We start from the raw sequence: 50199 nt of genomic DNA on the forward strand, positions 1-50199 counted from the left end.
CGTGCGTGAGGAGCAACGGCGTCGCCGCCGGTTGCGCAGAGCGCACATGCAGGAAATGGATGCGCTGCCCGTCGATCTCGGTGACGAACTGCGGATACTTGTTCAGCTCCGCCTCGGCCGCCCGCCAGTCGTAGGAGGTGCGCCAATACTCGGCCAGTTCCCGCAGATACTCCACCGGCACACCGCGACTCCACTCCGCGCCCGGCTGCTGATCGGGCCAGCGCGCATCGGCCAGCCTACGGTGCAGGTAATCCAGGTCCGGCTGGGCGATGTCGAGGTGGAACGGGACGATCTCGTTGCTCATACCGACGACGCTACGGACCGATGCGGACACCTTCGGCCTAATCGCCTCGGACAGCGCCACGGCGGCGGATCGCTCCGCCGCCGTGGCCTGCCTTCTGTGTCAGTCCGCGATGTCCCGCGCCGCCGTCTCGATCAGATCGGTCACCGGACCCGGCTGCGAGGCCAGCGAGGCGTGGCTCGCGGCGAGTTCGATGGTCTTGCGCGGGTTCATCCGCGATGCCATCCGGCGCTCGTTGTCCGGGTGGATCATCCGGTCTTCGGTGGACACCTGATACCAGCTGGGCTTCACCTTCCACGCGGGCGCGGTCACCGTGTCGCCGAAGGTCGAGGCGAGCGGCGCCTTCTGTGTCACCGCCATCACCAGCGCCTCCTCGGAAGTCAGGTCCTGACAGAAGCTTTCGCGGAACTTGTCCTGCGCGATCCACAGGTACCCGTCCGAATCCGGCGCTATATTGGCGAACGCGGCGGGCGGCTGCTCCTGGCTGATCGCACCCGGGCTCTCCCCCGCATCGGGCGCGAAGGCCGCGACGTAGACCAAGCCCGCGACATTGGGCAGGTCACCGGCCTCGGTGATCACCGCACCACCGTAGGAGTGCCCGACCAGCAGCACCGGACCGTCGACCTGCGCCACCATCTTCCTGGTCCGCTCGGCGTCCTCGGCCAGCGAGGTGAGTGGGTTCTCCACCGCGTGCTGCGCCGAATAGCCCCGCCGGTTCAGCTCCACGATCACCTTCGCCCAATGCGCGGCGCCACCCCAGAAACCATGGACCAGAACGATTGTCGGCTGAGCAGCCATGACATTCCTCTCTCTCGGTCGGGTTCTCGCCTGCCGGATCGGCCCCCTCCTGCGAGCCGATTGACGCGACGAGCACGATCCACTATATTTCTCGTCCGCTGCGCGCCTCCGGCACCGTTCGCGATCGCGATACCGCGTGGCCTCCGCCTGCTGCACATCGCCGAGCGCGGCGACCTCGAGCTCCACGTCGACGGACAGTCGTTCATCCTGCACGAGGGCGACATGGCCCTGCTCGCCCGCGGCGACCGCCATGTGATCGGCGCGGGCACACCCGCTCCCGCCGAGCGCGAGCTCACCGCCGCGGACAGTTTTCGCCGCGTGGACGAACTGACCGATCCGGCGGCGCCGCGCTGGGTCACCGGCACCTTCGGGGTCGAGGAAACGATCGCCGATCCGTTGCTGTCGGTGCTGCCCGCCGCGGTGCTGATCCGGGCGGGCGCCGATCGCGACTGGCTGACGCTGAGCCTGCAACTGCTCGTCGTCGAGGTCACCGACGCCAGACCCGGTGCGGGCGTGATGATCTCGCGCATCCTGGACCTGCTGTTCATCCATGCGCTGCGCGCCTGGTCCGCCGACGACGCCGCCCCCGGTTGGCTGACCGCGGCACTGGATCCCGCCTTCGGCCCGGTCCTCACCACGATCCACAACAACCCCGACCGCCCATGGCAGGTCGCCGAACTCGCGGCACTGGCCAGACTGTCCCGCTCTACCTTCACCGAGCGATTCACCCGGCTACTCGGCCGGTCCCCCGGGGCCTACGTGACCGACCGGCGTCTCGAGCACGCCGCCCATCTGCTCGGTTCGACCGACGAACCGGTGGGCCGCATCGCCGGCGCCGTCGGCTATCACTCCGAGGCCGCCTTCAACCGCGCCTTCCACCGCCGCTACGGCATGCCACCCCTGCGCTGGCGCAAGCGCAGACAGCGGGCCCCGCGATGAACGACGGCGGCGCACCCGAGCAGGTACGCCGCCGTCGTCAAGGTGCTGGTCGGCTCAGAACGCCCAGTCCTCGTCTTCGGTGTTGACCGCCTTGCCGATGACATAGCTGGAACCCGAGCCGGAGAAGAAGTCGTGGTTCTCGTCGGCGTTGGGCGACAGCGCCGACAGGATCGCCGGGTTCACCTCGCACTCGTCCTTCGGGAACAGGCCCTCGTAGCCGAGGTTCATCAGCGCCTTGTTGGCGTTGTAGCGCAGGAACTTCTTGACGTCCTCGGTGAGGCCGACCTCGTCGTAGAGGTCCTGGGTGTAGTCGACCTCGTTGTCGTAGAGCTCGAAGAGCAGCTCGAAGGTGTAGTTCTTGAGCTCGTCGCGCTCGGCCTGGGAGACCAGCTCGAGGCCCTTCTGGTACTTGTAGCCGATGTAGTAACCGTGCACCGCCTCGTCCCGGATGATCAGGCGGATCATGTCGGCGGTGTTGGTGAGCTTGGCCCGCGAGGACCAGTGCATCGGCAGGTAGAAGCCGGAGTAGAACAGGAAGCTCTCCAGCAGCGTGGAGGCGACCTTGCGCTTGAGCGGGTCCTCGCCGTTGTAGTACGACAGGACGATCTCGGCCTTGCGCTGCAGGTTGCGGTTCTCCTCCGACCAGCGGAACGCCTCGTCGATCTCCTTGGTGGAGCACAGCGTGGAGAAGATGGAGCTGTAGCTCTTGGCGTGCACCGACTCCATGAACGCGATGTTGGTGTACACCGCCTCCTCGTGCGGGGTGAGCGCGTCCGGGATGAGCGAGACCGCGCCGACCGTGCCCTGGATGGTGTCCAGCAGCGTCAGGCCGGTGAAGACCCGCATGGTGAGCTGCTTCTCGTCGGTGGTGAGGGTGTTCCAGGAGGGGATGTCGTTGGACACCGGCACCTTCTCCGGCAGCCAGAAGTTGCCGGTCAGGCGATCCCAGACCTCGGCGTCCTTCTCATCGGGCACCCGATTCCAATTGATGGCGCTTACCCGATCGATGAGCTTCATTCCGCCTCCACACCTTTCCGCCAGACCCTTGACCCGCACCGCCGCCGTGCGCGAGCCCGTTCACCTTGAACACTACTCGTAGTGGGTGACAACGCCAGTAAGCACAACAGCTTGTGTTGCGGCGCGTCGAACCCGGTCTCACCGACTGAACGCCCGCACCACACACGCGGCCCCTATTGTGCGGCACGACCGCCGCCACACCACCATCGCCTCACCAGTGATTCGCCACATGCGCGCGGGGACCCGTCGCAGGGTGAATCCGGCCACTCGGCGCTTTGCATTCTCGCCACCCGCCCGGCAAACTGCGGCTCACGCGTCCACGCCGGACGGGCAGGACCACAGGGGGATCGTTCATGCTTCGCCGCCTCGTCGGCGCCGCCGCTGCGGTGGCGCTGCTGCTCGGATCGACGGCCTGTACGGATCCGCGGCCGGTGACCGTGCGCCCGCCGATCGCCTGGAACACGGCGCCGGACACCGACGAGCAGCGGCTGGCCGTCCTGGCCGCCGCTCGCGCCATCGATCCCTGCGCGCTGATCCCGCACGATCAGCTCGGCGAGCTCGGCACGGTGCTCAGCGTGGCGGCGAGCGCCCCCGATACCTGTGCCGCGGAACTGAATTCGACCGAGTTCGGCAAGAAGACCCGGCTGAGCTGGTCGTTGTCGGTGTCCGCCGAGCCGCCGGACAAGTTCCCGGGTGGTGTCGAGAGCCGCATCGGGGACGCGACGGTCGTCTCCGAACGGGACTCCGAGCCGGACCCGGGAGTTCAGATCCATTCCTGCATGGCGACCGCGTGGTTCCCCGTCACCGTCGGTATCTTTTTGCAGGTGTCGACCCCGGTCGCCGACAAGCCGTGCGCCGTGGTCGACCGGGTGCTGCCCGGTGCGCTCGACCGGCTCCGCACTCAGCCCGTCGTCGGCACGTCGCCGGATACTCCGAAGACCCGGCTCGCCGATGCCGACCCCTGCGCCGTGCTGTCCCGGCTCGGCGTCTCCACACCGGTCGACAAGCAGTACCTGCACGCGTGTGTGTTCGAGTACCGGGGCACCACGGTCGATCTGCAGTACCTCTACGACCAGCGTGGCATCGTGGCCCAGGGCGAGCCGATCCTGGTCGTCAACGGGCATCCTGGCTACGACCTGCGCAGTCTCACCGAAACCTCGTGGTACGGGGCGATTCTCGGGCCGCCGCTGACGTCGGCGGAACCACCGTCGACGCTGGGTCCCCGCGTGCCGGTCGTCAAGCTGATGGGCCGCGACCCTGCCGTCCTCCGGGAAGTCCTCGGCCACACCGCCGAGCTCTTCCCGGCCACCTGACCACCACCTGGGAGGAGATCCCCTGTTCGACGGACACTGCTGCTCACCGCCGCGGCCATGACGTTGCTCGCCTGTCAGAGCGAAGCGGCGGGCGACACCATGCCGCGGGGCGGGTTCTGGTCCACCGCGGCGGTTTCCGACCAGGAGAAGCTGGCTGTACTGCGGAAGGTGCGCGCGATCGATGTGTGTGCGCCGCTGCCGCGGGCAGCGCTCGGCGGGCTCGGTCAGGTGCGGGCGGTGGACAATGTCGGTCCGGATCAGTGCCGGGTCAATATCGCCGTCGACGGGCATCTGACCGGGATCGACGCGACCTGGAGCGCCGGGGTGATGTTCTCCGGTGAGCCGACGATGGACGCGCCGGTGATCGAGCAGGCCATGGGTGATGTGCGGGTGTTGTTCGACGACGAACCGGCCCAGTCCGACGACCCGCAGGTGCGTGGGAGTTGTCAGGCGTGGGCGGACACGGCGGGAGCACAACCGAGCCTCGCGTCCCTGTCCGCCGTCGTCGGCCCGCCGCTCGCCGCGGGCGCGACCGATGCCCTGCTCGGTCCCCGGGTGCCGACGGTCTCTGTCACGGCCGATTCCGCCGTCGCCGAGAAGATCATGCGCGAGACGCTGCCCCTGCTGAACTGACGCCCGCAGCAGTCACAACGTTCTGAGAACGACCGGGACGGGATGTTTGCGGTCGGATTGCTCGCGCGGGCAGACTCGGTGAATCGGGTGCGGGTCCGGCCCGGGTCCGCCGAGGACAGGGGTGCCGATGTATCGCAGGATGGTGCTGGCCGCTACTGCGTTACTTGTCTGCGCCGGCTGCGGTGACGATGCGGACAAGGCTCCCGACTACGGGACGCTGCCACCACCGCCCGCCCCGGTGATCCCGGCCCAGCCACCGGAGTTCTGGTCGAAGGTTCCGCAGAACCAGCAGCAGCGCGACGAGGTGGCCCAGGCGACGCGCCAGGTCGATGTGTGCGCGGTGCTGCCGCGCGACGCCCTGCGGCACCTCGGTGACATCACAAGCGTCACCGTCGGGCTGGATTCGTGCCGGGCGATTCTGGGCGGCGCCACACCCGGCGACAGCACGACGCTGACCTGGCACGCCACCCTGCTGACCGGGCTCACCCCGGGCGGCAGGGGCGTGACGAAACAGCTCGGCGACGTGACCGTGCGCCTGGTCCCCGACCGCGATGCGGGCGAGCCACGCGCCTGCGGCGCGACCGCCCACTTCCCGGCAGGCGCCACGTTCTATCTCGGCCTGTCCACGCCCGGCAAGAACCCGTGCACCGTCGCCGACGAACTGGTGCCCGGCATGATCGAGCGCTGGCGGCAGTCGCCACCCCAGGGCACCTCCCCCGATACCGTGCCGACCGTGCTGCTCGGCGCCGACCCGTGCGCGGTCCGCACGAAGCTCGCCGGCACCGTCGCCTCCGGCGAGCAGCGACTCACCCAGTGCCTGTTCAGCTACCGCGGCGAGAAGATCACCGTCAGCTACGAGTACCGCGTCCCCGAATACCTGGCCGCCAACAGCACCGAAGACCACATCGACGGCCGGACCGTGCACCGCTCGGTGTCGGTCTACGACCGCTCCATCCCGATCTACACCGCCGCCGTCGGCCCCGAACTACCGGCCGAGTCCACCGCGTTCGGCAGGCGCATCCCGATCGTCGAGGTGGTGGCGGCCACCGACGACGTCGCCAAGGACGTGATGGCCCAGGTGCTCACCCTGTTCCCGCCGCGCTGAGTTCAGATCCCCAGCACCAGCTTCGCGGTGGTGAAGTAGATGATCAGCCCGGTCGCGTCCACCAGAGTGGTCACCATCGGCGCCGACACCACGGCCGGGTCGATGCGGAACTTCTTGGCCAGCAACGGCATCGTGCCGCCGATGGTGGCGGCCCAGCCGCAGATGATGACCAGCGTGATGGCGACGACCACGGCGATCTTCGGCCCGACGAACAGTGTGCCGATCAGCAGACCGGCCGCGGCCAACATGCTGCCCAGCACCAGGCCGACCCGGCATTCGCGCCAGATCACCTTGAACAGGTCGGAGACGCGCACCTCGCCGACGGCCAGCGCACGCACGCACGCGGTCGCGGCCTGCGCGCCCGCGTTGCCGCCGGCGCCGATCAGCAGCGGGATGAACAGCGCCAGGCTCGCCGCCTGCTCGAGGGTCGTCGAGAACACGTCGGTGACGCTGACGGTCAGCGTGGCGGCGAACAGCAGCAGCATCAGCCACAGTGCCCGGTAGCGCGCCAGCTGGAACACCTTGGCGGCCATGTAGTGGCCCTCCCACGGCGCCGAACCGGCCTGCTTGGCGACATCCTCGCTGTCGGCGGCCTCGAGCACCTCCATCGCGTCGTCGATGGTGAGCAGCCCGACGACCCGGTCCTCGCTGTCGACGACGACCAGGTTGATGTCGTTGGTGGAGCTCATCAGGCGCGCGGCCTTCTCGGCGGAGTCGGTGGCGCGCACGAAAGCCGGTTCGGTGACGACGAGTTCGGAGACCATCGCCTCCGGCGCGTGCAGCACCAGCTCGCGCAGTTCGACGATGCCGGTGAGCCGGCGACCACAGTCGACGACCGGCAGCGTGTACACGGTCTCGGCGTTGCCGCCCTTGGCCCGCACCCAGGCCAGTGCCTGGGCGACGGTCAGATTGTCCGGCAGCGCAACGACTTCCGGCGTCATGTACAGGCCGACCGAACCCTCCGGGTAACCCAGCAGCGCGGCGGTCATCCGGCGCTCGCGCGGGCTCAGCCCGGCCAGCACCTTCTTGGCCACCTTGGCGGGGGCCTCGTGCAGCATGCGGGCGCGGTCGTCGGGGTCCATCGCCTCGACCAGATCGCGAAAGCTCTTCTCGCGCAGGCCCTGCAGGATCTGCTGCTGGTCGACCGGTTCGAGTTCCTCGAACACGGTGATCGCGCGGTCCTTGTCGAGCAGCCGGAAGACGACGCCCGCCTGCACGGCGTCCATCCGGGCCAGCGCGTCGGCGATGACGTGCGGCGGGCGGTTGTCGAGCCAGTCCATGGCGCCGTCGACCCGGTGGGTCTCGACGAGGTGGCGCACCGATTCCGACAGGATCTCCAGCGCCTCGGTCACCGAGTGGTCCTCGGCGACGACGGGCTGCTGCTCGGTGCGCGGCGAATCCGCTTCCGGCACAGCGTGATCGGCGGGTACGTGACGTGCTTCGACGAGATCGATCTGCGACATGGGACAGTCCTCTGGCGCGACAGCGCGCATGCCCGCGGCCGGGCCGCGTGGATGCTACGAGAGTGGATCGGGAGACGGTGCTGCACACCGCGGGCGTCCACCGCCACGACCGTCACGCACAGCCGAACCGAACCGGCCGAAAATCAGTGAGAGGACGAAGGGGCGACGCCGCGCGGCCTTCGACTGGGGGGTTCGCTGCGCATGGCAACACCACCTCCTCGCCGTCGCTGCAGGCCTTCGCCGATGCAGATCGCTTGGAGTACCCACCCGGGCACACCCTTCCACCCGAAGAATACATGCGGAGCCCGAACGTTTCATCTTTATACAGCCGTACCACTGGTCACAGTGACCCCGATCACACCATCCGCGCCTGACCCGCCGCGTCGAGATCGGCGCCGATCACGCGCTCGACAGCGGGCCAGTCGGGCGTGTGGCACAGCCAGTCCGGGGCCGGCGCGGTCTGCGCGCCGAACAGGTAGAGCCGGGGCACCAGGCCGCGCAGTGCCCGGTGCACATCGAGGCGGTCGTCGATCATGTGGGTGATGCCCAGTTCCGCACAGTGCGGAGCCTTCTCGGCGCGGGAGCGGCAGAAGCGCAGGTGGTCACGGGGGATGCCGGTGCGGGCGGCGAAGTCGTGGTGGTCGAGCCACTGCCTGGTGCGCTCCTCGATCCGCGGCCCGCACTTGGAGATCACCCAGGCGTTGCCGCCGAAACGGGTCACCAGCCGAGCCAGCACATCGAAGGCGCCGGGAGTGGGCGGCGTGTTCATCGCCTCGGCGAAGCCGCCGGACAGGAATACCGTGTCCGCGGCGCCCGGCTCGAGCGCGGCCCCCTGGATGACCCGACCGAAGTCCACGCCAAGGCGTGGTTGTCGCATATCGTTCATACCCGTGCCAGCTTGCCCGTTCGCGGCTGCGACGCCAAGCGAATAACCGCCGGTCCAGGATTCAGCGCGACGCGCGTCCAATGGTTGCCTCGGTGCGCGGCAATGGGAAAAGTGGGCAGGACACGTCAACACACCGAGGAGAAACCCGTGCGCTTCGGCATCTTCGTCCCCCAGGGCTGGCGGCTCGATCTGGTCGGCATCGAACCGGCGGACCAATGGGCGGTGATGCGCGAGCTGGCCCAGCGGTTCGACGCGGGCTCCGACTGGGAATCGATCTGGGTCTACGACCACTTCCACACCGTGCCCATTCCCACCGACGAAGCCACCCACGAGGCGTGGACGCTGATGTCGGCGTTCGCGGCCAGCACCTCTCGTGTGCGGCTCGGGCAGATGTGTACCGCCATGAGCTACCGCAACCCCGCCTACCTGGCCAAGGTGGCCGCCACCGTCGACCTGATCTCCGGCGGCCGGGTGGAGATGGGTATCGGCGGCGGCTGGTACGAACACGAGTGGCGCGCTTACGGTTACGGCTTCCCCTCCGCCGGTGAGCGGCTCGGCCGCCTCGACGAGGGCGTGCAGATCTTCCGCCAGGCCTGGCGGACGGGCCGGGCCACCCTCGACGGCAAGTACTACCAGGTAGACGATGCCATCGTGCACCCCAAGCCGTTGCAGGAGAACGGCATCCCGATCTGGATCGCCGGTGGCGGCGAGAAGAAGACGCTGCGGATCGCCGCGCAGTACGCGAGCTACACCAACTTCAGCGGTGAGCCGGCGGAGTTCACCCGCAAGTCGGAGATCCTGCGTCAGCACTGCGCCGAGGTCGGCACCGATTTCGCCGCGATCACCCGCAGCTCCAACTTCAATGCCGTCGTCGGCAGCACCGAAGGCGAAGTCCAGGAACGCCTCTCGGCCATCATCGACCGGCACACCCCCTTCCTCGGCGCCGACGAGGCCAAAGCCCGTGTCCACGAACAGTTCGACACCAGCGCCGCCGTCGGCACACCGGAGCAGATCATCGAACGCCTCACCACCGTCCAGGATCTCGGCCTCGACTACGGCATCTTCAATTTCCCCGAAGCGGCCTACGACACCTCCGGCATCGAACTCTTCGAACGCGAGGTCATCCCGGCACTGCGCTGATCGGTACCTACTCCCGCAGTACCACTTTCCTCGGCGATGTGGTCTTGACCACATCACCGATGCCGGGCTATGGTCTCACGCCAACGGACTTGGACATGCGTTCAAATGAACGAATGTCCACCTGCGGATCGAGGGATTTCTATGGCGAGGATGGGTATTCGAGGGCTGCGTGGAGCAGGCCGATCGCCATGGGGACATGCTCTGCGGTGGGCGGCGACCTCGGCGCTGGTGTTGAGCATGATCGCGACCGCCGGCCCGGCCGGAGCGGAGCCGGAGGCGCCGTTGACCCCATTGCGGGCGCAGGGAGCGGCGCTGGTCGACGGATACGGGCGGACCGTACTGCTGCACGGCGTGAACAACGTCGACAAGGACGCGCCATACCTACAGCCGGGTGACGGGTTCACGCTGACCGACGCGTCGGCGGCCGTGCTCGCGCGGCACGGGTTCAACACCGTGCGGCTCGGGGTGTCGTTCGACGGATTGATGCCGACCGAGGGCGTGGTCGACACCGCCTACCTCGATCGCGTCGAGAACGTGGTGGACACCCTGGCCGCGCACGGCATCTACACCCTGCTCGACAACCATCAGGACGGATTGTCGAAGATCTGGGGCGGCAACGGGTTTCCCGAGTGGGCGATCCGGGCGCGGCCTGCCGACGGTGAGCCGAACCCCGGCTTCCCGCTCTACTATCTGATGCCGAGCATGAACGCCGGGTGGGACGAGGTCTGGAACAACACCCACGGCGTCCTCGACCATCTCGGGGTAGCGCTGGGCGCGCTCGCCGAGCGGATGAACGGACGCGCGAGCGTGCTCGGCATCGAGTTGCTCAACGAACCATGGCCCGGATCACCGTTTCTCAGCTGCTTCCCGAACGGCTGCCCGGATTTCGACGCGAAATATCAACGCGCACTGCAACGATTGACCGACGCGGTACGAGCCCGCAATGCCGCCGTGCCGGTGTTCTGGGAGCCCAACGTCACCTGGAACGAGACGATGCCGAGTCATCTCGGCAAGAATCCACCGATCACCAGCACCGACATCGTGTTCTCGCCGCACGACTACTGCATCCCCAGCCAGCTCGCCATCTACCTCGATCTGCCCGAGGAACTGCGCGCGGTGTGCCCGGCGCAGCAGGACAAGACCTGGTCGAACATCGACGCGTTCACCGACCGCACCGACATCCCCACGATGGTCACCGAATTCGGCGACGGCGATCCGACAGTGTTGCGCAACACCACCACTCGCGCCGACGAACGCTTCATCGGCTGGCACTACTGGCATTACAGCGCGGGTGAAGGCGACCCCTTCCGCGGCGATGTCGGCCGCGAACTGGTGCGCACCTATCCGCAGGCCACCGCAGGCACACCCGACGCCATGGTCTTCGATTCCGGCACAGGCGATTTCGCCTACCGGTACCGTCCGGGTGCCGCCTCGGCACCGACCGAGATCTATGTCTCCGACCTCTTCCATCCCGACGAGTACGAAGTGCGGGTCACCGGCGGACAGGTCACCTCGGCGGCAGGCGCGCGCATCGTCACCGTGGAGGCCGACGGCACCGGTCCGGTCACCGTCCGCATCCACCGTCCCGGGTCGGCGGGCGCGGACCTATCCACCGGCGGTGGCGGCGGGTCGTCCTCCGGATTCCCCTGGTTGTCCAGCGGTTCCGCGGGCTGACCCCCGACGCGCGGTGGCGGCACCAGGACCCGCCACCGCAACCAGGTCAGCAAGGTCGGCAACGGGTGCTTGTTAAGCGGTGCCCACCACGCTGAGCCGTATGACCAATGCAGCACCGCCCCGGCGCGCGACGAGGAACGGCGGATACGAGCGTGACGCAGACGGGCGACTGAAGTTCGTCGCGGCAGAACCGCGGGAATCCACGCGCCCGATGGACGAATTCCCGCTCACCGGACGCACTTCCAACGGCGACGAGACCGGCGTCATCTTCGCCTTCCTCATCGACATGACGCTGCACGCCGCGATCGGCGCCACCACCTGGTACCTCGCGCCCGGTGCGACCGCTGTCCTGTACGGCATCGCCGCCTGGCTGGGCGCGTCCTTCCTGCACCGCACAGTCGTCCAACGGCTCTCCCGAACCACATTCGGCAAGTGCTCGTTCGGCCTCCAGCTACGCCACCCCGACGGCACCTACCCCTCGCTCTGGCAGCTGATCGTCCAGTGGTTCCGCGGCGGCTGGTCCTGCTTCGACCTCTTCGGCAGCGTCAGCTGACCCGAAGTGGCGGTCTCTACGGCGTGAACCGCCGCACCGATCAGCACACAATTCGCATGAGGTCGACAGCTTCTTCCATCCGATAGCGCGTAGCAAGGATCTTCAGCGCCTCGTCGATGGTGACGACCGGGTTCCGATATCGTCTGGAGCGCGTATACAGCGATGTCGGGAGAGACCGCCACCGTGTCTGTCACGGATTGCGCCGTGGTGCGAATCGGCCATCATCGACCGGTTTACCCCTCCTCGGTACCGGCGAGGCCAATGCCCGCGTCCACAAACAGTTCGACCCAGCGACGCCGCATTAGCCACCGTTGCGCTGGTCACGCCGCAGCCGGTGACCGTGATTACGGCTGATCCCGATGACCTGGCGCTGCTGTGCGGCCCCGAAACCGCCATCATCGAGGTCTGAGCACCGACGCCGGTCACGGGAAGATCGTGAGGACGGCCCGATAGCGGGGAGGGCGTCGCGCGGCGCCGTCTCGATCTGGCAGCACGAAAGAGCTCCCGGACTACTGCATGTTCAGCCCACCTGTTTCCAACCCCGACATGAGGTTCTCCTGCTTCTGCGCGCTCTCCTCATCCGTACCGGTGAAGCTGTTGGCTGCGACGTAGAGCATCTCTGCCAGGTGGGCGAGCTGGGCCTTGATTGCTTCTCGATGCTTGTCGAGAACGTCCCAGAAGTGCGTATGCGCATTGCTGGCTTCGCTCACCCACGCGTTGCCTGGCATGACCAACTCGGAGTCGACAGTGCCGACGTCTCGCTTCACGTTCTCAAAGTTCACATCGAGCGCCTTGGCCGCCCTGAACAGTTCTCTGGGTTCTACTCCGAATTGCGACAATTGCTCTCCCCCTGGCAGATTGACGACACCGGGTAGCACTGTAGGGTGGTCATCTAGCACTCGCAAGCCTCGGGGACGATGCCATGAATCTCGACGATGTTCGACGATGGAATGTGGATGCACTAGATGCCCAGATCACCTCGCTCGCCAATCGAGTGACCCTTGTGGGTCAAGAAGCAGCCGACGTATCGTTCACCCGGACCAGTATCCGCGAATGGACCGGAAGTGCTGCCGTAGAAGCCTTTCTGCGCTTCGATGAACTCGATCGGACCCTTCTGCAAGGCCGCACCAGAGACAACGAGGTGCTGCGGCGCTGGCGCGCCGACCTCGCGAGTCTCGAGGCGATCAAAGAACGCCTTGCACGGTTGGATCAGTCGGTGGAAGAGGCGGGGTTGAAGATGGACAACATCGGTCAGATAACTGCCACTGCTGGCGACCCGTCTCCCGGAGTTGATATCACCCAGCTCGAGCGTGACGCCGAATCCATTCTCGCCGCAGCCACCGCCCTGGACACCAGTGCCGCCGCCACGTTCACTGCCGTGTCCAACGGCACCCTTCTCTGATCAGGATGCATATGCCGACACTGTTCAGCCGTGCCACGCGCGCACGTTCGGTCGTTGCGCTGGCGACCGTGGCGTGGATCGGGTCGTCGACTATTGCGTGCGGCGCCGATGTCGAGCAATCCGGACCGGCGGGCTCGTCGACGGACGTGGCGACCGATCAGCTATACGCTGTCGCCGATCGCCACGATGTCATCGTCATGCGGGGCGTCGTCGAGCTCTCGCGAACACCGGCCGAACTGGTTGGTCTGAATGACCTGATGCGGTTCACCGAGGATTCGCGATTCGTTATCTGGACCGAGGGTGCCGGGAATGACCGCGTCGTCGTCGCCATCACCGCCGGAACCGATTCGCAGGTCGTCCGCATACCGTGCCGATGCAGTCGAGTGGTGCCGATCGGGGGGAGCAAGGTGGCATGGATCGACGCCCCCGTCGATCCTTCTGAGCCCGATGTACTGCGATCAGCCGATCTTGCGGAGTCGACCGGGCCGAGCGTCTGGCGCACGCTCGAAACTGTGCCGAGCCCAAGCCAACCCGGCGAAAGGTGGAACCGCAACCATGTCATGCTCGGCTCACGGGGAAACCGAGTCCTGATCGGACACACCGAGTCCCAGGTGGGTTCAGACGCGGTGAAACACGAGGTTTTCGCCATCTCGACAGACGGTGAGATCGCGCAATACGGACCTGTACCCGACGTTGGCGGCTATCTCCGGAGCGGAGTCTTCGACCCCCGCGGGGAGGCGGTTGCGGTGCTGGCTGACAACACTGTCGACCCGAGATGTCGACAAGCTGTCGTAGCCGTTTCCGGTTCACACGGCACCGGTTTCCGGACGGCCGTTCCACAGGACTCTGGTTGTACCAGTGCCCAATCTATCGACTGGAATTCCGACCGGCCCTCGGTGGTTGTCCGGTACCGCTCGACGGACGACGCCCAGGGAGCCGACGCAGGTTTTCAGCGCTGGCAGTACAGCACCGTGTGGCAAGAAATGCCCGCGCCCGTTTTCACCGTCCATACCAGGGACAAATCGACACTGACCCTCGAACCCGGGGACAGTCCCACCAGCCTCTCGGCAACGTTTTCAGCAGGCGGTAAGCACACTGTCGTCGCACAAGGGGTACGCACGATCGCGGTGCCCGAATAACCGAATGCGGGCGGTCAATTCGAGACCGCCCGCATTCAGGCTCACAACATGCAGCTGACGCAGCCCTCCACCTCAGTCCCCTCCAGAGCCATCTGGCGCAGGCGGATGTAGTAGAGGGTTTTGATGCCCTTGCGCCAGGCATAGATCTGGGCCTTGTTCAGGTCGCGGGTGGTGGCGGTGTCCTTGAAGAAGAGCGTGAGCGACAGGCCCTGGTCCACGTGCTGGGTGGCCGCGGCGTAGGTGTCGATGATCTTCTCGTAGCCGATTTCGTAGGCGTCGTCGTAGTACTCGAGGTTGTCGTTGTCGAGGTACGGGGCCGGGTAGTAGACGCGGCCGATCTTGCCTTCCTTGCGGATCTCGATCTTCGACGCCACCGGGTGGATCGAGCTGGTGGAGTGGTTGATGTAGGAGATCGAACCGGTCGGCGGGACGGCCTGCAGGTTCTGGTTGTAGATGCCGAATTCCTGCACCGAGGCCTTCAGCTCACGCCAGTCGTCCTGGGTGGGGATGTGCACGCCGGCGTCGGCGAAGAGCTGGGCGACCTTGTCGGTCTTGGGCTCCCACGCCTGGTCGGTGTACTTGTCGAAGTACTCGCCGCTGGCGTACTTGGAGTCGGCGAACCCACCGAAGGCGGTGCCGCGCTCCTTGGCGATCAGGTTCGAGGCCCGGATCGCGTGGTAGACAACGGTATAGAAGTAGATGTTGGTGAAGTCAACGCCCTCTTCGGAGCCGTAGTGGACCCGCTCCCGCGCCAGGTACCCGTGCAGGTTCATCTGGCCGAGGCCGATGGCGTGGGACTCGTTGTTGCCCTGCTCGATCGAAGGCACCGAGTAGATGTGGGTCTGGTCCGAGACAGCGGTCAGCGCGCGGATCGAGGTCTCGATGGTCTGGCCGAAGTCGGGCGAGTCCATCGCCTTGGCGATATTGAGCGAGCCGAGGTTGCAGGAGATGTCCTTGCCGACCTTCGAGTAGGACAGGTCGTCGTTGAACTCCGAGGGGGTGGAGACCTGCAGGATCTCCGAGCACAGGTTCGAGTGGGTGATCTTGCCCTTGATCGGGTTGGCCCGGTTCACCGTGTCCTCGAACATGATGTACGGGTAGCCCGACTCGAACTGCAGCTCGGCGATGGTCTGGAAGAACTCGCGCGCCTTGATCTTCGACTTGCGGATGCGCTTGTCGTCGACCATCTCGTAGTACTTCTCGGTGACGTCGACATCGGCGAACGGCTTGCCGTAGATGCGCTCGACGTCGTACGGCGAGAACAGGTACATGTCCTCGTTCTTCTTCGCCAGCTCGAAGGTGATGTCGGGGATCACCACGCCCAGCGAGAGCGTCTTGATGCGGATCTTCTCGTCCGCGTTCTCGCGCTTGGTGTCGAGGAAGCGGTAGATGTCGGGGTGGTGCGCGTGCAGGTACACCGCGCCCGCGCCCTGGCGCGCGCCCAGCTGGTTGGCGTAGGAGAACGAGTCTTCCAGCAGCTTCATGATCGGGATGACACCCGAGCTCTGGTTCTCGATCTTCTTGATCGGCGCGCCGTGCTCACGAATGTTGCTCAGCAGCAGGGCGACACCGCCACCGCGCTTGGACAGCTGCAGCGCGGAGTTGATGGAGCGCCCGATGGACTCCATGTTGTCCTCGATGCGCAGCAGGAAGCAGGACACGGGCTCGCCGCGCTGCTTCTTGCCGGAGTTGAGGAAGGTCGGGGTGGCGGGCTGGAAACGACCGTCGATGATCTCGTCGACCAGCTTGCTCGCCAGCACCTCGTCGCCCGCGGCCAGCGTCAGCGCGACCATGACGACGCGGTCCTCGAAACGCTCCAGGTAGCGCTTCCCGTCGAAGGTCTTCAGCGTGTACGAGGTGTAGTACTTGAACGCGCCGAGGAAGGTGGGGAACCGGAACTTCTTGGCGTAGGCCTGCTGGAACAGGGCCTTGATGTACCCGCGGCTGTACTGGTCGAGGACCTCGGTCTCGTAGTAGTTCTCCTTGACCAGGTAGTCCAGCTTCTCGTCCAGGTTGTGGAAGAAGACCGTGTTCTGGTTGACGTGCTGCAAGAAGTACTGGTGTGCGGCCTCGCGGTCCTTGTCGAACTGGATCTTGCCGTCGGGGCCGTACAGGTTCAGCATCGCGTTGAGGGCGTGGTAGTCGAGGACCTCGCCCGCATCGGCGCGCACCGCGGCCTGCTCTAGGCGGGCAGTCTTGCCGGTCGGTGCTGTGGTTGCTGTTGCCAAAACAATCCCAATCCCTCTCGGACGCGCACGACGTCCTCAGCGGTTCCCATGAGTTCGAAGCGATACAGGTACGGCACCCCGCACTTGCGCGAGATGATGTCGCCTGCGGCGCAATAGGTATCGCCGAAGTTCGTGTTGCCGGCCGCGATCACCCCGCGCAGCAGGGCGCGGTTGTGCGGGTCGTTGAGGAACTTGGCGACCTGCCGCGGTACGAGGTCCTTGTCGGACCGTTGCCCACCCATGACGTGCCGACCACCCCCGTAAGTAGGAGTGATCAGCACGTAGGGTTCGTCGACGCGCAGCGAATCAGCGGTGTGCAGTGGTAGCCGAGTAGCCGGGAGACCCAGCTTCTCGACGAAACGATGAGTGTTCTCCGAAGCGCTGGAGAAGTAGACCAGCCCGCCCGGAGTGATCCGCTCGGGCATGGGTGCCTCCTTCCGGCGAAGTCCTAGGCGGCCGCGACCGCGAGCGACTTGATGCGGTCGGGACGGAAGCCCGACCAGTGATCCTCGCCCGCGACGACGACGGGCGCCTGCAGGTAGCCGAGCGCCATGACGTAGTCACGCGCGTCGGTGTTCTCGGAGATGTCGATGATCTCGTAGTCCACCCCGGCCTTGTCGAGCGCCTTGTAGGTGGCATTGCACTGGACGCAAGCGGGCTTGGTGTACACGGTGATGGTCATCTAGAGTCCCTCTCTCCTATGCCTGATCCACAGCCTGTGATCCGTATGCAGTGCACGAACGGTGATGCTGCGCAAACTCCTGGATCTGGCGAAGAAAGCCCTGCTCGTAACCCCTTCCCTTGGGCCCGATCAGTGGTGGCTTCACACCGTCTTCCAGTACTGGAGACACTACACCTAGTGGCCGACAGTTTGGAACAACACAAGGTGTTGCGAGTCGCACAGATGTAATTCCCACGCCGTAAGTCCCAGGACGCGCGATCGACACGCTGGGAAAACAGTGGCCCAGATCACGATTTTGCATCCCGGCGAGTCTTCAGCAAACTTCGCGGACAGCGAAGGGGCGTCGCCTCCGTGGTGGATGCGACGCCCCTTCGAGCCGACCGACAGCTTACGCCGAGACGAGCGTGCCGTCAGCCGCGGCTACCAGCTCGTGGACGGTGGCGCCGAGCTGGGTCAGCGCCTCGGCATCCTGGGTCGGGTGGGTCCGGCCGAACCGCTCGCCGATGGTGCCGAAGCGCGCGTGCGCCGCCTCGACGACGACGCCACCGGCGACACCGATCGCCTTGACCGCGTCACCGTGCGCCCACTCGGCGGCACGCGGGCTGATCGACGCGCTCACCACGGCGACCGGCTTGCCCTTGATCGCGCCCGCGGCGTAGGGACGCGAGGCCCAGTCGATGGCGTTCTTCAGCACGGCGGGCAGGGTGCCGTTGTATTCGGGGGTGACCAGCAGGACGGCGTCGGCTGCGGCGACAGCGCCGCGCAGCGCCTCGGCCTGCGCGGGAACCGAGCCGGGGACATCCAGGTCCTCGTTGTAGAACGGGATCTCGGCCAGACCCTCGTAGATCGCGATCTCGACGCCTTCCGGCGCGGTCTGCACGGCGGCCTCGGCCAGCTGGCGGTTGATCGAGCCCGCGCGCAGGCTTCCGACGAGAGTGAGGATGCGGGTCCCGGCCATGACGACTCCTGGTGTACTCAGTGGGATGATCGAAGTTTCATCCGACATTAACCGGACCCCAGTCCGATTACTTCCCGCGGAGGACGTGTGAGCGGCGTGAGCTCCAGCACACCCAGGTCGGACGAGCCACCCCTGCTGCGGATCGGGCCGCCGCTGCCCGGCAACGCCGAGCCGATCGAGCGCGCCGACGCCGCCCGCAACCGGGCGCTGCTGCTCGACGCGGCCCAGCAGCTGGTCCGTGAGCACGGGGTGGGTGGGCTGACCATGGACGCGGTCGCCAAGCGCGCGGGCGTCGGCAAGGGCACCGTCTTCCGCCGGTTCGGTAATCGCACCGGGCTGATGCTGGCCCTGCTCGACCACTCCGAACAGAAGTTCCAGGCCGCCTTCATGTTCGGGCCCGCCCCGCTCGGCCCGGACGCGAGCCCGGTCGAGCGGCTGATCGCGTTCGGGCGCACCCGGCTGCTCGACATCGAGGTCGAAGGCGATCTGCACCGGGCCGCCGAGGAGGGGCGTTTCGGCGGTGGGCCGTACGGCCTGCACAAGGCGCACGTCGTGCTGCTGTTGCGCGCGGCCGGGGTGACCGGGGAACCGCCGCTGATCGCCGACACGCTGCTGTCCACGCTGTCGGCGGCGCTGGTCATTCACCAGATCGACATCCTGGGCTACACCCGTGCTCAGATCGGCGACAACTGGGAATGGCTCGTTCGCCGGGTCGTTTCGGCTGCCGCACAAGTAGAGTGAGGCCGCATGGGGACACTGCGTGAACAGATCATCGCCGAGTTGGGCGTGCTACCGGAGATCGAGCCGAAGCAGGAGGTCCGCCGTCGCGTCGACTTCCTCAAGGACTATCTGAACTCCACCCCCGCCGCCGGCTTCGCCCTCGGCGTCAGCGGCGGCCAGGACAGTGCGCTCGCGGGCAGGCTGTGCCAGCTCGCCGTCGAGGAGTTGCGCGCCGAGGGCATCGCGGCGAAGTTCCTCGCGGTGCGCCTGCCCTACGGCGTCCAGGCCGACGAACACGATGCCCAGACCGCCCTGAACTTCATCGATCCCGATCGGTCGGTCGTGGTGAACATCCGGCCCGGCGCCGACTCGGTGGCCGCCGAGGTCGCGGGCGCGCTCGACCACGAGCGGCTGCGCGATTTCGTGCGCGGCAACATCAAGGCCCGCGAGCGGATGGTCGCCCAGTACGCGCTGGCCGGGCAGGAGAACCTGCTGGTGGTCGGCACCGATCACGCCGCCGAGGCGGTCACCGGGTTCTTCACCAAGTTCGGCGACGGCGGCGTCGACCTGACCCCGCTCACCGGCCTCACCAAGCGCCAGGGCGCCGCCCTCCTGCAGGAACTGGGCGCCTCCTCGAGCATCTGGTCCAAGGTCCCCACCGCCGACCTCGAGGACGACCGCCCTGCTCTCCCCGACGAGGACGCCCTCGGCCTGCGCTACACCGAAATCGACGACTACCTCGAAGGCAAGGACGTCACCCCCGAGGTCGCCGCCCGCGTCGAGTCGATCTTCACCAACACCCGCCACAAGCGCACCGTCCCGGTGACCCCCCTCGACACCTGGTGGCGCTAGGCCGGCATCGCCTCGACGAACCCGATCACGAAACCCACCACGGCCGCGGCGAGCGTCACCCCGGTCAGGCCGAGCCCGAACAGGTTCCCGCGGCGACTCCGCGCCTGCCGGGTCTCGGCGTCGAGCCCCGCTTCCTTCGCCGACGGCAGGAAGAACAGCACGATCGCGCCGAGGCAACCTGCCGCCAGTATCCACGCGAACGGATTGAAGCCGCGCTGGTAGGCCAGCACACCCATGAGCATCATGATCAAGATCGTCAGTAGAGACACAGCACACGCTTTCCGAAATCCCACCGCCCGATCGGGCGGGATGTCGAGCGTATCGATGTCGCGGGCACGGATCCAATTCCGCAGTGAAGCAGCATATTTCGTTGCACGGCGGTCTGGTCGCACGTGATGGCTCGGTGAAACCGGCACACGTCGCCTCAGCAGATGACGGCGCCGTCGCCGGAGACGGTGGCGCGCAAGAGGTCCCGGAGCAGGTCGAAGTCGATCTCGGCCGGGTTACGGAAGCGGAGGCAGCCCTTGCCCATGTCGTGGGCCGACAGGCGGTCGGCGAAGGCGGTGCGGACGTCGGAGCGCAGGAGGTAGAAGGAGATGTACTGCTTCTGGCTCGCGTAGGCGATTTCGCCGACGCCGTCGCGTTCGTAGGCGGGCATGCCGTGGGACATGACCTCGGTGAAGCCGGCGAGTTCGGCCAGGCAGAGCTCACGCAGGCGGGTCAGTGCCGCGCGTCGGTCAGCGGGGAGTTCGGCGAGATAGGTGGCAACGTCGGGGGCTTTGCTCTGCACCATGGGCGTGGTTAGCCGCCGGCGAACGGGGGCAGGACGTCGACGCGGTCGCGGAGCATGGCCGACGGGTCGCGGGTGAGTTCGTCGCCGATCAGGAAGGCGCAGACGCCGACGAGGCTGTCCACGTCCGAACCGTAGGTGGCGGCCAGCGTCGCCTTGAGATCGGCGACGGTCGCTCCGTCGGGTAGATCGAGTGATTCGGTGTTCTTGCCGACAGCGTCGGCGATCGCGGCGAAGTAGCGGACCTCAACCACCGATGGCTCCCATCGTGCGTTCCGGGGGGACGAAGCCGGCTGCGTCGATGCCGTGACCAGCCCATTTCTGCCACATCGCGCCGCGCCACAGCTCGGCGACCTCGTCGTCGTCGGCGCCGGCGCGCAGCGCGGTCCGCACGTCGAACTCCTGGTCGCTGAACAGGCACGAGCGCAGCATGCCGTCGGCGGTGAGCCGGGTGCGGTCGCAGCTGTCACAGAACTTGCGGGTGACGGTGGCGATGATGCCGACCGTCGCCGGTCCGCCGTCGACCAGCCACTTCTCGGCCGGTGCCGACGGATCGGAGCGACCGGCCTCGGTGAGGGCGAACCGCTCGCCGAGCACATCGAGCAGGTCGGCCGCGGTCACCATGTTGTTGCGTGCCCACTCGTGGTCGGCGTCGAGCGGCATCTCCTCGATGAACCGCAGCTCGCACTGTTCGGCCAGACACCACGCGAGCAGGTCCGGCGCGCCGGCCAGGTTCTGGCGCATCAGGACCGCGTTCACCTTCACCGGAGCCAGGCCGGCGTCGCGGGCGACACGAATGCCGTTGAGCACCGATTCGAGCCGGTCGCGGCGGGTCAGCCGGGTGAAGTCGACCCGGTCGACGGTGTCGAGGGAGACGTTGACCCTGCTCAGGCCCGCCTTCGCGAGGGCGTGCGCGCGGTGTTCGAGGCCGACGCCGTTGGTCGTCATCGCCAGCGGCGTGCCCGGCACCGCCGCATGACAGCCCGCGATGATCTCCTCGAGCTCCCGGCGCATCAGCGGCTCTCCGCCGGTGAAGCGCACCTCGCGCACGCCGAGTTCCCGCACCGCGAGCGAGACCAGCCGGACGATCTCGTCGGCGCTGAGCAGCTCCTCGCGCGGAATCGGCGGCAGCCCTTCCTCGGGCATGCAATAGGTACAGCGCAGGGAGCACTTCTCGGTGATGGAGACCCGCAGATCGCGCGCGACCCGGCCGAAGCGGTCGACGAGGAGCGGCGTATCGGGCCGGCCGTCGAGGGAAGGCCGCTCCGATCGCACAGCGGGTATCCCCATTTCGACCAGCGTCATTCCTACAGTATGACTCGTGGAGCCGGGCGCGAGCCGTGCGGAGCGCCGATCTGTCACGAAGTCGACAGCTCACCACCCTGAGTCGGGCACGGTGAGCGACGCGGGAAGAACCCGCCGGTCGGGTGGCGATTAGGCTGGCAGCATGACTCCCCGGCCCGCCACCGCGTCGGCGCGCAGTGTCGACGAGTACCGCGACACCGTCGCCGCGCTGCTGGCCCACCTCGCCGACCGCGCCGACGAGCAGGTGGCGGTGCCCGATGCGCTCGGCCGGGTGCTCTCGGCCGATGTGCGCTCACCCATCGACCTCCCGGTGTTCCGGAACTCGGCGATGGACGGGTACGCGGTGCGCGCCGCCGATGTCGCCGTCACCCCGGTGACCATGCCGGTCGCCGGAGTCGTCGCGGCGGGCAAGCCGGGAACGGCGGCACTGCCCGCGGGCTCGGCACTCAAGGTGATGACCGGTGCGCCGATCCCGCCCGGCGCCGACTGTGTCGTCCCGGTCGAGGACGTGCAGGCAGGCGAGGGCCGGATCACGGTCGAGCGTGGTCGCGGTCGCGGCGAGTTCGTGCGGGAGGCGGGCACCGATGTGCGCGCCGGTGAGCTGGTCGCCAGGGCGGGCACCGTGCTCGCGCCCCGGCACATCGCCGCGCTGGCCGCCGTCGGCCTGCCTGCCGTGCCGGTGCTGAGCCGGCTACGCGCGGTCTGTATCACCACCGGCGACGAACTCCAGCCCGCCGGGACCGAACTTGCGCCGGGACAGATCTACAACTCGAACGGGATCGCGCTGGCCGCCGCCCTGCGGGCCGACGGTGTCGAGGTCGTCGAGGTCGCGCACAGCACCGACGATCCGGCGGAGTTCACCGCCGTGCTGCGCGCCGCGGTCGCCGCCGCCGATCTCGTCTTCACCTCCGGCGGGGTGTCCAAGGGCGATTTCGAGGTCGTCAAGGATGTGCTGGAACCGCTCGGCGGCACCTTCGGTTCGGTCGCGGTGCAACCCGGCGGACCGCAGGGATACACGGTCGTCGACGGTGTGCCCGTGCTGAGCTTCCCCGGGAATCCGGTGAGCACGACGGTGTCCTATGCCGTGTTCGCCCGCGAGGTGGTACGCGCGCTCGGCGGTCTGCCCGCACCCGACACCGCCGAGATGACCCTGCTGACGCCGGTGCGCTCCCCCGCGGGACGCCGTCAGTATCTCCGCGGCTTGGTGACCGACGACGGCGTCGAGGTCGTCTCGGGTCCGGGGTCCCATCTCATCGCCGGCATGGCCTGGGCCGATGTGCTGGTCGATGTGCCCGCCGAGGTCACCTCGCTGCCCGCGGGTGCCGCTGTGCGAATCTTGACGCTATGAGCGAGTTGTCCCACGTCGACCGCGAGGGTCGGGCACGCATGGTCGATGTCAGCGCCAAGGCCGACACCGCCCGGATCGCCGTTGCCGCAGGGGAATTGCAGACCACCGCCGAGGTCGTCGCGCTCGTCCGAGCCGAGGGCATGCCCAAGGCGGACGTGCTGTCGACGGCGCGGCTGGCCGGAATCGCCGGTGCCAAGAAGACTTCCGAGCTGATCCCGCTGTGTCATCAGCTGGCGCTGTCGTCGGTGAAGGTGGAGTTCGGGTTCACCGAGACGACCATCACGGTGGAGGCGACCGCGAAGACTACCGGGCCGACCGGGGTCGAGATGGAGGCGCTGACCGCCGTCGCCGTCGCGGGGCTCACGCTGCACGACATGGTGAAGGCCGTGGATCCCGCCGCGGTGATGAACGGGGTGCGGCTGCTCACCAAAGAAGGTGGGAAGCACGGACATTGGGTGCGGCCCGAGGCGGAACCTTCCGGCGAGGCGCTGAGCCGGTTGGCTCAGGTCGACACCGGATCCGCGCCGGACGCGGGAAACCTCGGCGTCGCCGAGGCCGCCGCCCCGGCGACGGCCACACCGATCGCGACCGAACATGCGGTCGCCGTGAGTGATTCGCGCACTGCCGTGGTCGTGGTCGCGTCCACCGGTGCGGCAGCGGGCACCCGCGTCGACACCACCGGACCGGTGCTCACCGAATGGCTGACAACGCAAGGCTTCTCGGTGCGCGGCCCGCTCGTCTACGCTGATGCCGAGATCGCGACCGGCCTGGCCGACGCCCTGCTCACCGGCCCCGCGCTGGTGATCACCACCGGCGGCACCGGTGCCTCCCCCACCGACGCCACCCCCGAGGCCACCCGTGCCGTACTCGACCGCGAACTGCCGGGTGTCGCCGACGCCATTCGTCAGCGTGGCACCGCGAAGTTCCCGCTCGCCGCGCTCAGCCGTGGGGTGGCGGGGCTGGCAGGCCACACCGTCGTGGTCAACCTGCCCGGTTCGCCGGGCGGGGTGAAGGACGGGATCGCGGTCCTGGAACCACTGTTGGACCATCTGCTCGCGCAAGTAGCCGGAGGCGGCGACCATGAATGACCACGGCGCGGTGCGCCTGACCGCGATCAGCGATCAGGCGCTCGATCCCATCGCCGTCGAAAGTGCCGTCGACGGACCGGAATTCGGCGCTGTCGTCGTCTTCACCGGCAAGGTGCGCAATCACGACGCGGGCCAGGCCGTGACCTCGCTGGAGTACTCGGCCCACCCGCAGGCCGAGCGGTTCCTGCACGCCATCTGCGCCGAAGTCGCCACCGCGCACGGGCTTCCGGTGGCGGCGACGCACCGTATCGGTTCGCTCACCATCGGCGATCTGGCGATCGTCGTCGCGGTCGCCGCACCGCATCGGGCCGAGGCGTTCACCGTCTGCGCCGAACTCGTCGACCGGATCAAGCACGAGGCGCCGATCTGGAAACGGCAGCTGTTCGCCGACGGCCTGTCCGAATGGGTCAACGCCTGCGGCTGAGCGTCACTGCGGGGTGTAGCGCCACACGCCGAGCATCGCCTGCTCGTCCATCGGTTCGTCGCCGTCGAAGACGGTGGCGTGCAAGCGATCCAGGGCCGCGTCCGGGTCGAGCCCGGAGCCGATCAGCACCAGATTCGACACGCGTTCCTCGCCGCGCGCCCACGGGCCCGGGGTGAAGACCACGTGCCTGCCGACGAGGTGCATCTCGAATTTGCGCCGCTCCCCCGCCACCGCGAAGGCCACACAGCCCTTGGCGCGGAACAGTCCCGGCGGCGGATCCTCCAGGAAGGCGATCAGCGCCCGCGGATTCAGCGCGCGCTTGCTGGTGAACGACACCGACACGTACTCGTCGTGCAGGTGCCGATGGTCGGGGTCGTCGTGATCGTGGTCGTGCTCGTCGAGCAGCGAGTCGAAACTCAACTGCTGGGCCACCTTCGGCGCCGCGAGCTCGCGATCGTCGAACAGCAGTCCGGGATCGACGCGGCCGTGGGTCGTCGCGTACACCGGGACCTGCCCCACCCAGCCCGCCACCTGCTCGCGCAGCTCGGCCAGCGCGTCGGCCGACACCCGGTCGGCCTTGTTCACCAGCACCAGATCCGCCAGCCGCAGATGTGTCACCAGCTCGGGGTGCTGCGCGCTGGTCGCGCCGAACAGCTCGGCGTCGACGACCTCGACCAATCCGCCGTACCCGATCCGCGGATTCGGGTTGGCCACCACCATCCGGATCAGATTCCGCGGTTCGGCCAGCCCGCTCGCCTCCACCACGATCACGTCGACGGCGCTGCGCGGCTGCGCCAGGCGCGCGAACAGGTCGTCGAGCTCGGACACGTCCACCGCGCAGCACACGCAGCCGTTGCCCAGCGACACCATCGCGTCGACTTGCCCGGCCACCAGCATCGCGTCGATGTTCACCGCACCGAAGTCGTTGACCACCACGCCGATCCGGGTACCCCGGTTGTTGCGCAACAGGTAGTTGAGCAGGGTCGTCTTCCCCGACCCGAGAAAACCCGCAACGATCACCACAGGAATCACTGTGTCGATTGTGCCCGAACGGCCGAAGCCGCCGGCTCCTGGGCGGAGTCGGCGGCTTCGGGTGCGCTCGGTTACTTCGTCGGGCCGAAGACGATGCCGACCAGGGTGTAGGCCAGATTGATCAACTGGCTGGTGACGGCGGTGTTGTCCATGCCGAGGGCCTCGGCCAGCGGCATCAGCAGGTTCATGACGGTGAGGATCGGGCCGCCGAGGTCGCTGAGGTCGAGTTCGGAGCCGGACTTGTCCGGGGTATTCGGGGCCACCTGGGGCTTCGGGGCCGCCTGGGGCTTCGGGGTGGTGCCGCGTTTGCGGGGAGTGGTTGTCGACGGTGCCTCGGGGGCGCCCGGCGCGGCGGTGCGCGCTTCGGTGCCACCGGGAACCTTCAGCTGACCGCCCGACCCGGTCGGCGGCTTCGGGGCGGGCTGCTGGGCGGGAGCTCGATCAGCCGGAGCGGGATCGCGGCCGGGAGCTGTCAGACGGCCGCTGGAACCGCTCGGCAGATCGCGCTCCGCGATCGGGTGCTGTGCCGGGGCGGGCACTACCCCGGGCACCGAGTCATCGATCGGGACGTGAGCCGGGATGATCTCCGCCCGCATGGGTCGCGGTGCGGGCTCGGCCGCGGGCGGCTGGTCGCCGTTGGGGGGCGTCTGGGCCGGGGCCGCGGCAGGACCCTGCGCGTCGGCGGGGGCGGGCGCTGGAGTGGGGCCAGCGGGGGCAGGCGCTGGAGTAGGAGCGTCGGGGCCAGGCGCTGGAGTGGGTGCGCCGGCGGGGGCGGGCGCGTTGGCGTCAGCCGGGGCGGGCGCGCCCGCCGGAGCAGGCGAGTTGGCCGGACCGGCTGGAGCAGTCGCGTCACCCGGAGCAGGCGCGCCAGCCGGAGCAGGCACGTTGGCCGGAGCAGGAGCGTTGGCGTCAGCCGGGGCGGGCGCGCCCGCCGGAGCAGGCGAGTTGGCCGGTCCGGCTGGAGCAGTCGTGTCACCCGGAGCAGGCGCGTTGGCCGGAGCAGGTCCGTCGGCCGGAGCAGGCGCGTTGGCTCGGGCAGGCGCGCCAGCCGGAGCAGGCAGTTTGGCCGGAGCAGGTCCGTCAGCCGGAGCAGGCAGTTTGGCCGGAGCAGGTCCGTCAGCCGGAGCAGGTACGTTGCCGTCAGCCGGAGCGGGCGAGCCAGCCGGAGCAGGCGCATTGGCCTCAGCCGGAGCAGGCGATGGCGGGGCGGCGAGGCTCGGCGTCGGAGCGGGCGCGTCGGCGGGTTCACCGGCCGGGTTGGGGGCCGCATTCGAGGCCGCACCAGGTCCCGTGTGCGGCGGTGACTCCACCTCTGGCTCCCGCGCGGGCGTCGGCGCGGTGGTCGCCGCGGGCGCCCCGCCGGGAGCGGGTTTCGAATCCGGCGCGGACGCGGGCACGGACGCACCGACCGGCTTGTCCAGCAGGAAACCGACCACGCCGGTCGTGATGGCGAGGGCGTGTTTCAGCTGTCCCTCGCGCGATTCGAGCAGCGCGGCGTCCTGGGCATTGGCGCCGTTGCCCATCTCCACGAACACCAGCGGCACCTGCGTCAATGCCGGACCGGCCACATCCGCGCGGGTCTGCAGGCCATTGCTGACCCCGGCATAGGTGGCGGCCGGGAAGCCGGCGGCGAGGTAGGCATCGCGGACCACGGCCGATGCGGCGCGGCCGGGGCCGGACTGCGCCAGGTCGGCGGCCGAGTCCGGGATCGGCAGTTGCGGCACGATCAGGTGGAAGCCGCGCTGGTCGGCGGGCGCGCTGTCGGCGTGGATACTCACCGCGACCGCGGCGCCGGACTGGTTGGCCGCGCGGGCGCGATCGTCGACGCACCCGCCCCAGCCTTCGTCATCGGCGCGGCTGAGCACCACGTCGGCGCCCAGCGCCTGCAGCGACGTCTTCACCAACTCGGCGACTTTCCAGTTGATGGTGTGCTCGGGGACGCCGTTCAGCGACGTCATGCCGGTGGTCTGGCAGGCCTTGGTGCCGCCACGGCCGTTGTCTACCTGGCGGCTCAGGTCCTGCGCGTGCGCAGACCCCTGATGACCCGGGTCGAGGAAGATCGTCTTGCCCAAGAGCTGATCGCCGGTGGCTGGTTCGGGCGCCGCGGCGGCCGGGCCGGGCACGAGCCCGGTCAGCGAGATGACGACCGCGGCGGAGACGGTGGAGCAGAGACCGGCCTTGATGATGTTTGGTTGCATGTTCGGTCGGTGCTCCGGAACGGAGCACCCCTCCCTTCCCATTGGTAACACCAAACCCAGTGGTTAACTCTTGCAACGTGAGCAACCGCAGAGCAAGCACAGTTACCGAACTGTGACAGGGAGAAAGCGCAGATTATCGCTGGTCACGCGCCCAGATCGCGACCGCGGAAGACCGATCAGGCAACCTCAGGCAATTGCCGCAGCGAGCGCAGCGCGTAGTGCACGCGGGTCTTGACCGTGCCGACGGGAACGCCGAAATCCGCGGCCACTTCCCGGTACCCACGATCACGCAGGATCACCTCGACCACCGCGGCCCGCTGCGGCTCGGACAGGCGCGCCAGCAGCTGGTCGACGAACAGCCCGTCGACGAGTCCGTCCGCGAAGTCCGGCTTACCGCAACCCGCGACCTCGGTGATGTCGTCCCAGCCGACGTCACCGGGCCGGGCGGCGCGGGCCCGCACGATGTCGACGACGACATTGCGCTCGATCGCCAGCAGCCACGTCCGCACACTGCCTTTGCGGGCGTCGAAGTCGCGACACGAGCGCCAGCCGCGCAGCAGCGTCTCCTGCACGGCGTGTTCGGCCAGGCCCGGGTCACCGAGACTGCGCATCGCCCGCCAGTGCAGCAGGCCACGGTCGGCGGCCAGCACCTCGGCCAGCCCGTCGGTGGTACACAGGCGCGCGCAGTGCGCACCGCAGGAGTTGTCCGTCATATGGAGTTATCGCGGCACGCGCCACCGATGACAACGGCGTTAAGCGACTCTTCAGAATCCTGCTGGCCTGCCACGCGACACTTTTGTCGCGAGCCCGGCCGGGGCCTGCTCCAGGAGGGGGGAGCAGGGCCGCCGGGCTCGCCCTTTTTCCGGCTTCCGTCCCCACTCTCGACACAACCCGCCCAGGCGACGACAATCGCGGCGAGGAGCGAGAACCGTGGACATCCATGCATATCCGACCGACGCGCAGACGCCGGTCGACCGGGCCGAGGCCGCCCGCATCGCGGCCGACCATCTGCCACCCCTGATTCCGGACACCGATCGCCACATCGTCGAATTCACCGGCGGTTTCGTGGTTTTCGCGGTGCGACCGCTGCACGCGCCGCCGGACCGGCCGCTGCCGGCCGGCGGTACGGTGCACGTCATCGACAAGGCGACCGGCGCGGTGTCGTTCTGGCCGACCTACCCCTGCGGGGTGATCGCCGCCCAGTACGCGACCGGCCGGGTGATCGTCGACGACGAGTGGCCGGACGAGGAGGCCTAGGCTGGATTCAGACCGGACGATCGCGCGCCCATAGCCTGATGACCAGCGACGATCACCTCCCGGAGCGCACGGATCAAGAACGAATTGCACACATAGCGATGTGTGCATATGATTGCGACCGATCGAACCGCAGGGAGAGGTGAACGTGATGGGCGCAGGACATGGACACGACCACGGCCACGGGGTGTCGGCCGACAGCGACAAGCGCTGGCTGGCCGGCGCGCTGGCGGTGATCGTCACCTTCCTGATCGGCGAGGTGATCGTCGGCGTCGTGGCCGATTCGCTGGCCCTGATCTCCGACGCGGCGCACATGACCACCGACGCCGCCTCCATCGCACTGGCGCTGGTGGCGATCCGGCTCGCGGCACGCCCGGCGACCGGCCGGATGACGTTCGGCTGGAAGCGGGTGGAGATCCTGTCGGCCCAGGCCAACGGGCTGACCCTGCTACTGCTGGCACTGTGGCTCGGCTACGAGGCGATCCGCAGGCTGTTCGAGCCACCGGAGGTGCACGGCACACTGGTGCTGGTCACCGCGCTGATCGGCATCGTGGTCAATGTGCTGGCGACCTGGATGATCAGCCGCGCCGACCGGACCAGCCTCAATATCGAGGGCGCCTACCAGCACATCCTCAACGACCTGTTCGCCTTCATCGCGACCGCGGCGGCGGGTCTGATCATCATCCTCACCGGCTGGGTGCAGGCCGACGTGGTCGCCACCCTGATCGTGGTCGCGCTGATGATCAAGGCGGGCATCGGACTGATCCGCGCGTCGAGCCGCATCTTCCTGGAAGCAGCCCCCGATTACCTCGACCCCGAGCAGGTCGGTCGCGACATGGCCGCACGCGACGGCGTGACCGAGGTGCACGACCTGCATATCTGGGAGATCACCTCCGGCCACCCCGCCCTGTCGGCGCACGTGCTCGTGCGGCCGGGGCACGACTGCCACGCGGTCCGCGAGGACATCGCGCACATGCTCGACCACGAGCACCACATCGAGCACGTCACTCTGCAGGTCGACCACGCCCGGCCGCAGGTCATCGGAATCGGCACCGGTGACGACGACAACCACTGCGGCGAGTCGCACGGCCCCAAGCACGTGTCGGCCGGGCACGCTCCACACACGCACTGATCCCCGCAGACGAGGGAAGGCCCCACACCTGGACAGGTGCGGGGCCTTCTCGTCGGTCACGCGTCGGGGCGGACCCGGTCGTTTCATCGACCTACGAGGCTTGATCAGCCGCCGAAGGAGCCGGTCCACAGGGTGTCGACCAGGCCGGTCAGGGCGGCGCCGAGGGTGTTGAAGAGGCCGTTCAGGGCGGCGCTACCGGTGTCGATGATAACGGGGATCATGGTAATTCCTCTGTTTCTCGCATAGGCCCAGCCGGAGCTGGCTTACAGAGGGCGTATCGACACCCGAACGCCGCGAGTTACGGAATTCCGGAATTCGTGACCGCCGTAACAATTTATTCCGTAAACCTATTACTACCTGCGGTTATGCCCAAATACCGCATCTTTCTGAGGGAAAAATAAGAACTCCGTGAGAGTCACGTTACGCCATCCGATAAGTCCGAATTTCCGATGCCCCGAGAAATAGGGGCACCGATCACGAAAAGATAGCGGGACATATGGTTCCACCTATTTCCCGGCGCCGCGGACCGGCCGGCCGCCCAGCATCAGGGCGACGAGACCGAGAAAGTCGAGGTGAGCGCGCACGGCCGCGGCGCTGCGGGCGACGGAGGTGACCGTGGCGGTACCCGACGTCGCCGGACGATCGGCGAAGCGATCGGCGAGCCAGGCGAGCACGACCGGGACCACGAGGAATTCCAGCGGCAGATGCGAGCCCCGGCGCACCCGCAGGTACTCGACGACCGCGCCGGCGGCACGGTAGCGCTGGACATGGGCGTCGATGTCGGCGACCGCGATCACCTCGTCGCGCACGCCCTGCACCACCAGCATCGGTGCCGCCGGGGCGCGGGTGCCGGGTTCGATGTCGGTGAGGATGCGGCGCAGCGCGGGCTCGGCCAGCAGCCCGGCCATGCCGCCGCGCAGATGCCGGGCGACGTCGCGGCGGGCGAAGCGCCACAGCAGGGCGAAGGTGGTGCGTTGTTCGGCTTCGCCGAGCAGGTCGCGGTAGCGGGCATCGAGGTGGTCGTGCAGGACCGGGTCGAGGTCCGGGTAGGCACGGCGCAGACCGGCGACGAAGGCCGCGGGGAACCCGGCGAACCAGCCACCGTTGAGACGGACGAACGCGGCGGCCGGATCACCGACCGGCGACCCGGCCGCAGCGCCGACGATGGTCAGCTCCGGCGCGTACTCGGCCGCCAGTTCCGCGGCCCACGCCGTAGCCAGACCGCCGCCCGAATATCCCCACAGGGCCACCGGAGTCGTCGGCGTGAGGCCGAGCGGGACGAAACCGAGCGCCGCCCTGATCCCGTCCAGCGCCCGGTACCCGGGCTCGCGCGCGGCGCCGAACCGGCCGCCCAGGCCTTCGTGATCGGGCACCGACACCGCCCAGCCCTGCCGCAACGCCATCGCGATGATCGGCAGCTCGAGCGGCGCGATGGAACCGGTGGTCTTCGCGCCGTGCCGCAGGGCGTAGGACGGAAAGCACTGGGGCGCCACGGCGTCGATGGCGCACTGGAAGGAGACCAGCGGACGCGGACGCGACGGATCGGCGCCCCACGGCAGCAGCACCGTGGTGACCGCCAGCTCGGCCTCGCCGTCGAGATCGCAGGTGCGGTACAGCAGCTGCCAGGCCGCGATCCGCTGCCGCACCAGCCCGAACAGGGCCAGGTCCACCGCGCGCGTCCGCACCACCGTCCCCGGCGCGAGCAGCTCGATGTCCGGCGGCGCGACGTAGAACGGGTCGTCGGGCGGTAGCAGCGGCGCGGTGCTCCAGACCGTCAGCGCCGGGGCATTGACGGTCATAGGCTGCCGCCGCCACCGAAGAACCAGGGGTTGAATGTACAAGCCAAGGTAGGACTGCCTTCCGGATCGAGGGCACGCAGCGCGATCGAGGTGGCGCGCGGCGAATACATCATGGTCAGGTGGTCGGAAACGTCCTGCTCACAGCCGTCCTGCAGGGCGATGTTGTCCACGGTCGCGTCCGGCCCGGCCCGCAGGAAGGCGAGGTCGAGGGGATTCATCACCTCGTCGTAGCGGGAACCGACCACGGTGTAGGCGACGCCGGGCACCGTGTCACCGGTGGCGTTGAGCGTGGTGTAGAACGGCGAGCCGACGGCTTGCTCGACATTGGAGGCGCCGATGATCGGCCGGTAGAAGCCGAGGATGTCGATGCCCGCGTTGTTGATCATGCGGCCGAGGGTGGCGAGGCCGAGCAGCGCGGTGCCGTGGTGGGTGGCGCCGAAGCTGACCAGTTTGCCGACCTTGCCCTGGCCGCCCTCGAACTTCAGGTAGTGATTGGCGACGGTGCCGCCCTGGGAGTGGCCGACGATATCGACCTGGTCGGACCCGGTGGCCGCGCGCACGCGGTCGATGAACGCGGCGACCTGGCGCGAGGAGTCGGCCATCGGGCCGACCCCGTAGCGGCCCGGCAGCACGGCGCCGAGTCCGCCGCCCTCGAGCAGCGCTGACTTGCCGAAGTTCAGGGTGAACACGCAGTACCCGGCCTTCGCCAGGCGCGGCGAGAGGTAGGAGAAGGTGTCGTAGGCGTTGAGCCAGGTGCCGTGCAGGAGCACGACCGGGCGCGGGTGCTGCGCGGTCGGCTTGCAGTCCCAGCGGTTGGCGCCGGGCGGCGCGGCATCGGGATGGAGCAGTCCGTAGGCGAAGGCGGGCAGGTAGGCCGACATCTCGGGGCCCTCGCCGACCGCGTCGGAGGAGCGGCTGCCCGCCGAGCCCGAGCTGCTGCCCGAGGCGCTGCCGGTGTCGGCGATGGCGGTGGGGCGGCGGCCGTCGGCGGCCGTGGTCATGGTGGCGTCCAGGTAGCCGGCCAGCGAGGCGATGGTCGGTTCCAGCGTGGGTTCCGCGGCGGCCGGGCCGGCCCCCAGAACCGTGGCCGCGGTCAGGCCCGCGGCGATGCCGAGTCCGCACAGGGTGCGGCGCAGGGGATGCGTCGTTGCAAACATTGAGGTCACTTCCGTCGAACCGCGCCGGCCAACGGTGGCTCGGACGCGCTCTGCGAATCTATGACCGGCGCCACACCGCTGTCACTGCACCGTGTACCGAGAAAAAGCGCCGGAGCTTGGCGCGGGAACCAAGTTCTGTAAGTTTTCGATGGGACTGCCCCTTTGCGCCCTGTCCTCGGACACAATCAGGTCATGCTCGCCGAACACCCCGTTTCCGCACCACCCGCTTTGACCGCTCGACTTCTGACGCGCTGGCCCCAGATCGCCGAGCGCATGCTCGCCGAAGGTCTCGGCGCCACCGCGCCCGCCGAACTGCCCCCCGGCCACTTCACCGCCGAGGTCCTGCCGACCATCTACGCGTGCGGACGGGCCGTACTCGAGGCGATCGCCGCCGAGCGGGAGTTCACCCAGGCCGAGGTGGCCGCGTTCGTCGCGCCCGTCGCCGAGCGGCACGCCGAGGACCGGCTGCCGCTGCCGATGCTGATCGGCGCGATCCACCGATCGGCGCAATCGGTGCTGGCCGAGGCGTCCGCGCTGGCCGAGCCGACGGAGATGGACGATCTGATCCTGGTCGGCAACAGGCTGCTCGACCTGCTACGCCATATCAATGTGACCGTGGTCGAGACCTACACCGAGGTCGAGCAGTCGATCTACCACGCCGAGCGCGAGGCCAGGCGGGAACTCTGTTCGGCGCTGGTACGCGGCCTGCCCGCCGAAGAACTCGCCGCGCGCGCCGACACCGTCCTGGCCGACCAGTACACGGTGCTCGCGATCCGCCTCAGCGAGCCCGCGCGCACCGGCAGCGCGGCCAACCTCGTGACCCGGCGCCGGATCCGGGTGCTGCAGCGCGCGCTGGACGAACTCACCGGCACCACCACCCCGGCCACCTTCGACGGCACGAACGGTATCGCGTTGCTGAGCAACAGTTCCGAGACCGATGTCCTCGACGCGCAGCGGTTCGACGACCTCGCAGGCCGGCTGGCCGAGCAGTTCGGGGTGACGGTGTATCTGGCCGAATTCTCCGGCGTCGGCCGCGACGGCATCCCGGCCGCGGCGAAGGACGCGACCGAACTCACCGAGCTGGCGCGGCTGCGCGGCAGACCCGGCGGCTGCTACCGCCTCGACGATCTGCTGCTCGAGTACCAGCTCACCCGGCCGGGCCCCGCGCGAGAACGCCTGGCGCAACGGGTGATTCCGCTGCTCGGCAGCCCGCACCTGGTCGAGGCATTGGAAGCGCACCTGCGCCACGGCGCCGACCGCAAGACGGCGTCACGGCGAATTCACGTGCACCCCAACACCTTCACCTACCGGCTGCGCCGGATCGCCGATCTCACCGGCCTCGACCCGGCCGATCCCACGGATTCCCGGATGCTGGCCGCCGCGCTCACCGTGCACCGGCTCGACTCGGCGCAGCGACCCGGCGAGGACTAGCGGGCCAGCCGGTCGGTGACGGCGCCGAGGCCGTCGGCGATCGCGGTGCGCTGCGCCGGATCGAGGACGTCGACGAACACCCGGCGCACGACCTCCACGTGCCCGGGGGCCACGGCCTCGAGTTTGGCGCGGCCGACTTCGGTCAGTACGGCGTTGATGCCGCGGACATCGGTGTCGTCGTCGACCCGGCGAACCAGGCCCGCCTGCTCCAGCTTGCCCACCTGGTAGGTGAGGCCGCTCTTGGAGGTGTAGAGGGCGGCGGCGAGGTCGGTCATCCGCATCGCCGACCCGGGCGCGGCGGCCAGCCGGACGAGTACCTCGTACTGGGTGTGCGTGAGTCCCTCGCCTTTCAGGTGCTGGTCGACCGCGCGGTCGACGAGCGCGCCCGCGGCGAGGAAGCCCACCCACGCCCGCATCTCCTCGGCATCGAGCCACCTGGGTTCTTCCATGCGGCAAACCCTAATCATCTCGGCGGAATAGCTGCGCATCGCATATTGTTCAAATTTGAACATGAGCAGTTCACCGATCCGAAGGAGCCGACCGTGACGATGCCGGTGCTCTACCTCTCCCACGGCGCCCCGCCGCTGATCGACCACGCCACCTGGCCCGCCGAGCTCGCGGCATGGTCGGCCGACTTGCCACGTCCGCGGGCGATCCTCATCGTCTCCGCGCACTGGGAATCGGCGCCGATCACCCTCGGCGCGACCACGACCGTGCCGCTGGTCTACGACTTCGGCGGTTTCGCCCCGCGCTACTACGACGTGCGCTACCCGGCGCCCGGTGCGCCCGAGCTCGCGGCGCGGGTGCGGGAGCTGCTCGGCGGCGCGGTCGCCGACGATCCCGAGCGCGGCCTCGACCACGGCGCCTACGTGCCGCTCACCCAGATGTACCCCGACGCCGACATTCCCGTCCTGCAACTATCGATCCCTACACTGGATCCGCAGGACCTGATGAAGTTCGGCCGGTTGCTGGCCCCGCTGCGTGCCGAGGGTGTGCTCATCATCGGCAGCGGGTTCTTCACCCACAACCTGCGTGCGCTGACCGCCGACGACCGGCACGTGCACTCGTTCACCGCCGAGTTCGACGACTGGGGCCGACGGGCGCTCGACGACCGCGACATCGACGCGCTGCTCGATTTCGAGCACACCGCCCCGGCGGCGCGGCTGGCCCATCCCCGCACCGAGCACTTCGCTCCACTGTTCTTCAGCCTCGGCGCCGGCGCCGACGACATCGACTCCCTGCGCACCGTCATCGACGGCTACTGGTTCGGGATGGCACGACGCTCGGTTCAGCTCGGCTGACCGGCAGCAACGGAAAGGATTCGCCATGACGACGACGACAACGACCACACCAACGGACGCCGGGCTCCTTGTCCTGCGCCTCGGCGTCGGCGCGACCATGTTCGCGCACGGCACCCAGAAACTGTTCGGCTGGTTCGACGGCGGCGGCCTGGCCGGCACCGAGAAGTTCTTCGCCGCGAAGGGCTATCCGATGGCCGACGCCTTCGCCGTGGTGGCCGGGCTGAGCGAGGCCCTCGGCGGCCTCGGCCTGATCCTCGGGCTGCTCACCCCGCTGGCCGCGGCGGCGATCCTCGGCACCATGCTCAACGCGATCGCGGTGAAATGGGGTGGCTTCTTCTCACCCAAAGGCGTCGAATACGAGGTGATCCTGGCGGTGGCCGCGACCAGCCTGGCCCTCACCGGCGCAGGCGGTTTCGCCCTCGACCGGTTCGTCCCCGGGCTGCGCAACTACAAGCTCAGCTACGGCTTGGCCGCTATTGCACTCGCGCTGATCACGGCGGGAATCGTGCTGCTCATCCGAAATTGAAAAACAACGAAAAAACCCGCTATTCGACGTGTGCATCGAATAGCGGGTAATTCGTTTCCCGACAAGGAAAGTCTGACTGCAGCGCGCTTTACAGGTAGGCGCTGCACACCGGCCAGGCGCCGGGACCCTGCGCGGCCAGCACGTTCTCGGCGACGCGGATCTGCTCCTCGCGGCTCGCCTGATCGGCGGTGCCTGCGCCACCGTAGGCGTCCCAGGTGCTCTGCGAGAACTGCAGGCCGCCGTAGTAGCCGTTACCGGTGTTGATGTTCCAGTTGCCCGTGCTCTCGCACTGTGCCACGGCGTCCCAGTTGTTCGCCGAAGCGGTAGCGGTGGTCAGACCGGCCGGAACGGCGATCAGCGCACCGGCGACAGCGGCGAAACCAAGGGCACGAGTGGTGAACTTGCGATTGAAAGACATAAGATTTTCCTGCCTGCGCCCACCGGCTCGGTGATGGAAACTACCGCGTCCCTGCCCCTCAGGAATGTCGGGGATCCTCGAATCGCGGGGCAGGCTTTCCGGTGTTCTGCGATTCGATTCGGCTCGGGTTGTTGTTCAAGCCGTAATCGAATGTAGCCGGAATGCGAGCTGAGATCACGCCTCGATCACGGAGGCGTCTGTAGCAGTCATTGCCCAAAGGAACAGTGTTCCCCGCAGGTCGACTGTGACAAATTCGTAATCACAATACTGTCGTTATACCCCCGTAATGTGACCGGGATCACCCGGTAATAGCGGCCCCGGTCACGTTTCGTTCCCGGCAATTCGGGCATAGCCGACCCGGCGAGATCAGCGATAGTCGGGGTTCTCGAAGCCGAATCGGCAGCCCGCGTCCCATGCCGAGCGCTGGTTGCCGTGCGCTGGGATGCCGTTCGCATCACGCAGCATCCTGGCCAGATGCAGGAGATTCCAGGTCATGAAGGTGGTGTTGCGGTTGGTGAAGTCGTTGTCCGGGCCGCCCGAACCCGGGTCGAGATAGGACGGACCCGGCCCGGCCTCGCCGATCCAGCCCGCGTCGGCCTGCGGCGGGATGGTGTAGCCCAGATGCTGCAGGCTGTAGAGGATGTTCATCGCGCAGTGCTTGACCCCGTCCTCGTTGCCGGTGATCACACAGCCGCCGACCTTGCCGTAATAGGCGTACTGACCTGCCGCGTTGAGCAGGTGCGAGTTGCCGTAGAGGCGTTCGATCACCCGCTTGGTAACCGAACTGTTGTCACCGAGCCAGATCGGTCCCGCGATCACCAGGATGTCGGCGGCCATCACCTGCTCCTGCAGGGCGGGCCACTCGTCGGTGGCCCAGCCGTGCTCGGTCATGTCCGGCCAGACGCCGGTGGCGATGTCGTGGTCGACCGCGCGAATGTGCGAGACGGCCACACCGTTCTCGGCCATGATGTGCGCACTGACGTCGATGAGGCCCTGCGTATTGCTCGGCTCGGGCGAGCGCTTGAGCGTGCAGTTGATGAACAGCGCCGACAGATCGTCATAGGTCGCCATGGTCGTTCGGCCTCCTCGGATGGATGACGCGACGACGGGCACGCCGCCCGCTGCACAACCCGTGACGTTACGACCGCGATGTCACGCCCGAGGGTGCAGCGGCAACACAGCACGATGTCGTGGGCTCAGCGGTGGGTGGTCCGCTCGAAGTACCGCTCGAGCCGGGCGCGCACCGTCGCCCTGGCGCGGTGCAGGATGACCCGCTGGTTGCCTGCGGAGATGTCGAGCAGCTCGCAGACCTCGTCGGCGGAGTAGCCATCGATATCGCGCAGGGTCAGTACCGTGCGGTGGCGTTCGGGCAGGTCGGCGACGGCGGCGGCGAGCTGCCGGGCCAGCTCGGCGCGCTCGGCGGCGTCCTCGGGCTCGGACCAGGGCTGCGGTTTCTGCCCGATCGCCCAGTGGCCCGGGTAGCGGTCACCGGGCGGCCGGAAGCGGCCGGGATCGACGGTGGGCCCCTCGTCCTCGGGCAGCAACGTGGCGAACGGGACGGTGCGATGCTCCTTGATCCCCCGCTTCTTGGCGGTGTTCACCAGGATCCGGTACACCCATGTCTTGAGCGAGGAACGTCCCTCGAACCGGTCGATGCCCTGCACGACCGCCAGCCATGCCTCCTGCACCACTTCCTCGGCGGAGGCGTCGGTGGAGACGAACGAGCGCGCCAGGCGCAGCATCGAGCCGGACCAGGCGTCGACGACCAGGGCGAACGTCGCGTCGACTCCGGTCCGCAGCTCGGCGACGAGCACGTCGTCCGCGGGCAGGGCGCCGTCGTGTCGCACAGGGTCTCCTCGCCGTCACAGCTCGCGTCGCTGGCAGCACAGTACCGCCGGGCGATCGTGTAACGCGCGGGATGGGTGCGGGAACGGAAGGCGCATGGGAGAGAAGGAGAAGACCATGTCGCAGCGTCGTACCCGCCGGACTGTCCTCGGTGTGCTGGCGGTCGGGCTCGTGGCCGCCGTGGCGGTCGGCCTGTACCTGTTCCAGCCGTGGCGGTTGTTCACGACGACGACCGTCGACGAAGCGCCGGTCTCGGCGGCAGGCGGTGCGCCGCTGTCGGTGATCGCGACCGGCGAGTTCCTCTCGCACGAGCACGACACGAGCGGTTCGGCGCAGGTGCAGCGCACACCGGAGGGCACCCTCGTGCTGCGGATCACCGATCTGCGCACCTCCGACGGGCCCGCCTTGCGGGTATGGCTCACCGATCAGCCGGTGATCGGCGACGACTGGCACAACTTCGACGACGGCACGTACGTCGACCTGGGTGTGCTCAAAGGCAACGAGGGCAACCAGAACTACGAACTGCCCGCCGGCACGGATCTGTCCACCATTCGGTCGGTGAGTATCTGGTGCGCCCGCTTCCATGTCTCGTTCGGGGCGGCCACGCTGACCCCCGCCTGAGCGCGGGTTCAGGCGGGGCGATGCCAGTCGCGGAACGCCGCGAGCAGGCTGGTGCGAGCCTCGCCGGACAGGTGCTCGGGCTCGAGACGGCCGAGGTCACGGGCGGTGCGGCGGATCTGGTCGAGGTAGACCTCGCAGCCGTCGCACTCGGCGATATGGGCGAGGAAGCGCAGCTCGGTCTCCCCGTCGAGCGCGCCGTCGAGGAAGCGGGTGACCAACTCGACGAATTCGTCGCAGTCCATGCGCACTGGCTCCTCTCGATCGCTCGGCCCAGCATAGCCAGGCATTCGCCGCACCCGTTCAGAGCCGGTTCGGCCCCGCAGCGTTACATCGCAGGTCAGGCGAGCAGCCGCCGCTCCGTCGCCACCGCGACGGCCGCCGCGCGGGTGTCGACGCCGAGCTTGTCGTAGATCCGGCCCAGGTGCGTCTTCACCGTGGCCTCGCTGATGTGCAGCGCGCGGGCGATCTCGCGATTGCCGAGACCCTGGGCGAGCTGGCCGAGGATGTCGCGTTCGCGGGCGGTGAGGGTGGGGCCGGGATTGCGCATCTTGGCCATCACCTTGGCGGCGACCGGCGCGGACAGCGCGGTCTGTCCGCTCGCCGCGGCGTGGATGGCGGCGAACAGTTCCTCGGGCCGTTCGGCCTTGAGCAGATAGCCGGTGGCGCCCGCCTCGATGGCCCGGGTGATGTCGGCGTCGGTGTCGTAGGTGGTGAGCACCAGGACATGCGGGGCGGGCGCGGGCTGTGCGGTGATCCGCCGGGTCGCCTCGACACCGTCCATCTCACTACCCAGCTGCAGGTCCATCAGCACCACATCGGGCCGCAGCCTCGCCGCGAGCGAGACCGCTGCCGGGCCGTCGGCCGCCTCACCGATCACTTCGATACCGGGCGCACTCAACAGCAGCGCGTGCAGTCCGGCGCGGACCACCGCGTGATCGTCGCAGATCAACAGGCGCACGGCGGGATTCACAAGTGCCGATGCTAGCGCGCACCCCTTCCTGGTACAGCGTTCCCTATTGCGCACAGTGTTCGGTACTCGTACAGTGTTCGACATGACGAACATCGTGCGAATCGAACAGGTCGAGCAGCGAGCGGACAGCGCGCCCGGCCCGATCGCCGCGTTCGCGCGTTTCGTGATCTGCGGCGGTGGTCTCGGGCTCGCGTCGAGCGTGGCGGTCGCGCAGCTGGCCGGGGTCGTGCCGTGGGCGGTCGCGAACGCGGTCGTCACGATCGCGTCGACGGTCCTCGGCACGGTGCTGCACGCGCTGATCACCTTCGGCGGGCACACGCTGCCGGGGTGGCGCGAGCACCTGCAGTCGGCCGGGTCGGCGGCGGCCGCCTACGCGGTGACGAGTGCGGCGATGTTCGTGCTGTTCACTGTGCAGGCGACGCCGGGCGTTCTCACCGCACAGATCGTCTATCTGTCGGCATCGGGACTGGCCGGGATCGCGCGATTCCTCGTGCTACGGATGGTTGTCTTCGCCGATGCGCGGACGCCCGCGGTCAGGCCGGTTGTCGTCACCGAAGCCCGAGCTCGCGCGAGCACACGGGACAACGTCGTCCGGAAACACGCGCCCGCACCGGTCGACGTCATCAACGCGCTGGGGTCGGCGCCGATGACGTCGCGCGCGGCTATGACACTGATCCCGGCCCCGGCAGTACTACCGCTCCCGGCTGTCTGGTCGCACCGGCAGCGGATGGCTGCTGCGGCATAGTCTGTGCAGAAATGGAGCGAGGAAGCCCGGTGTTGCGAGAGTCAACCCGTGGCGAGCGGGATGGCAACCGACAGCACCGTGCCGTCCCCCGGCGCCGATTCGATCGCGCAGGTGCCGCCCAGCTGACGCACCCGTGCCCGGATCGCGGGCAGCCCGTGGCCTCGATGCTCGGCCGGATCATCCAGGTCGTCTGGATCGAAGCCACGCCCGTCGTCGGCCACATCTAGGACGATCTGGTCGTCGAGGCTGGTCAGCGTGATGGTCGAGGTGGTCGCCGCCGCGTGCTCGCGCACATTGGCGAGCGCGCCCTGCGCGACGCGCAGCAGCGTCGCCTCCACCCGCTGGGGCAGCCAACACGGTGTCCCTTCCAGGTGACAGCGCACCGTGAGCGTGTCGGTGGTCTCCCGAGCGGCGAGCGCGGTGAGCGCGGCGGCGAGCGAACCACCGGCGGCCAGGTCGGCAGGCGCGAGGTCGTGGACGAAGCGACGAGCCTCGGTGAGATCACGTTCGGCGATCTCGGCGGCCGAGCGCAGATGGGTGCGGGCCAGGCCGGGATCGGTGTCCCACACCAGGTCGGCGGCCTGCAACAGCATGCGCTGGCTCGACAGCCCCTGGGCGAGCGTGTCGTGGATTTCCATGGCGAGGCGTTCGCGCTCGGCGAGCGTGCCTTCGCGACGTTCGGTCTCGGCCAGTTCCTGCCTGGTGCGCACGAGGTCGTCGATGAGCGCGGCCTGCTGCTCGGTCTGGCGGCGCATGCCGACGAACAGCACCGTCGTCACCGCGGCGACCGCGGGCGGGGCGAGCACCAGATTCGGATCGAGCCACCCGGCTATGCGCACCTGACTGACCACCACCAGCGCCGTGAGAGCACAGACCAACGTCACCGCGACCCGCACCGACAGAATCCGTAATCCGGTGTACACGAACGGAACCGCGCACCAGGCGAAGCTCGGTGCCAGCACGACGAGCACCGCCCAGGTCGCCACCAGCAGGGCAAACCACACCACCCGATACGAATGCCGCAGCTCGCTCATCGCGTACAAGACGGCGAGCAGCACGGCGAGCGCGACGACCAGCGGCGTCGAGCGGGTCTCGCTGTGCCGGATCAGCCAGCGCATGAGGGATGCGGCGAGCAGCACGTAGAACGCGCTGTACACGATGACGGTGAGCAGCCGCGTATCGTCGTTCTGGTCGCCGAGTGTGCTCCTCACCGGTACCTCCCGTCCGTGTGCGCGCTGCCCGTTCGGGCAAACTCCCCCATTCTCCCCCGCTGTCCGGGTGCCACGGGTCAACCGATCGGTTGACCCCGATGTCGCCCGATCCGGCCGGGGAAGTACAGCCACTTCGTCGATTCGCGGGACGTGCCGGGCGAACAGGATGGATATCAACAGGCCGCGGCACACCGCCAGCAGGCCGAGGATCCGATCAGGAGCAGCCATGACCGCCAAGTCCAGCACCCGCAACCGCCTCATCATCGCCGGCGCCACCGCCGGTGTCGTCGCTGCCGGCGTGGTCGGCGTCGTGACCGTTCAGGCACAGGACCAAGACCCCGCCACCCGCACTCCGGTCGTGGCCAATGCCGCCGACGCCAACCTGACCCAGAGCACCCACCTGTCGATCGCCGCCGCCACCAAGGCCGCGCAGACCGCCCTCGACGCGGCGGCCAAGGAGAATCAGCGGGTCAGCGTCGCGGTCGTCGACCGCAACGGCAATGTCATCGTGACCCTGCGCGGCGACGGCGCGGGCCCCCAGTCCTACGACGCCGCCCAGCAGAAGGCCTTCACCGCCGTCTCCTGGAACGCCCCCACCACCGAGCTGGCCAAGCGCCTCGAGTCCGCCCCGCACCTGGCCGATATCGACGGCACCCTGTTCCTCGGCGGCGGCGCCCCCGTCAAGGCCAACGGCGCCCCGATCGCGGGCATCGGCGTGGCCGGCGCCCCCAGCGGCGACCTGGACGAGAAGTTCGCCCAGGCCGGCGTCGCCTCCCTCGGCAAGTAGTCACCACGCGAACGGCCCGATGACCCCCGGCCGGTCATCGGGCCGTCGGCGTCTGCTCACCGGCCCTGCCAGCGTCCCCAATCCCGTTGAGCATGCGGCGCAGCAGAGTCGACACCCCAGATGCGGACCTCGAATCGGTACTCACCGGGCGCAGGTTCGAGGATGCCTTCCACTGCGCGCACCCCAGGTGTCAGTGCGCGCACCGGGCGCAGCCCGAGGGCAGTGCCCCATTGATCGACCACCCGAGCCGGGTGCTGCGAAAGGTGGCTACCGGCCTGACCTTCGACAGACAGCACCGCCTCCATATCCTCGTCGCTCGTCACCGACGGCGCGACAAACCAATTCAACGGCAGCAACCCGCGTGCTCGGCCGAGTTCGTTGAGATGAACGGCGACAGCAGCTTCGATCGCCGTACTCAGCTGAGACAAATTCATGACACAGATATAGCGCGCCGACTCCGACTCCGCACCGCGTGCGGCCGGCGCACCCTATTCGGTGGCGCGCCGCGCCCGAGCCCGGCGCTTCCCCTCATGCATCGCCTGCACCCGGGCGATCGGAATGGTGTGCCCCTCGGCGACCAGGTCGGCCGGAAGCGCTTGCGGTACGGGCATTTCCGTCAGCCAGGGGTCGGTGTCACCGAGCAGGTTCGGCACACTGCGCAGGGTGAAATCAGCCGGGGCGACATCGTCGATATCGTTCCAGCGCAACGGGAACGACACCGGGACGCCGGGGCGGATGCGCGGGCTGTAGGCCGCGATGACTGTGGCCCCGCCTGCCCGGGTGGAATCGAGGAAGACCTTGCCGTGGCGGTCTTCCTTGATGAACGCGGTGGTGCCGACGGACGGATCGATCCGTTCGGCGCGCGCCGCGATCGCGCGGGTCGCGGCGGCCGCGTCCTCGATCGCGATGCCCGGCTCCACCGGCACGAACACGTGTAATCCCTTGGCGCCGCTGGTTTTCACCGCACCGTCGAGGCCGTCGGCGGTAAGCGCGGCCCGGATCAGGTGGGCGCCCGCCGCGGCGTCACGGAAGGTCTGTCCCGGCGAGGGATCGAGATCGAGCACCAGATGCGTCGGCCCGGCGCTGTGGTCGACCGGCAACAACGTCGGGTGGTACTCCACCGCACGCTGGTTGCCGAACCACAGCAGCGTCCGCTCGTCGTTGCCGAGGGCGTAGGTGACCTCCCGATGCGAACTCTCCGCCCACACCGTCACCCGCGGCACCCACTCCGGCGTGTACTTCGGCAGATTCTTCTGCATGAACGGCTCTTGCCCCGGCCGCACCCGCACCACCGACAGCGGCCGGTCCCGCAGCACCCGCACCAGTCGCTCCCCGGCGAACTCGAGGTAGTCGACCAGATCCCGCTTGGTCGCCTCGGCGCCGTCGAACAGCGGCTGATCGAGATTGGACATCTCGACCCCGCCCCGCACTTCCTTACCGGCCATCGCCCCACCCTCCCCCGGCTACCCGGGCAGGTCAACCACCGGCTGACGACCCGGGTGGTCGCCATCGCGCCGGTCAGCGCCGCGAGCAGCGCGGGAAGTCGTCGCGCGAATCAGCCTTTCGCTTTCGCCGTAGTTCGGTCTACGCAATGATGGACCCGCCTTCGAAAATGCATAGCGTCGCCGCGACCGGTCCGCGGATCGGCATGCTGCCACGAGGAGACGTGATGACTACCGACCAGAGTTTGCTGCACCGTTTCGTCATCTCCCAGCTCGATGCTGCCGGGCTGGATCGTGCGCAGCTGATTCGGGAGGCCGGGATCCCGGATTGGTCGATGACCGGTGACGACGTGCATCTACCCAGCACGGTGTTCTCCCGGCTGTGGGAGATCGGCGAACATCACCTCGGCCCGGACGTCGCCCTGCAGGTCGCCCGTCGCTACCAGCTGTCCAGCCTGGGCCTGTACGACTATCTGTTCGCCTCCGCGCCGACGCTGGGCGCCGGGCTGGCCACCTGCGGACCCCACATCACCGCGGTCACCACCAATCACCGGTTCGACCTGGTCGCCGAGACCGAGAACGAGTCCACCCTCTACCTCGAGATGCTCGATGGCGATGGCCGCGGAAGGGATCACACCCAACTGTGGGGACTGTCGGCCGTCCTGAGCCGCGCCCGCCGGGTCGTCGACGATCCGTTGAACCCCGTGCGCGTCTCGCTGCGCCAGGCCGCTCCCCCGCACGGTGACGGCTTCCGCGCCGTATTCGGTCCCGCCACAGTGGAATTCGATGCCCCCACCGATTCGATCACCTTCCGCGCCGAGGACCTGGATCTGCCCCTGACCACCGCCGATCCGGTACTGGCCGCAGTCCTGCGGCCGCTGGCCGAGGCGCTGCCACCCCCGCCGACCCTCGCCTCGGCCTGGCCCGAACGGGTGGCCGACGCGGTGGACAAGGCCATCGAGGCCGGGGAGGTCTCGCTGAACAGTGTCGCCCGGATCCTCACCACCAGCCCTCGGACCCTGCAGCGACGGCTGACCGAGGCGGGCACGACCTGGCGGGCCGAACTGGATCGGGCTCGCAGCGCCCGGTTGTCGCGAGCTGTCTCCAGTGAGTCGCTGAGCGGCACCAGACAGGCCGAACTCCTCGGCTACTCCGATGCGGGCTCGGTGCGCCGGGCGGCCCGGCGCTGGTCGGCGGGTTCCCCTCCGGCCCGGAGCCTCACGTCCTGAGATAGGTCGAGGCGATCCGCCAGAAGGTTTCCCGCTCCATCAAGTGGAAGTCCCACCCTTCGGTGATGTCCCGGAACGCAGCGACGATCCCGGGTACGTCGAAGTCGTCCCGGGTTGCGGTTCCCTTCGCCTCCAGCGCGGAAATCACATAGGCGGTGGCACTCTCCCTCGTAACCGACACCGCATGCTCCCCTCGTTCGCACACTGACCACACGAACCGTAAGTCTCGAATTCCCCCGGGGCAGCGACAAGAACAGAATGCGCCAATCTCATGCCGAACGCGCCAACATTGGGTCGTAGTAACCGATCACAGGGTCGACGCCGCTTCCGCGAGACGGGCCAGCCGGGTGAGGTCACCGTGCAAGGCGTTTCGCCGGTCGTGGTGCGCGGGGGTGGACAGCCATACAAGACGGTCGAACCAGATCGGCATCGCGAGCACACGGTAGGTCTGCACGATGCGGGTGCCGGACTCGGTGGGTTCGAGGGTGTAGCGCCATTCGGTGCGGTCGCCGAAAATGCTGCCGTGGGTGGTCCACGCCATTTCGCGTGGTGCCTGCAGGACGGTGATCGTGCAGGTACGGCTCCACCGCATGACGCCGGACTTGCTGTCGCCGGTGAATCGCGCGCCCACCGCCGCGCCGGTGGCGCCGTCGAGCCATCGCGCACGACGGCATTCGTGGCTCCATTCCCCGATCCGGGTGACGTCGGTGAGGATGTTCCACACGGCTCGCGGTGCGGCCGAGGTCATGACCTCCTGACGACCGCCCAATGATGTTTTCAGCGAGGTGAATTCGCGGGTGCGCCACCGGCGGAAGGCTTGCCGCCGGTATCGATGGACCATGAAGTGGAGAATGATCCATCGCGGGATCGGGGGGACCACTTCGGTGATCGCCTGACGGTCCGCGCCGTCGAGGCCGTCGAGGATGAACAATCCCTGGTCGGACAACTCCAGCGGGCCGAGCGGTTTCACGTTGTACTCGTTGCTCAACCAGCGCCATTCGGCGTCGCTGATCGTGTCCGAGACGATCGGCATCATCTCGTTCTCCTCGCGTTCGAGGTGCGGAAACAGCAGCACCCGCAACTCGTCCAGCGCCACCAGCACCTCTTCGCGCGCGTCCGCGGAGGTCTTGTAGGCGGCGGCCGCCGACGTCAGCGCCGCGATCGCGGGCAGGATGGATCGGTGATCGGCATCCATCGGATCCAGCAGTGGCCGTGCGGCGAGGTTGCGGGCGCGAACGAGCGGGTACAGGTGCTCGTCCTCGGATTCGTGATGATGGTGCAGGAAATTCATCAGCCAGCCGAGATGGTCGGCCACCGCGCGGCGTTGCTCGTCGAACGGGTACGGCCATTCGGCCAGGACTGTTCTGGCGCGGGTGAGGTCACGTCGCATCGCGGTATGCACGATGCCCATGACCCGGGTGTCAGCGGGGCCGGTCGGGTCGATGTCGGTGGTCATGATCGCGCTCCTCGTGGAGGTCGAGCAGCCGTATCACCATGGCGGCCGCCCAGTCCTGATACTGCTCGTGTGTCCATCCGGATCGGTCGGTCAGCAACAGGTACATCTCGTTGCTGAAGATGCCTTGGATCCCGTCTGCTTCGATCTCGGTCAGCGGCCGTCCCGCCGCCGCCGACACCAGCGCAGTCCGGGAAATGCGTTCGTCCTGGCGGCATTTCGTGTCGAGCTCACGCAGCTCGGCATGGCCTTCGGCCGCGATGTCGAGTGCGCGGCGCAGATGGGCGGTGCGCCGGTAGATCGATGCGGCCACCGCGGCGAGTTCGGCCGCACGCTCGGCGAGTGGCCTGCCGCTCTCGATGTCGAACCAGGGACGGTCGGCCAGCGACAGCATCGCGTCGTCGCCGACGACCGCTTGGTCGAGGACGGCCTTCAGCAAGGCCGCCTTGTTGCCGATCCTCGAGTAGATCGTCTCCACCGAGCACCCCGCCGCCTGCGCGATGTCACGCATCGAGGTGCTCTCCCACCCGCGTTCGACGAAGAACCGGCCCGCCACCTCGAACACCGCCTGGCGGGTTCGCGCCGCCATGTCCTGGCGTAGCGAAGAGTCGTATCGGCGAGAAGCAGCAGCACTCACCCACCCATTCTGGAACGCACCTGTATTGAATACAAGCATGTTTGCCAGCGCTAACATCCCCGGCCTACCCGAGGAAAAAGGCGGTCACCAGCCGTTTTGGTCGATTGCCCGGTCGTCGGCTATCGTATGTTCCGCGCGGTTCACGCAGGTGAACTGTGGTTCTGGCCCCGTCGTCTAGCGGCCTAGGACGCCGCCCTCTCAAGGCGGTAGCGCGGGTTCAAATCCCGTCGGGGCTACAACGAACTCCCCGGTCATCGCGACCGGGGAGTTTTTTTGTGCCCTCCATGCGACATATTGACAGATGTTGCATCCCCCATACACTGAGGGAGATGTTGCACCAGGAGGTGACGTGACCGAGCAGACAACACTGGGACAGCGCCTGGCGGACATCGCCGCCCGCCCCGACGTGATCACCGCGTTCAAGGCAGCGCGATCCGGATTCCTGGCGGGCCGCAGGCTGGAGATGAAGGAACTCGCCGACGAGCTCGGCGTCAACCGGGCCACCCTGTTCCGCTGGGTCGGCGGCCGCGACGAGCTGCTGGCCGAGGTGATCTGGTCGGTGGCCGAACCGACCCTGCGCCGCGCCGCCGCGGTCGCGCCAGGACACGGTGCGCGCCGGATCGCCACGGTCCTCGGCGATTTCGCCCAGGCCGTCAACACCTCCGACGCCTTCCGCCAATTCCTGCGCCGCGAACCCGAACGCGCGCTGCGACTGCTCACCACGAGGGCAGGCTCGGTGCAGCGGCGCTTCGTCGCGGTCATCGCCGAACTGCTCACCGAGGAGATCTCGGCGGGCGCGCTCGATCCGCCGCTGCCGGTGCCGGAACTGGCGCTGCTGCTGGCGCGGATCACCGAGACCTTCATCTACGCCGATGTCATCAGCGGCGAGGAACCCGACGCGGCCAAGGTCATCCAGGCGTCGCTGGTTCTGCTGGGCGAACGGCCCGAGCAGTAGAACACGAAAGGAACCCCATGCAGCGCACCATCTACACCGAGGACCACGAGGCCTTCCGCGCGTCGGTCGCCGAATTCGTCAAGCGCTCGATCGAGCCCAACGCCGAACGGTTCGCCGACGAGCGCGCGATCGACCGGGAGACCTGGCTGGCCGCAGGCGAACTCGGCTACCTCGGGCTGGGTGTGCCGGAGGAGTTCGGCGGCAGCGACGCCGGCGACTACCGGTTCAACGCGGTGCTCGGCGAGGAACTCGCCAAAGCCGGTGCGGCACTGTCGTCCTCGTTCGGCATCCACTACGACGTGTGCGCGCCCTACCTGGTGGAGCTGACCACCGACGAGCAGAAGCGGCGCTGGCTGCCCAAGTTCTGCACCGGCGAGATCATCACCGCCATCGGCATGACCGAGCCCTCCGGCGGCTCGGACCTGGCCGCGCTCAAGACCACCGCGGTCCGCGACGGCGACGACTGGATCATCAACGGCTCGAAGACGTTCATCACCAACGGTTTCAACGCCGATCTGGTGATCGTCGCCGCCCGCACCAGCCCGGAGAAGAAGGCCAAGGGCATCACACTGTTCGCGGTGGAGAACGGCATGGACGGCTTCACCCGCGGCCGCAAGCTCGACAAGGTGGGCCAGCCCGAATCCGACACCGCCGAACTGTTCTTCGACAATGTCCGGGTGCCCGACGCCAACCGGATCGGCGAGGTCGACCGCGGCTTCATCGCGATGATGGAGCGGCTGCCGCAGGAACGCATCGGCGCCGCGATCTCCAATATCGCCCACGCCGCGGCGATTCTGGACGAGACCCTCGCCTACGCCAAGGAGCGCAAGGCGTTCGGGCAGCAGATCGGCAGCTTCCAGTACAACAAATTCCTCTTCGCCGAGCTGGTCACGAAAATCGAAGTGACGCAGGCGTTCGTCGATCAGGGTGTGGCCGCGCACGCCGAGGGCACGCTCTCCGCGGTCGACGCCGCGAAGGCGAAGTGGTGGTCGGCGCAGATCCAGAACGACGTACTCGACGCCTGTGTGCAGCTGCACGGCGGCTACGGGTACATGCGCGAGTACCGGGTCGCGCGGGCCTGGATGGACGCCAGGGTCACCAAGATCTGGGCGGGCTCCAACGAGATCATGAAAGAGCTCATCGGCCGCGATCTGGGCCTGTAGGAACGTAGGAGCGTCGGGGCCCCCGCCCCAAACAACCCCCCGGCCCCCCCCCGCCCAGAGAGGTTTAATCAAAAAACGCCCCCAAAAATAAAACATAACACACCCCCGGCTAGCACCAGACGGAGAGGCCGCAGC

At 68.2% G+C, this 50199-nt stretch carries 55 protein-coding genes, 1 tRNA gene and 1 pseudogene (1 of these 57 cut by a window edge); 26 read left to right on the forward strand and 31 right to left on the reverse strand.

What is annotated here, in order from left to right; genetic code table 11:
- Positions 1 to 304 carry the start of an epoxide hydrolase family protein gene (locus ACFVAV_RS07475; RefSeq protein ID WP_379031461.1) on the reverse strand. 854 nt of this gene lie to the left of the window's left edge, so only the first 304 of its 1158 coding nucleotides appear in the window; its start codon is at positions 302 to 304; the stop codon falls past the left edge of the window.
- 99 nt (positions 305 to 403) lie between these two features.
- Positions 404 to 1099, reverse strand: a complete 696-nt coding sequence (locus tag ACFVAV_RS07480; protein ID WP_379031464.1) for an alpha/beta hydrolase — start codon at positions 1097 to 1099, stop codon at positions 404 to 406.
- Between the two features lie 60 nt (positions 1100 to 1159).
- On the opposite strand from ACFVAV_RS07480, the gene ACFVAV_RS07485 reads away from it, so the two are divergent.
- On the forward strand, positions 1160 to 2038 hold the full coding sequence (locus tag ACFVAV_RS07485; RefSeq protein WP_379031467.1) for a cupin domain-containing protein: 879 nt from the start codon (positions 1160 to 1162) through the stop codon (positions 2036 to 2038).
- Positions 2039 to 2092: 54 nt separating this feature from the next.
- On the opposite strand, the gene nrdF is transcribed toward ACFVAV_RS07485, so the two are convergent.
- Positions 2093 to 3055, reverse strand: a complete 963-nt coding sequence (nrdF, locus tag ACFVAV_RS07490) for a class 1b ribonucleoside-diphosphate reductase subunit beta (RefSeq protein WP_379031470.1) — start codon at positions 3053 to 3055, stop codon at positions 2093 to 2095.
- A 353-nt stretch (positions 3056 to 3408) separates the two neighbouring features.
- Between nrdF and ACFVAV_RS07495 the strand changes: the two genes are divergently transcribed.
- From ACFVAV_RS07495 to ACFVAV_RS07505, 3 genes are all read left to right on the forward strand, one after another.
- Complete coding sequence (locus ACFVAV_RS07495) at positions 3409 to 4368, forward strand: hypothetical protein (protein WP_379031473.1); 960 nt, start codon at positions 3409 to 3411, stop codon at positions 4366 to 4368.
- 57 nt (positions 4369 to 4425) lie between these two features.
- A complete protein-coding gene (locus ACFVAV_RS07500; RefSeq protein ID WP_379031476.1) occupies positions 4426 to 5001 on the forward strand; it encodes a hypothetical protein in 576 nt (191 codons plus the stop codon).
- Between the two features lie 127 nt (positions 5002 to 5128).
- Entirely contained in the window at positions 5129 to 6106 is a 978-nt protein-coding gene (locus tag ACFVAV_RS07505; RefSeq protein ID WP_379031479.1) for a peptidase, read from the forward strand.
- Between the two features lie 2 nt (positions 6107 to 6108).
- Here the strand turns inward: ACFVAV_RS07505 and mgtE are convergent, their stop codons facing one another.
- Both mgtE and ACFVAV_RS07515 read right to left on the reverse strand, forming a co-directional pair.
- On the reverse strand, positions 6109 to 7569 hold the full coding sequence (mgtE, locus tag ACFVAV_RS07510; RefSeq protein WP_379031482.1) for a magnesium transporter: 1461 nt from the start codon (positions 7567 to 7569) through the stop codon (positions 6109 to 6111).
- Between the two features lie 355 nt (positions 7570 to 7924).
- Positions 7925 to 8455, reverse strand: coding sequence for a hypothetical protein (locus ACFVAV_RS07515; protein WP_379031484.1), 531 nt, complete (start codon positions 8453 to 8455; stop codon positions 7925 to 7927).
- 147 nt (positions 8456 to 8602) lie between these two features.
- Between ACFVAV_RS07515 and ACFVAV_RS07520 the strand changes: the two genes are divergently transcribed.
- From ACFVAV_RS07520 to ACFVAV_RS07530, 3 genes are all read left to right on the forward strand, one after another.
- Positions 8603 to 9595 (forward strand): LLM class F420-dependent oxidoreductase, encoded by a 993-nt coding sequence (locus ACFVAV_RS07520; RefSeq protein ID WP_379031487.1) that lies wholly within the window; start codon positions 8603 to 8605, stop codon positions 9593 to 9595.
- A gap of 237 nt (positions 9596 to 9832) precedes the next feature.
- Positions 9833 to 11269 carry a cellulase family glycosylhydrolase gene (locus ACFVAV_RS07525; protein WP_379031490.1) on the forward strand — a complete coding sequence of 479 codons (1437 nt, stop codon included), beginning with the start codon at positions 9833 to 9835 and terminating at the stop codon, positions 11267 to 11269.
- Between the two features lie 100 nt (positions 11270 to 11369).
- Positions 11370 to 11822 carry an RDD family protein gene (locus tag ACFVAV_RS07530; protein ID WP_379031492.1) on the forward strand — a complete coding sequence of 151 codons (453 nt, stop codon included), beginning with the start codon at positions 11370 to 11372 and terminating at the stop codon, positions 11820 to 11822.
- A 509-nt stretch (positions 11823 to 12331) separates the two neighbouring features.
- Here the strand turns inward: ACFVAV_RS07530 and ACFVAV_RS07535 are convergent.
- Positions 12332 to 12661 carry a hypothetical protein gene (locus ACFVAV_RS07535; RefSeq protein WP_379031495.1) on the reverse strand — a complete coding sequence of 110 codons (330 nt, stop codon included), beginning with the start codon at positions 12659 to 12661 and terminating at the stop codon, positions 12332 to 12334.
- An 83-nt stretch (positions 12662 to 12744) separates the two neighbouring features.
- Between ACFVAV_RS07535 and ACFVAV_RS07540 the strand changes: the two genes are divergently transcribed.
- A complete protein-coding gene (locus tag ACFVAV_RS07540; RefSeq protein ID WP_379031498.1) occupies positions 12745 to 13224 on the forward strand; it encodes a hypothetical protein in 480 nt (159 codons plus the stop codon).
- An 11-nt stretch (positions 13225 to 13235) separates the two neighbouring features.
- Positions 13236 to 14363 (forward strand): hypothetical protein, encoded by a 1128-nt coding sequence (locus ACFVAV_RS07545; RefSeq protein WP_379031504.1) that lies wholly within the window; start codon positions 13236 to 13238, stop codon positions 14361 to 14363.
- Positions 14364 to 14404: 41 nt separating this feature from the next.
- Here the strand turns inward: ACFVAV_RS07545 and nrdE are convergent, their stop codons facing one another.
- The 4 genes from nrdE to ACFVAV_RS07565 all read right to left on the reverse strand — a co-directional run bounded on the left by nrdE (position 14405) and on the right by ACFVAV_RS07565 (position 18231).
- Positions 14405 to 16534 carry a class 1b ribonucleoside-diphosphate reductase subunit alpha gene (gene nrdE, locus ACFVAV_RS07550; protein ID WP_379031837.1) on the reverse strand — a complete coding sequence of 710 codons (2130 nt, stop codon included), beginning with the start codon at positions 16532 to 16534 and terminating at the stop codon, positions 14405 to 14407.
- An 11-nt stretch (positions 16535 to 16545) separates the two neighbouring features.
- Positions 16546 to 17016 carry a class Ib ribonucleoside-diphosphate reductase assembly flavoprotein NrdI gene (gene nrdI, locus ACFVAV_RS07555; RefSeq protein WP_189027151.1) on the reverse strand — a complete coding sequence of 157 codons (471 nt, stop codon included), beginning with the start codon at positions 17014 to 17016 and terminating at the stop codon, positions 16546 to 16548.
- A 23-nt stretch (positions 17017 to 17039) separates the two neighbouring features.
- Positions 17040 to 17273 carry a redoxin NrdH gene (locus tag ACFVAV_RS07560; protein WP_379031507.1) on the reverse strand — a complete coding sequence of 78 codons (234 nt, stop codon included), beginning with the start codon at positions 17271 to 17273 and terminating at the stop codon, positions 17040 to 17042.
- A 388-nt stretch (positions 17274 to 17661) separates the two neighbouring features.
- Positions 17662 to 18231 carry an NAD(P)H-dependent oxidoreductase gene (locus ACFVAV_RS07565; RefSeq protein WP_379031510.1) on the reverse strand — a complete coding sequence of 190 codons (570 nt, stop codon included), beginning with the start codon at positions 18229 to 18231 and terminating at the stop codon, positions 17662 to 17664.
- 96 nt (positions 18232 to 18327) lie between these two features.
- Here ACFVAV_RS07565 and ACFVAV_RS07570 point away from each other — a divergent pair, with 96 nt between their 5' ends.
- Both ACFVAV_RS07570 and nadE read left to right on the forward strand, forming a co-directional pair.
- Positions 18328 to 18972 carry a TetR/AcrR family transcriptional regulator gene (locus tag ACFVAV_RS07570; RefSeq protein ID WP_379031513.1) on the forward strand — a complete coding sequence of 215 codons (645 nt, stop codon included), beginning with the start codon at positions 18328 to 18330 and terminating at the stop codon, positions 18970 to 18972.
- A 6-nt stretch (positions 18973 to 18978) separates the two neighbouring features.
- Positions 18979 to 19803 carry an ammonia-dependent NAD(+) synthetase gene (nadE, locus tag ACFVAV_RS07575; protein ID WP_379031517.1) on the forward strand — a complete coding sequence of 275 codons (825 nt, stop codon included), beginning with the start codon at positions 18979 to 18981 and terminating at the stop codon, positions 19801 to 19803.
- On the opposite strand, the gene ACFVAV_RS07580 is transcribed toward nadE, so the two are convergent.
- From ACFVAV_RS07580 to moaA, 4 genes are all read right to left on the reverse strand, one after another.
- On the reverse strand, positions 19800 to 20039 hold the full coding sequence (locus ACFVAV_RS07580; RefSeq protein WP_379031520.1) for a hypothetical protein: 240 nt from the start codon (positions 20037 to 20039) through the stop codon (positions 19800 to 19802). The genes nadE and ACFVAV_RS07580 overlap by 4 nt on opposite strands.
- Positions 20040 to 20227: 188 nt before the next feature.
- Complete coding sequence (locus ACFVAV_RS07585; RefSeq protein WP_379031523.1) at positions 20228 to 20596, reverse strand: iron chaperone; 369 nt, start codon at positions 20594 to 20596, stop codon at positions 20228 to 20230.
- 8 nt (positions 20597 to 20604) lie between these two features.
- The gene (locus tag ACFVAV_RS07590; protein ID WP_379031526.1) at positions 20605 to 20847 is read right to left on the reverse strand and encodes a MoaD/ThiS family protein; all 243 of its coding nucleotides are present in this window, start codon (positions 20845 to 20847) and stop codon (positions 20605 to 20607) included.
- A complete protein-coding gene (gene moaA / locus ACFVAV_RS07595) occupies positions 20840 to 21898 on the reverse strand; it encodes a GTP 3',8-cyclase MoaA (protein ID WP_379031529.1) in 1059 nt (352 codons plus the stop codon). The genes ACFVAV_RS07590 and moaA overlap by 8 nt, the downstream gene beginning before the upstream one ends.
- A gap of 142 nt (positions 21899 to 22040) precedes the next feature.
- Between moaA and glp the strand changes: the two genes are divergently transcribed.
- The 3 genes from glp to ACFVAV_RS07610 are packed head-to-tail and all read left to right on the forward strand — an operon-like array spanning position 22041 to position 24758.
- On the forward strand, positions 22041 to 23246 hold the full coding sequence (glp, locus tag ACFVAV_RS07600; RefSeq protein ID WP_379031533.1) for a gephyrin-like molybdotransferase Glp: 1206 nt from the start codon (positions 22041 to 22043) through the stop codon (positions 23244 to 23246).
- Entirely contained in the window at positions 23243 to 24334 is a 1092-nt protein-coding gene (gene moaCB / locus ACFVAV_RS07605; RefSeq protein ID WP_379031536.1) for a bifunctional molybdenum cofactor biosynthesis protein MoaC/MoaB, read from the forward strand. Before glp ends, moaCB begins: the two co-directional genes overlap by 4 nt.
- Entirely contained in the window at positions 24327 to 24758 is a 432-nt protein-coding gene (locus ACFVAV_RS07610) for a molybdenum cofactor biosynthesis protein MoaE (RefSeq protein WP_379031538.1), read from the forward strand. Before moaCB ends, ACFVAV_RS07610 begins: the two co-directional genes overlap by 8 nt.
- A 3-nt stretch (positions 24759 to 24761) precedes the next feature.
- Here ACFVAV_RS07610 and ACFVAV_RS07615 read toward each other — a convergent pair whose 3' ends face one another.
- The 3 genes from ACFVAV_RS07615 to ACFVAV_RS07625 form a co-directional block, all read right to left on the reverse strand.
- On the reverse strand, positions 24762 to 25781 hold the full coding sequence (locus tag ACFVAV_RS07615; protein WP_379031541.1) for a CobW family GTP-binding protein: 1020 nt from the start codon (positions 25779 to 25781) through the stop codon (positions 24762 to 24764).
- An 80-nt stretch (positions 25782 to 25861) separates the two neighbouring features.
- A complete protein-coding gene (locus tag ACFVAV_RS07620; protein WP_379031544.1) occupies positions 25862 to 27988 on the reverse strand; it encodes an N-acetylmuramoyl-L-alanine amidase in 2127 nt (708 codons plus the stop codon).
- Positions 27989 to 28164: 176 nt separating this feature from the next.
- Positions 28165 to 28701: a sigma-70 family RNA polymerase sigma factor gene (locus ACFVAV_RS07625; RefSeq protein WP_379031547.1), complete on the reverse strand. Its 537-nt coding sequence runs from the start codon at positions 28699 to 28701 to the stop codon at positions 28165 to 28167.
- 217 nt (positions 28702 to 28918) lie between these two features.
- Here ACFVAV_RS07625 and ACFVAV_RS07630 point away from each other — a divergent pair, with 217 nt between their 5' ends.
- Entirely contained in the window at positions 28919 to 29245 is a 327-nt protein-coding gene (locus ACFVAV_RS07630; protein WP_379031549.1) for a hypothetical protein, read from the forward strand.
- A gap of 148 nt (positions 29246 to 29393) precedes the next feature.
- Positions 29394 to 30374 (forward strand): cation diffusion facilitator family transporter, encoded by a 981-nt coding sequence (locus ACFVAV_RS07635; protein ID WP_379031552.1) that lies wholly within the window; start codon positions 29394 to 29396, stop codon positions 30372 to 30374.
- 506 nt (positions 30375 to 30880) lie between these two features.
- Here the strand turns inward: ACFVAV_RS07635 and ACFVAV_RS07640 are convergent.
- The gene (locus ACFVAV_RS07640; protein WP_379031555.1) at positions 30881 to 32173 is read right to left on the reverse strand and encodes a lipase family protein; all 1293 of its coding nucleotides are present in this window, start codon (positions 32171 to 32173) and stop codon (positions 30881 to 30883) included.
- Complete coding sequence (locus ACFVAV_RS07645; RefSeq protein WP_379031559.1) at positions 32170 to 33330, reverse strand: esterase/lipase family protein; 1161 nt, start codon at positions 33328 to 33330, stop codon at positions 32170 to 32172. Before ACFVAV_RS07645 ends, ACFVAV_RS07640 begins: the two co-directional genes overlap by 4 nt.
- 192 nt (positions 33331 to 33522) lie before the next feature.
- On the opposite strand from ACFVAV_RS07645, the gene ACFVAV_RS07650 reads away from it, so the two are divergent.
- Positions 33523 to 34761 carry a PucR family transcriptional regulator gene (locus ACFVAV_RS07650; protein ID WP_379031562.1) on the forward strand — a complete coding sequence of 413 codons (1239 nt, stop codon included), beginning with the start codon at positions 33523 to 33525 and terminating at the stop codon, positions 34759 to 34761.
- Here ACFVAV_RS07650 and ACFVAV_RS07655 read toward each other — a convergent pair.
- The gene (locus tag ACFVAV_RS07655) at positions 34758 to 35210 is read right to left on the reverse strand and encodes a MarR family winged helix-turn-helix transcriptional regulator (protein ID WP_379031565.1); all 453 of its coding nucleotides are present in this window, start codon (positions 35208 to 35210) and stop codon (positions 34758 to 34760) included. The genes ACFVAV_RS07650 and ACFVAV_RS07655 overlap by 4 nt on opposite strands.
- A 99-nt stretch (positions 35211 to 35309) precedes the next feature.
- Between ACFVAV_RS07655 and ACFVAV_RS07660 the strand changes: the two genes are divergently transcribed.
- Both ACFVAV_RS07660 and ACFVAV_RS07665 read left to right on the forward strand, forming a co-directional pair.
- A complete protein-coding gene (locus ACFVAV_RS07660; protein WP_379031840.1) occupies positions 35310 to 36062 on the forward strand; it encodes a dioxygenase in 753 nt (250 codons plus the stop codon).
- Between the two features lie 25 nt (positions 36063 to 36087).
- The gene (locus ACFVAV_RS07665) at positions 36088 to 36588 is read left to right on the forward strand and encodes a DoxX family protein (RefSeq protein WP_379031567.1); all 501 of its coding nucleotides are present in this window, start codon (positions 36088 to 36090) and stop codon (positions 36586 to 36588) included.
- Between the two features lie 91 nt (positions 36589 to 36679).
- On the opposite strand, the pseudogene ACFVAV_RS07670 reads toward ACFVAV_RS07665, so the two are convergent.
- The 3 genes and pseudogenes from ACFVAV_RS07670 to ACFVAV_RS07680 all read right to left on the reverse strand — a co-directional run.
- A pseudogene (locus tag ACFVAV_RS07670) lies at positions 36680 to 37006 on the reverse strand (transglycosylase family protein); the annotation flags it as partial.
- Between the two features lie 366 nt (positions 37007 to 37372).
- Entirely contained in the window at positions 37373 to 38077 is a 705-nt protein-coding gene (locus tag ACFVAV_RS07675) for a flavodoxin family protein (protein WP_379031570.1), read from the reverse strand.
- Positions 38078 to 38202: 125 nt separating this feature from the next.
- Positions 38203 to 38853: an RNA polymerase sigma factor gene (locus tag ACFVAV_RS07680; RefSeq protein WP_379031572.1), complete on the reverse strand. Its 651-nt coding sequence runs from the start codon at positions 38851 to 38853 to the stop codon at positions 38203 to 38205.
- Between the two features lie 94 nt (positions 38854 to 38947).
- Between ACFVAV_RS07680 and ACFVAV_RS07685 the strand changes: the two genes are divergently transcribed.
- Positions 38948 to 39472, forward strand: a complete 525-nt coding sequence (locus tag ACFVAV_RS07685) for a DM13 domain-containing protein (protein ID WP_379031574.1) — start codon at positions 38948 to 38950, stop codon at positions 39470 to 39472.
- A gap of 8 nt (positions 39473 to 39480) precedes the next feature.
- Here ACFVAV_RS07685 and ACFVAV_RS07690 read toward each other — a convergent pair whose 3' ends face one another.
- Both ACFVAV_RS07690 and ACFVAV_RS07695 read right to left on the reverse strand, forming a co-directional pair.
- Positions 39481 to 39714 (reverse strand): anti-sigma factor family protein, encoded by a 234-nt coding sequence (locus ACFVAV_RS07690; RefSeq protein WP_379031577.1) that lies wholly within the window; start codon positions 39712 to 39714, stop codon positions 39481 to 39483.
- 95 nt (positions 39715 to 39809) lie between these two features.
- A complete protein-coding gene (locus tag ACFVAV_RS07695) occupies positions 39810 to 40442 on the reverse strand; it encodes a response regulator (protein ID WP_379031580.1) in 633 nt (210 codons plus the stop codon).
- Between the two features lie 82 nt (positions 40443 to 40524).
- Between ACFVAV_RS07695 and ACFVAV_RS07700 the strand changes: the two genes are divergently transcribed.
- Positions 40525 to 41187, forward strand: a complete 663-nt coding sequence (locus ACFVAV_RS07700; protein ID WP_379031583.1) for a hypothetical protein — start codon at positions 40525 to 40527, stop codon at positions 41185 to 41187.
- 41 nt (positions 41188 to 41228) lie between these two features.
- Here the strand turns inward: ACFVAV_RS07700 and ACFVAV_RS07705 are convergent, their stop codons facing one another.
- Positions 41229 to 42398 carry a sensor histidine kinase gene (locus ACFVAV_RS07705; RefSeq protein ID WP_379031586.1) on the reverse strand — a complete coding sequence of 390 codons (1170 nt, stop codon included), beginning with the start codon at positions 42396 to 42398 and terminating at the stop codon, positions 41229 to 41231.
- Between the two features lie 226 nt (positions 42399 to 42624).
- On the opposite strand from ACFVAV_RS07705, the gene ACFVAV_RS07710 reads away from it, so the two are divergent.
- A complete protein-coding gene (locus ACFVAV_RS07710) occupies positions 42625 to 43185 on the forward strand; it encodes a heme-binding protein (protein ID WP_379031589.1) in 561 nt (186 codons plus the stop codon).
- A gap of 56 nt (positions 43186 to 43241) precedes the next feature.
- Here the strand turns inward: ACFVAV_RS07710 and ACFVAV_RS07715 are convergent, their stop codons facing one another.
- Positions 43242 to 43619 carry a hypothetical protein gene (locus ACFVAV_RS07715; protein WP_379031592.1) on the reverse strand — a complete coding sequence of 126 codons (378 nt, stop codon included), beginning with the start codon at positions 43617 to 43619 and terminating at the stop codon, positions 43242 to 43244.
- A 54-nt stretch (positions 43620 to 43673) separates the two neighbouring features.
- Entirely contained in the window at positions 43674 to 44630 is a 957-nt protein-coding gene (locus ACFVAV_RS07720; RefSeq protein ID WP_379031595.1) for a DNA polymerase domain-containing protein, read from the reverse strand.
- Between the two features lie 224 nt (positions 44631 to 44854).
- Between ACFVAV_RS07720 and ACFVAV_RS07725 the strand changes: the two genes are divergently transcribed.
- Entirely contained in the window at positions 44855 to 45856 is a 1002-nt protein-coding gene (locus ACFVAV_RS07725; protein WP_379031598.1) for an AraC family transcriptional regulator ligand-binding domain-containing protein, read from the forward strand.
- On the opposite strand, the gene ACFVAV_RS07730 is transcribed toward ACFVAV_RS07725, so the two are convergent.
- The 3 genes from ACFVAV_RS07730 to ACFVAV_RS07740 form a co-directional block, all read right to left on the reverse strand.
- Positions 45846 to 46037 (reverse strand): hypothetical protein, encoded by a 192-nt coding sequence (locus ACFVAV_RS07730; protein WP_379031601.1) that lies wholly within the window; start codon positions 46035 to 46037, stop codon positions 45846 to 45848. The two genes, ACFVAV_RS07725 and ACFVAV_RS07730, sit on opposite strands and share 11 nt — an antisense overlap.
- A gap of 126 nt (positions 46038 to 46163) precedes the next feature.
- Entirely contained in the window at positions 46164 to 47312 is a 1149-nt protein-coding gene (locus tag ACFVAV_RS07735) for a hemerythrin domain-containing protein (protein WP_379031604.1), read from the reverse strand.
- The gene (locus ACFVAV_RS07740; protein WP_379031607.1) at positions 47278 to 47946 is read right to left on the reverse strand and encodes a TetR/AcrR family transcriptional regulator; all 669 of its coding nucleotides are present in this window, start codon (positions 47944 to 47946) and stop codon (positions 47278 to 47280) included. Before ACFVAV_RS07740 ends, ACFVAV_RS07735 begins: the two co-directional genes overlap by 35 nt.
- Before the next feature lie 163 nt (positions 47947 to 48109).
- Between ACFVAV_RS07740 and ACFVAV_RS07745 the strand changes: the two genes are divergently transcribed.
- The 3 genes from ACFVAV_RS07745 (at position 48110) to ACFVAV_RS07755 (ending at position 50064) form a co-directional block, all read left to right on the forward strand.
- Positions 48110 to 48182, forward strand: a tRNA-Glu gene (locus ACFVAV_RS07745).
- A 113-nt stretch (positions 48183 to 48295) separates the two neighbouring features.
- Positions 48296 to 48901: a QsdR family transcriptional regulator gene (locus ACFVAV_RS07750; RefSeq protein ID WP_379031609.1), complete on the forward strand. Its 606-nt coding sequence runs from the start codon at positions 48296 to 48298 to the stop codon at positions 48899 to 48901.
- A gap of 17 nt (positions 48902 to 48918) precedes the next feature.
- On the forward strand, positions 48919 to 50064 hold the full coding sequence (locus ACFVAV_RS07755) for an acyl-CoA dehydrogenase family protein (RefSeq protein WP_379031612.1): 1146 nt from the start codon (positions 48919 to 48921) through the stop codon (positions 50062 to 50064).
- The last annotated feature ends 135 nt before the right edge of the window (positions 50065 to 50199 follow it).

The sequence above is a fragment of the Nocardia sp. NPDC057663 genome (assembly GCF_042799895.1).
Classification (GTDB): Bacteria; Actinomycetota; Actinomycetes; order Mycobacteriales; family Mycobacteriaceae; genus Nocardia.

Bases quoted from the DNA above. Each gene is read 5' to 3' on its own strand.
- ACFVAV_RS07505 (WP_379031479.1), top strand. From the start codon at position 5,129: ATGTATCGCAGGATGGTGCTGGCCGCTACTGCGTTACTTGTCTGCGCC.
- ACFVAV_RS07545 (WP_379031504.1), top strand. From the start codon at position 13,236: ATGCCGACACTGTTCAGCCGTGCCACGCGCGCACGTTCGGTCGTTGCG.
- ACFVAV_RS07690 (WP_379031577.1), bottom strand. From the start codon at position 39,714: ATGGACTGCGACGAATTCGTCGAGTTGGTCACCCGCTTCCTCGACGGC.
- ACFVAV_RS07495 (WP_379031473.1), top strand. From the start codon at position 3,409: ATGCTTCGCCGCCTCGTCGGCGCCGCCGCTGCGGTGGCGCTGCTGCTC.
- ACFVAV_RS07515 (WP_379031484.1), bottom strand. From the start codon at position 8,455: ATGAACGATATGCGACAACCACGCCTTGGCGTGGACTTCGGTCGGGTC.
- ACFVAV_RS07525 (WP_379031490.1), top strand. From the start codon at position 9,833: ATGATCGCGACCGCCGGCCCGGCCGGAGCGGAGCCGGAGGCGCCGTTG.
- ACFVAV_RS07725 (WP_379031598.1), top strand. From the start codon at position 44,855: ATGACTACCGACCAGAGTTTGCTGCACCGTTTCGTCATCTCCCAGCTC.
- ACFVAV_RS07620 (WP_379031544.1), bottom strand. From the start codon at position 27,988: ATGCAACCAAACATCATCAAGGCCGGTCTCTGCTCCACCGTCTCCGCC.
- ACFVAV_RS07660 (WP_379031840.1), top strand. From the start codon at position 35,310: ATGCCGGTGCTCTACCTCTCCCACGGCGCCCCGCCGCTGATCGACCAC.
- ACFVAV_RS07610 (WP_379031538.1), top strand. From the start codon at position 24,327: ATGAATGACCACGGCGCGGTGCGCCTGACCGCGATCAGCGATCAGGCG.
- ACFVAV_RS07655 (WP_379031565.1), bottom strand. From the start codon at position 35,210: ATGGAAGAACCCAGGTGGCTCGATGCCGAGGAGATGCGGGCGTGGGTG.
- ACFVAV_RS07675 (WP_379031570.1), bottom strand. From the start codon at position 38,077: ATGGCGACCTATGACGATCTGTCGGCGCTGTTCATCAACTGCACGCTC.
- glp (WP_379031533.1), top strand. From the start codon at position 22,041: ATGACTCCCCGGCCCGCCACCGCGTCGGCGCGCAGTGTCGACGAGTAC.
- nrdI (WP_189027151.1), bottom strand. From the start codon at position 17,016: ATGCCCGAGCGGATCACTCCGGGCGGGCTGGTCTACTTCTCCAGCGCT.
- nadE (WP_379031517.1), top strand. From the start codon at position 18,979: ATGGGGACACTGCGTGAACAGATCATCGCCGAGTTGGGCGTGCTACCG.
- ACFVAV_RS07565 (WP_379031510.1), bottom strand. From the start codon at position 18,231: ATGGCCGGGACCCGCATCCTCACTCTCGTCGGAAGCCTGCGCGCGGGC.
- ACFVAV_RS07585 (WP_379031523.1), bottom strand. From the start codon at position 20,596: ATGGTGCAGAGCAAAGCCCCCGACGTTGCCACCTATCTCGCCGAACTC.
- ACFVAV_RS07530 (WP_379031492.1), top strand. From the start codon at position 11,370: ATGACCAATGCAGCACCGCCCCGGCGCGCGACGAGGAACGGCGGATAC.
- ACFVAV_RS07480 (WP_379031464.1), bottom strand. From the start codon at position 1,099: ATGGCTGCTCAGCCGACAATCGTTCTGGTCCATGGTTTCTGGGGTGGC.
- ACFVAV_RS07635 (WP_379031552.1), top strand. From the start codon at position 29,394: ATGGGCGCAGGACATGGACACGACCACGGCCACGGGGTGTCGGCCGAC.
- ACFVAV_RS07710 (WP_379031589.1), top strand. From the start codon at position 42,625: ATGACCGCCAAGTCCAGCACCCGCAACCGCCTCATCATCGCCGGCGCC.
- ACFVAV_RS07540 (WP_379031498.1), top strand. From the start codon at position 12,745: ATGAATCTCGACGATGTTCGACGATGGAATGTGGATGCACTAGATGCC.
- ACFVAV_RS07650 (WP_379031562.1), top strand. From the start codon at position 33,523: ATGCTCGCCGAACACCCCGTTTCCGCACCACCCGCTTTGACCGCTCGA.
- mgtE (WP_379031482.1), bottom strand. From the start codon at position 7,569: ATGTCGCAGATCGATCTCGTCGAAGCACGTCACGTACCCGCCGATCAC.
- ACFVAV_RS07755 (WP_379031612.1), top strand. From the start codon at position 48,919: ATGCAGCGCACCATCTACACCGAGGACCACGAGGCCTTCCGCGCGTCG.
- ACFVAV_RS07625 (WP_379031547.1), bottom strand. From the start codon at position 28,701: ATGACGGACAACTCCTGCGGTGCGCACTGCGCGCGCCTGTGTACCACC.
- ACFVAV_RS07700 (WP_379031583.1), top strand. From the start codon at position 40,525: ATGACGAACATCGTGCGAATCGAACAGGTCGAGCAGCGAGCGGACAGC.
- ACFVAV_RS07645 (WP_379031559.1), bottom strand. From the start codon at position 33,330: ATGTTTGCAACGACGCATCCCCTGCGCCGCACCCTGTGCGGACTCGGC.
- ACFVAV_RS07580 (WP_379031520.1), bottom strand. From the start codon at position 20,039: ATGGGTGTGCTGGCCTACCAGCGCGGCTTCAATCCGTTCGCGTGGATA.
- ACFVAV_RS07685 (WP_379031574.1), top strand. From the start codon at position 38,948: ATGGGAGAGAAGGAGAAGACCATGTCGCAGCGTCGTACCCGCCGGACT.
- ACFVAV_RS07735 (WP_379031604.1), bottom strand. From the start codon at position 47,312: ATGACCACCGACATCGACCCGACCGGCCCCGCTGACACCCGGGTCATG.
- nrdF (WP_379031470.1), bottom strand. From the start codon at position 3,055: ATGAAGCTCATCGATCGGGTAAGCGCCATCAATTGGAATCGGGTGCCC.
- ACFVAV_RS07720 (WP_379031595.1), bottom strand. From the start codon at position 44,630: ATGGCCGGTAAGGAAGTGCGGGGCGGGGTCGAGATGTCCAATCTCGAT.
- ACFVAV_RS07715 (WP_379031592.1), bottom strand. From the start codon at position 43,619: ATGAATTTGTCTCAGCTGAGTACGGCGATCGAAGCTGCTGTCGCCGTT.
- moaA (WP_379031529.1), bottom strand. From the start codon at position 21,898: ATGACGCTGGTCGAAATGGGGATACCCGCTGTGCGATCGGAGCGGCCT.
- ACFVAV_RS07640 (WP_379031555.1), bottom strand. From the start codon at position 32,173: ATGACCGTCAATGCCCCGGCGCTGACGGTCTGGAGCACCGCGCCGCTG.
- ACFVAV_RS07560 (WP_379031507.1), bottom strand. From the start codon at position 17,273: ATGACCATCACCGTGTACACCAAGCCCGCTTGCGTCCAGTGCAATGCC.
- ACFVAV_RS07500 (WP_379031476.1), top strand. From the start codon at position 4,426: ATGACGTTGCTCGCCTGTCAGAGCGAAGCGGCGGGCGACACCATGCCG.
- ACFVAV_RS07665 (WP_379031567.1), top strand. From the start codon at position 36,088: ATGACGACGACGACAACGACCACACCAACGGACGCCGGGCTCCTTGTC.
- moaCB (WP_379031536.1), top strand. From the start codon at position 23,243: ATGAGCGAGTTGTCCCACGTCGACCGCGAGGGTCGGGCACGCATGGTC.